Origin of the sequence: Paraburkholderia silvatlantica (genome assembly GCF_003096715.1) — a bacterium.
Taxonomy (GTDB): domain Bacteria; phylum Pseudomonadota; class Gammaproteobacteria; order Burkholderiales; family Burkholderiaceae; genus Paraburkholderia; species Paraburkholderia silvatlantica.
On sequence record NZ_QEOL01000002.1, the window covers coordinates 340,707 to 396,012 of the forward strand.

The window sequence follows — 55,306 nt, forward strand, 5'->3', positions numbered from 1 at the left end:
CCGTGGCTACCGCGAAGATGTTCGGGTCGAAGATGATGTCCTCGGGCGGGAAGCCCACTTCGTTCACGAGGATGTCGTAGGAGCGCTTGCAGATCCCGGTCTTGCGCGCGAACGTGTCGGCCTGGCCCTGCTCGTCGAACGCCATCACCACGCTCGCCGCGCCGTAGCGGCGAATGAGCTTCGCGTGATGCACGAACTGCTCCTTGCCTTCCTTGAGCGAGATCGAGTTGACGATGGCCTTGCCCTGCACGCACTGCAGGCCCGCCTCGATGACGTCCCACTTCGACGAGTCGATCATGATCGGCACGCGCGCGATGTCGGGCTCGGAGGCGATGAGGTTCATGAAGCGCACCATCGCCGCCTTCGAGTCGAGCATGGCTTCGTCCATGTTGACGTCGATGACCTGCGCGCCGTTTTCGACCTGCTGGCGCGCAACCGCGAGCGCCTCGTCGAACTGGCCGTTGAGAATCATCCGCGCGAAAGCCTTCGAGCCGGTCACGTTGGTGCGCTCGCCCACGTTGATGAACAGCGTGCCTTCGGTCACGTTGAAGGGTTCGAGCCCGGAAAGGCGCAGGGTATGGTCAGTCATGGCGTGGGACCGGATCGTATGTTGTTGGAGCGGGACTCGGAAGCCGCGATCGAGTTTGCCTTCAGGTGGCTTCAGGCGGCTTCAGGCGGCTTCGCGATACTGGCCGGGCCAGCGGCGCGGCTTGATCCCGGCGAGCGCTTTGGCAATGGCCGCGATGTGCTCGGGCGTCGTGCCGCAGCAGCCGCCTGCCACGTTGACGAGACCGGCGCTCGCGAATTCCTTGAGCAGTCCGGATGTATCGGCGGGCGTTTCGTCGAAGCCCGTGTCGCTCATCGGGTTGGGCAGGCCCGCGTTCGGATAGCACGAGACGTACGTATCGCAGAGCTTCGCAAGCTCGGCGATGTACGGGCGCATGAGCGCCGCGCCCAGCGCGCAGTTCAGGCCGAACGTGAGCGGCTTCGCGTGGCGCAGCGAGTTCCAGAACGCTTCGACGGTCTGACCCGAGAGAATGCGCCCCGAGGCGTCGGTGACGGTGCCCGAGATCATGATCGGCAGATTCTCGCCCGTGTCTTCGAAGAGTTGGTCGAGCGCAAACAGCGCGGCCTTGGCGTTGAGCGTGTCGAAGATCGTCTCGACGAGGAAGAGGTCGCAGCCGCCGTCCATGAGCGCCTTCGCCTGCTCGTAGTAGGCACGGCGCAGTTCTTCGAACGTCACGTTGCGCGCGCCCGGGTCGTTCACGTCGGGCGAGATGCTTGCCGTTTTCGGCGTCGGCCCGATCGCGCCCGCGGCGAAGCGCGGCTTGTCCGGCGTCGAATACTTCTCGCACGCGGCGCGCGCGAGCTTCGCCGACTCGACGTTCATTTCGATGGCGAGATCGCCCATGCCGTAATCGTCCTGGGCCACCGTGGTCGCGCCGAACGTGTTGGTTTCGATGATGTCCGCCCCCGCCGCGAGGTACTGCTCGTGAATCTCGCTGATGATCTGCGGCTGCGTGAGCGAGAGCAGTTCGTTGTTGCCCTTGATGTCGCGCGGATAGTCCCTGAAGCGTTCGCTTCCGCCTTTACCTCGATAGGCGGCTTCGTCGAGCTTGTAGCGCTGGATCATCGTGCCCATCGCGCCGTCGAGGATCACGATACGCGAGGCGAGCAGCGCGGGAAGCGCTGCGCCGCGCGTGTATTTGGCGTCCCCGGCGGGGCGCGAGGCAAGGGCTGCAGGCTGGTTCATGGATCGCGGGCGGGCGTGGTGCCGGTTGAACTGGGAACCCCACATTGTAGCCGCTGCGGCAACGCCGCGCTGCGGGCGGCGTCGCGCGGGCAAGCCGCTGCGGCGCCTGCCGGACAGCGGAAAGGGGCGCTAAAAGAAAACCCCGCCCGGCAAGCCGGACGGGGTTTCGTGTGAAGGACGCTGCGCGTTGAGTGCCGCGGGGTGCGCTAGCGTCAGTGAAGCACGACGGGTTGTTGCATGAGGCTGTCGAACTGCCCGAGGAATTCGTCGACTTCGTCGAGCGACTGGTCCTCGTCCATCAGCTTTTGCACGTCTTCGCGAAAACGTGCCGCCATCGCGCCGTCGATGAAGATCTCGCGACGCGCATTCTTGTCGACGATCTCGTAGCCGCCTGCGCGCATCGCGCTGTGGCCGTCCTGCGGTGGGAACTCGACGACGCAATAGTTGGGACTGTTGTAGATCATTTGCATGGCGACACTCCTTTTTCCTGTGCTCCCTGACCTTCTCAGGCCAATACATGGAGCGTTCGTTCTGGAATTCAAGGGGTGGGTCCCGCATCACCTCTTATGTGGACTGCTCTCCCTTTTTACTTCACTTCTCGACTGCGTCTGCTGCCACTGCCATGATGCTTTTGCTTCGAACTATTACTTCGAACTGCTTAGACCAACTGCTTGAGAAACGTTTCGAGCAAGGCGGTGAAACGGTGCGACTCCTCTACCGGGGCCAGATGCGCGGCATCAAGCACCACGAAATGCGACCCTTCTATCGCGCCTGCAAGGGCCTGCGTTACGGCCATCGGCGTGCCGCTGTCGTGGCGGCCCGCCACTGCGAGCGTCGGCACGCGCAGTTGCGCGAGCCTGTTTTGCACGTCGAAATCGCGTAACGCCTCGCAGGCCATCGCATAGCCTTCTGCAGGGGTCCGTAATAAAACGTCACAAATCTGCTCGACAGTCGGCGCATGCGTGTGCCGGAATTCGGCGGTGAACCAGCGGGCCATCGTTGCGTCGACGAGCGCCCCGAGCCCCTCGCTGCGTACCGTGGCGGCACGCTCGTTCCATGTTTCGCGCGCTTGTGGCGGCGTATGGCTCGCCGTATCGCAAAGCGTGAGCGTCGTCACGCGTTCGGGGTAATCGAGCGCGAACTGCTGCGCGATCATGCCGCCCATCGACATGCCGACGAGATGCGCATGCTCGATGCCAGTGGCGTCGAAAAGCGCGTCGAGGTCGGCGGCGAGATCGGCGAAGCCGAACGGTTCGCTCGCGATGGCGCTCGCGCCGTGGCCGCGCACGTCATAGCGCAGCACGCTGTGGCGATGGCGGAAATGTCCGGCGAGCGTGTCCCACACTTGAAGGTCGCCGCCCAGTTGGTGAATGAACGCCAGCGCCGGCCCACCGCTCCTGTCGTCGAAGACATAGTGCGTATCGATGCCGTTGACAGTCACTTGCATGGGTTCCTCCTTCGCCTTCCAGGCCGGGAGTCAAGCCGTTTGCGAGGTACTGCATGCACGCGATGCTGGTGGAGCAATCCGCGCGCCTGAAGCGCGCAGACAATGCGCGATGCGATGTTCGTTAGCTTGTGTGTCGCGTCCCTGTTTGCTGCGCTGTTTATTGTGTCGTGCCGATTTTGTCCGTCGTATGCAGCGTTGTTTCGGTTTGTTCGTGCTGGTCCGGTTGCTTGTTTGCTGGCTCGCTGTTTGCGCGCGCTATCGTGCTGTCTTGCTGCCGTGTTTCATCTGCTTGTTTTTCGGCCCTTCGTGGTGCGCGCGACGCCTTGCGATCCTTGACGCATGGCTCGATTCCAGTATGCGCCATTTCGTGAATTCGTGTTGCGAAGCGGGTCGTCCGGATCGAGCGGTGCGTGCGCTTGCGCGCATCAGGGATGCTCGGGCGCCGGGCCCGGCGAAGCGGCTGAGGGTTGCGCGTCGCCGGTGGCCGGTTGCGGCGGTGATTGCGTTGGCGTTTCTGTCTGCATATTGGCGGGTGGCGCCGGCTGCGTCGACGGTTGCGGTTGTGATGCAGCAGGCGCCGAAGCCGGCGCAGTTTCCGGTGTTGCGGATTGTGCCGAGGTTGTGTCGGGTGGGGCGTTGGGCGCAGTGGCGGTCGCGGCGTTCGCGGCCGCAGCGGAGTCGGGTGCCGAGGCGTCCGGCGCCGCGAGCGCACCACGCCACACGAGTTCGAACTGGTTGCCGTTCGGCTCGGTTTGCACGAGGCGCACAGGCAACCAGCCGAGCGAGGGCGCGAGCCACACGTCGATGCGCCGCTTGTCGCCCTCGCGGCGCGGCAGACGCATGAAATGGCGCGCCGTGACGTAGCCATGATCCGTGCTCACGGTTTCGTCGCCGATCGTGGTGATGGGCCACGTTTCGCCGCTATCGTTGTCCGCGACATAGAACTCGCGCGTGACGCCCGGCTTGTACGCGTCGGGATCGCCGCGCACGAGGCTCGCGAGCTGCATCACCATGCTGAAGCGGTCCTGCGCGCCGTCGGGCAGCGCGAGCGAGTTGGGCGTGCGCGTGAAGACGATCTGCCTGTCGGTGCGGTTGAAAACCGTCACGTCCGAAGGGCGATGGCCGCGCTTTTCGATGTATTGATCGGGTGCCAGGCCGAAGGCGTCCACGCGGCCCCTGCTCGTCCAGCTGAACTCGCCGACGAAGGGCAGAGGCACGCGCACGACCATCTCGTAACGTTGCCCGTCGCTTGACCAGTGGATCGTGCCGGGCTGATTGCGCACGCCGTTATAGAACGTGTCGTATTGCAGTTCGCCCGATGGAGGCACCGAAAACTTCAGGCCATGCGAGGCCTGCGTGGCTTGGGCGAAAGGCTGCTCGCCATTGCCGGGCGCGGCGCTAGCCGTCCCGCTGGCGCCGGCGGCGCTCGCGCTGGCCGGCGATGCCGCTGCGGGCGCGGACGCCGCCTGCGTATCCGGCGGCGCGGCCGGCGCTTTGGGGTGCGGCTTTGGCGGCGTCACAGCGTGCAGCGTACGCGGCTCGGCGCGCCTGGGCGCGGGTTTGGGCGCGGCATGGGGAGGCGCCGCGGCGGGGCCCGCGGGCTTTGCCGCGCGCTCGATGCGCTCGGGCTTGAGGAGCGCCACTTGCACCGGCACGCGCACGTGCGCAACAGGCGGCGGCGCGCCGTGATGCCGCTCGAACCATTCGGCCGCTAGCCAATGGAGCGCCGTGACCGCGACGAACACGCCGACCCAGCGCCACGCGCGCATGCGCTGCGGCGTGCGTGAGTCGGCGTCGAGGCGGCGTGCCTCGCGCGGGGCGGCTGGAGTGGACATCGGCGGTTCGTGGGGTGGTCGCGGGTCGGTATCGGTCGTACGTTAATGTGACACAACCCGCCGGGTGCTTGCAGAAAGGCAGACGCGCGCGAGCGGGGTCACATGTGTGCCGGCCGGGGCACGCGGCCCTCAGCGCGGCGTTGGACTGTACCCCAATTCGTACGACAGTTTTTCGGCGCACGCGCGCAGCGCGCTATCCACGGCGCCGTTCCAGGCGATATCGAATGCGCCTTCGTGACCGAGCGCGATGAGTCCGAGCGCGAGTTCGCCGCTCGCGTCGAACACGGGCGTGCAGAACGCGTGGATGGTCGGCAGCAACATGCCCTCCACGCGGGCCGCACCATGCTCGCGAACGTCTGCGAGCGCCTGTTCGAGCGCTTTCGCCGTGCGCGGCGTCGAACCGTACGAGTAGTGCTGCGCGCCCGCGAGTTCGCGCTCGATCAGCGGGGCCGTCTTGCTGCGCGGCAGGTAGGCGGCGAATAGCAGGCCCGTGGCGGAACTGAGCATCGGCATGACGTCGCCGAGCTTGAGCGACGCTTTCGCAGGGTGGCTCGACTCCAGCCAGTGCACGACGGTCGGCCCCTGGTTGCCCCACACGGCGATGCCCACGGTGATGTCGAGCGCGTCGCGCAATTCGGTGAGCGCGAGCCGCGCGAGCTTGACGCCGTCCACGCGCGCGAGGCGTGCCAGTCCGAGCTGCAACGCGAAGCCGCCCAGTTCGTAGCGCCCCGAAAGCGGGTCCTGGGCGACCACGCCGAGGCGCATGAAGCTCACGAGATAGCGGTGCGCTTTCGCCGGGCTCATGCCCGCGCGCTGCGCGAGGTCGCGCAGCATCATCGCGCGCGGCTCGCTGGTGAGCACTTCGAGCAGGCGAAAACCCACTTCGATCGACTGGATGCCCGAGCGCAGTTTTTCTTCCCCGGCTTCAGCGCCTTCCGAAGCTTCGGCGGTGTCCAGGGTGTCGGCGAGGTCTTCGGCGCTCGTGGCGTCTGGGGCGCTCGCGCGTGGCGAGGCAGGTCGGACGGTTGGCGGCATGGATGCGTTGTGGTGTTCAAACGTACGGCGGCTGTACGGCAACTCTACGGCAACTGAGGGCATGAGGCGCGCCCGCTTGGGGCACGCCGATTCACCATCGTAGAATACATTTCCCTTATCGTCACTCACGTCTGATTTCATGAAACTTGCCACGCTGAAGGACGGCACCCGCGACGGGCAGCTGATCGTCGTTTCCCGCGACCTGCGCAGCGCCGCCATCGCCGACGCGATCGCGCCGACGCTGCAGCGCGTGCTCGACGACTGGCGCTTCTATGCGCCGCAGCTTGCCGAGCTGTACGACGCGCTCAACTACGGGCGCGCGCGCAACGCGTTCAGCTTCGACGCGCGCGATTGCATGGCGCCGCTGCCGCGCGCGTACCAATGGGCAGACGGCTCGTCGTACGTGAATCACGTCGAACTCGTGCGTCGCGCGCGCGGCGCCGAGATGCCCGCCGAATTCTGGACCGACCCGCTCATGTACCAGGGCGGCAGCGACGACTTCATCGGGCCGTGCGACGACATCGTGTGCGCGTCCGAGGCATTCGGCATCGACTTCGAGGCCGAAGTGGCCGTCGTGACCGGCGACGTGCCGATGGGCGCGAGCCCCGACGAAGCGCTGCGGGCCGTGCGGCTCGTCGCGCTCGTCAACGACGTTTCGCTGCGCAACCTCATTCCCGCGGAACTCGCCAAGGGCTTCGGCTTTTTCCAGAGCAAGCCGGCCAGCGCGTTCGCGCCGGTGATGGTCACGCCCGACGAACTCGGCGAGCACTGGCGCGAAGGACGCGTGCACCTGCCGATCGTCGTGCACTGGAACGGCAAAAAAGTCGGCCAGCCCGACGCCGGTACGGACATGGTGTTCCACTTCGGCCAGCTGATCGCGCACGCTGCGAAAACGCGCAATCTGCGCGCGGGCGCCATCGTGGGTTCGGGCACGGTCTCGAACAAGGACGCGCAGCGCGGCTACTGCTGCATTGCCGAGAAGCGCTGCCTCGAAACGATCGAAAGCGGACAGGCGAGCACCGGATTCATGAAGTTCGGCGACAGCGTGAAGATCGAGATGCTCGACGAAGCGGGCAAGTCGATTTTCGGCGCGATCGACCAGGCTGTGGCGCCGCTCCACGGCGAGCCATGACACCGGGGCGCTGAAGGGTTTCGCCGGATGCCGCGCGCCGCGCGTACGGCTACACTGGCGAACGCCCTTTTTTTTCTGCGAGGGCTTCCGGCAGACCGCATCGGGCAGACCGCATCGGGCAGACCGGTCAAGGTACGAGCCGTAGAAGCACGCAGCATCCGAACGTAAAACGACAAGGAGACACCGTGAACGCTGTTTGTCCGAGCCGTCTTGCTGCAAGCCTCGCCGCCCGCGTTTCGCCACGCGCTGCGCGCCACACTGCCGTCGCTATCGCGTAATCAGCAATCCGAAGCAAAGGAGGCCCGCCCATGAACGATCCTTTTTACGCCCGCTATCACGCCCTGCGCGTGCGGCGGCACGAGCACGGCATCGTCGAGATCGTGATGAGCGGCGAGGGCACGAACAAGAGCTCGCTGGCGACCGCCGACGCCAACATGCACCGCGAACTCGCGGAGATCTGGCGCGACGTGGACCGCGATCCCGATGCGCGCGTCGCCGTAATCCGCGGCGAGGGCAAGGGCTTTTCTGCGGGCGGCGACCTGCAGCTCGTCGAGGACATGGCCACGCATTTCGAGGTGCGCGCGCGCGTGTGGCGCGAGGCGCGCGACCTCGTCTACAACGTGATCAACTGCGGCAAGCCGATCGTCTCGGCCATGCACGGTCCGGCGGTGGGCGCGGGGCTCGTCGCGGGACTGCTGGCCGACATTTCCATTGCCACGAAAACGGCGCGCATCATCGATGGCCATACGCGCCTCGGCGTCGCGGCGGGCGACCACGCGGCGATCGTGTGGCCGCTGTTGTGCGGCATGGCGAAAGCGAAGTACTACCTGCTGCTGTGCGAACCGGTGAGCGGCGAGGAGGCGGAGCGCATCGGCCTCGTCTCGCTCGCCGTGGACGAAAACGACTTGCTGCCGAAGGCGTTCGAAGTGGGCAAGCGCCTCGCCAACGGTTCGCAGACCGCGGTGCGCTGGACCAAGTACGCGCTCAACAACTGGCTGCGCATGGCGGGGCCGAACTTCGACACGTCGCTTGCGCTCGAATTCATGGGCTTTGCGGGGCCCGACGTGCGCGAGGGCGTGCAGTCGCTGCGCGAGCGGCGCGCGCCGCAGTTTCCGGGCGGCGATCCGTTCTGACGCATTCTGGTTCGCGCTTTCTGACGATTTCCGGTTTGACGCGCGCTATCATCGAAGAGATCGTTTCGTGCCGCCCAGGCGCGCGCATTTGACCACCTATCTATGCGAGGGAGTACCGCATGACCGACTCAGCAGGCACCGTGCCGCCGTTCCCGGGCTTTCCTGGCTTTCCGCCCGCCGAAATGCTCGACCAGATGTGGGGGATGATGCGACTCACGCCGTTCGGCGGGGCGTTTCCAGGCAACTTCGCGGGCGGCGAGCCGGGCGTGGCGCACGCCTTTGGCCCGCCGCTTTCGATGATGACAGACATGATGACGCCGCTCACCAACATCGAGGAGCTCGACAAACGCATCACCGATCTGCGCGCCGTCGAGCAGTGGCTCAAGCTCAATCTCGGCATGTTGCAGTCCGCCATCCAGGCGCTCGAAGTGCAGCGCGCCACGCTCTCCACGCTGCGTGCGTTCGGCGCGTTCGCGCAGGCGCAGATGACCCCGACGCACGCCGAATCCGAAGCGCCGGGAGCGGGCGCCGCGCGCGAGCGGGCCGCCGAGCCTGAGGCCGCGAACGCGGGCACCGCGCCCGAGGGCGCGCCATCCGCGCCGCCGGGCTTCGATGCGGGTTCGTGGTGGAATCTCGTGCAGGCGCAGTTCAACCAGCTCGCGCAGTTCGCGATGGCGCAGCCCGCCGCCGCGGCGCAGGCCGCGCAAGCGGCTGCCGCAGCGGTGAGCGAGGCGCAGGCGAAGACCGAAGCCGCCACGGCGAAACGCGGCAGCACCGCCCGGCGCAGCAGCAACGCCGGCAACGGCAATGGCAACGGCGGCGGCGGCGGCGCGGGCCGCAGCGCGCCGCGCGGCGCGAAGAAGGCGCCGGCGCAGCCGGAATAAGGCGCGCGCGTCACGTCACGAAGAAGCGTTCCGCGGGACGCAGCAGAAGCGCAACTGCGGGGCAAAAGCGGGGCAAAAGCGGGGCAAAAGCGGCACAACTTCGGGGAGCGTCGGCATCATGCGGCTTGCGCTCGTGATGATGGGCGGCGGCGCGCGTGCGGCCTACCAGGCCGGCGCCTTGCGCGCGCTTGCCGAGCTGGCCGGCCAGGCCGAGCCGGCGCGCCGGGCCATGCCCTTCACGGTGATCTGCGGCACCTCGGCAGGTGCAATCAACGCCACCTCGATCGCGAGCCACGCCGACCAGTTCGCGCACGGCGCGGCGCACCTCGTCGACGTCTGGTCGCAGATGCGCGCAAGTCAGATCTATCGCACCGACTGGCCCGGCGTCGCGGCCGCGGGCGCGCGCTGGCTCGCCGCGCTCGCGTTCGGCTGGGCCGCGTCGAGCGTAGGCGCGCATGCCGCGCCGCGCACCTTTTTCGACAGCACGCCGCTCGCGCGGATGCTCCCGCACTCGCTCAATTTCCATCGCATCGGGCAGATGCTCGACGAGCGGCTGCTCTACGCGCTTGCCGTCACGGCGCTCAGCTATTCGTCGGGGCGGCACGTCACGTTCTACCAGGCGTGCGAGCCGATCAGTGCGTGGCGGCGCGCGCAACGCACCGCGCGCATGGTCGCGCTCACGCCCGCGCATCTGCTCGCCTCGGCGGCGATACCGTTCGTGTTCCCGGCCGTGCGTCTCGAACTCGACGGCCGCCACGAATACTTCGGCGACGGCTCGATCCGGCAGATTGCGCCGCTTTCGCCAGCCATCCACTTCGGAGCGCAGCGCATCGTCGTGCTGGGCGCCGCGGCGCCCACGCCGGAAGTGCCCGCGGCGCGCCCCGACATCGACCGCTATCCGACGCTCGCCCAGATCGGCCAGCAGGTGCTCGCGAGCGTGTTCCTCGACTCGCTCGGCGCCGATATCGAGCGCATCGAGCACGTGAACCGCATGGTGCTGCAACTGCCGCACGCGGTGGAGCCGGAAAGCGGCTGGCGTCATGTCGAGGTGCTCGCGATCGCACCGAGCGAGCGGATTGAGCTGATCGCCGCGCGCCATCTGCAGCAGTTGCCGCGCTCAGTGCGCATGCTGCTGGGCGCGATGGGCGGCAACCGCGCTTCGGGCGCGGCGTTCGCAAGTTATTTGCTGTTCGAGCGTGAATTCACGCGTGAGTTGATCGAACTGGGTTATCGCGACACGCTCGCGCAAAGTGATGTTCTTTTGACTTGGCTCAAAGCTCCGGCAGACGGCGCAAGCAACGATTTTCGGGCGCGTCGGAACTGAAACACCGGCATGCTATTATTGTGTAAGGTTTTTCTGGTCATTTGCGGGGATGCGGGCGGCGTTGCGGCGCTTGGCCGCGCAGGTTCCACGGCCTTGACGGGCGGGATGTCTGCCCAATGGAAAATCAGCCAGCAAGGTGTGTCATAAGGACGTCGAACGTGGGGCGCGAGAGTGCGACATTGTGTCGCATGAGCCCGCGACGATGGCTCGCACGCCTCGCGGGTATCGGTGGTGATCAGCGGTATCAGGCGGCCGGGTTCGAGGAACGGAACAGCTACCCAGAATCCACGACGGCGCCTTCATTCCGGTTGGCTGGATTGTCGTGGGCGACGCGTGTTGCGTTCGCCGGTCTGCGATTGCGTCCAGGGGTCCGGATACCGCGTAAAATTAAATGCTTTTTGCCTGCGCGGCCGCGTTGTATGCGGATCCCGCGGCACGCTACGAATTCGTCATGCGCGCGTTTTGCGCAGATCAGGGGCGGGACTATGAACACGATGCTTTATCCGGAACTTTACAAATCGCTCGAATCGGTCCGTTGGGACATGGAAAAGGACATTCCCTGGGACAAGTTCGATGCGTCGCTCCTGACCGATGAGCAGGCCGCGACCATCAAGATGAACGCGATCACCGAATGGTCGGCGCTGCCGGCCACGGAAATGTTCCTGCGCGACAACCACCACGACAGCGACTTTTCCGCGTTCATGAGCGTGTGGTTCTTCGAGGAGCAAAAGCATTCGCTCGTGCTCATGGAATACCTGCGCCGCTTCAGGCCGGAATTGGTGCCGACCGAAGAAGAGCTGCACGCCGTGCGCTTCGAGTTCGATCCGGCGCCGCCTCTCGAAACGCTCATGCTGCACTTCTGCGGGGAAATCCGCCTGAACCACTGGTATCGCCGCGCCGCCGAATGGCACACGGAGCCGGTCATCAAGGCCATCTACGAAACGATTTCGCGCGACGAAGCGCGCCACGGCGGCGCCTATCTGCGCTACATGAAGAAGGCGCTCAACAATTTCGGCGACGTCGCGCGTGCGGCGTTTGCGAAGATCGGCGTGCTGATGGCTTCGGCGCGCCGCACAGAAAAGCCGCTGCATCCCACGAACCTGCACGTGAACCAGGCGCTGTTCCCGCGCGACACCGTGCAGTCGCGCCTGCCCGACCCGGAATGGCTCGAGCGCTGGCTCGACGAGCAGATCCGCTTTGACGACGGCTGGGAAAAGAAGGTGATCGAGCGCATTTTGCACAACCTCTCGATCCTGTTCGAGCGCACGTTCAGTACGGCACAGGAACTGAACCGCTATCGCAAGGAAGTGGTGCAGCGCCTGCAGGCCGAGCAAGGCACGCAGCAGCCGGCCTGACGCGCCGGGACATCTCGCGTGCGCGCCTCTTTCGTGGCGCGCCGCGACCGGGACGGCCCGAAGCGCTTCTCGCGTGACGGGCCGTTTTCATTGGCGCCCGTATCGGCGCGTATCAAATAGCTTGCTCCATGCGGCTTGCCTAGGTGAACCGCGCCCATTTTTTTATCCGAGCCTCATTCCATGCCCGCTTCCTTCGAACGCAAGATCACGACCCGCGAGGCGCTCGCGCAACTGCGCGCCTCGCTGCCGGGCCCCGTGGTGTTCACCAATGGCGTCTTCGACATCCTGCACCGCGGACACGTCACCTATCTCGCCGATGCGAAGGCGCTGGGCGCCACGCTGATCGTCGGCGTGAATAGCGACGCTTCGGTGAAGAGGCTCGGCAAGGGCGACGACCGCCCCATCAACACCGGGAACGACCGCATGGCGCTGCTGGCGGCGCTGGAGAGCGTGGACTGGGTCGTGCCGTTCGGCGAGCAGACGCCCGTCGAGTTGATCGGGGCCTTGCGTCCGGACATTCTCGTGAAGGGCGGCGACTACGACATGGACGCGCTGCCCGAGTCGGCGCTGGTGCGCGGCTGGGGCGGGCGGGCGCTTGCGATCGCCTTCGAGCACGACCGCTCCACGACGAAGCTGCTGCAGAAAGTGCGCGCGCAGGAAGGATCGAAGTAAGTTCTGACGCAAGTCCGCAAGTCCGCAAGTCCGCAAGTCCGCAAGTCCGCAAGTCCGCAAGTCCGCAAGTCCGCAAGTCCGCAAGTCCGCAAGTCCGCAAGTCCTCACGTGCGGCGGACGATGCAAAACCGGCCGCAGGCCGGGCCGCCCGAGGCTTGGGCGCGCCCGGCCTGCGGCCGGTTGTCTTTGAAGCGCCGCTTATTGCGACAGGGTGGACGCTTGCACCGCCGGGTCCGCCACCGGGCCGCCCACGCTCGGCACGTCGGCCGATTCGGAGGGCCGGATCGCCTTCACCACGAGCCGCTCGGGGTGGATCTGCCGGTTCAGGTGCTGAGTTTCGCGCGTTCCCGACGAGGGCGTCGGGCCGAACACGCCGCCTATGGCCGCAAAGGCCAGCCCGTTGGCGAGAATCAGAATGGCGATCAGCCAGCGCAGCATCGTGTGAAGCTCCTTCGAAATCGTTCGTTCAGTTTCAGGGCCGGATGCGGGCGGCGTGTGGACGCACGCCTCAGGACTGCGCCGCGATGCGCGCCAGCCCCGACAGAACCAGTGCATCGTGGCGAGTATGCGGTACCTTGAGCGCCGCTGTCACTTCGGCCGCTGCGCCGCCGCTCACCACGAGCCGTACCGGCAGTCTCCACGCGTCCTGCAAATCGGCCCAGGCGCGCTCGATGAGCGCGGCCTGCGCGAGCGCACAACCCGCCGAGATCGAGCTTTGCGTGTCGGTGGCGAAGGCAATGCCCGGGTGGGCGGCATTCGCCATGCCGCCGGCGACCACAGGCAGTTGCGCGGTGTGCTCGCCGAGCGAGCGCATCATGAGCGTGAAGCCCGGTGCGATCATGCCGCCCACGAACGTGCCGTCGGCGCGCAGCGCTTCGAGCGTGGTGGCGGTGCCGAATGTCGCGATCAGGAGCGGCTCGTCCGGATACGCCGCGTGCGCGCCGATCATGCCGGCCCAGCGGTCGCTGCCGAGCGCGTCTGGCGTGGCATAGCTGTTCGTCACGCCGCATTGCTGTGCGCAGGCCCGCACGACGGTGCGCGAGAGACCGGGCCAGTGCGCTTCCACCAGCGCGCCGAGGCGCTCTCCGACCGCCGCGCCCGCGACATTCGAGATCCACGCGCCGCAGGGCCGGGGCAACGTCGCCCATGCTTCGCTTCCGGCTTCGCCCGCGGCGGGCGTGGCTTGCACGCCGTCGTCGCGCACGTGATCCATCGTTCCCGCGTGCAGGCGCGACCCGTCGGGCGCGACGAGCGCCCATTTGATCCGGCTGTTGCCTGCATCGATCAGGAGGAAGGGGCCGCGGCTCATGCGCCGCTGTCCGCGAGCCGCAGCGACACGTCGCCGGCCGTGACGGTTTCGCGTCCGCCCGGCGTGTCGACGAGCAACTGGCCGCGTTCGTCCACGCCGGCCGCCGTGCCGCGCTGCAATTCCCGTCCTTGCTCGTAGATGGCGACCTCGCGGCCCGCGTACGCGTGGCATGCGTTCCAGCGCGCCTGGAAGGGCGCAAAGCCCGCCGCGCCGAAGCGTTGCAGCGCGGCTTCGAGCGCGTTGAGTTCGGCGGCGAGCGTGTCGGTGAGGTTGGCGTTCGCCCACGCGCGCGAAAGCGCCGTGGGCGTCGTGCCGGGCACGACCGCCGCGCTGCCGGCGGCGGCGTTGAGCGCCTCGACCCTGGCGGCGAGCGCATCCTCGCCGCGCACGTTCGTGCCGATGCCGATCACGACTGCCGTGGCGTCGGCGGCGGTCCAGGCGGTTTCCACGAGGATGCCTGCCAGCTTGTCGCCTTCGAGCAGCACGTCGTTGGGCCACTTGAGCGCGATTTGTCCAGGCGCCGCCACAGGCAGCGTGCGCAGGCCGTCCACCAGCGCCGAGCCGACGGCGAGGCTCAAGCCCGCGAGCCCTTCGATCGGGCGCGGCAGCACGCAGCCGATCGAGAACAGCAGCGCGTCGCCGGGCTGCGCGACCCAGGTGCGGCCACGCCGGCCCCGGCCGGCCGTCTGCAGATAGGCTACGCGCACGATGGGGCGCGCGAGCGCGTCGCGCTTTTGCGGCAGTGCCTTCAGGCGCACCATGAGGTCGGCGTTGGTCGAGCCGGTTTCCTCGACGATCTCGATGGGCCAGTCGTGCGCGGCCGGGCCGAACAGCGTGATCGCGCGGTTGCGGTCGATGCGCCAGTCGCCGGCGCTCGGAGTAGCGGGGGTGGGGGGCGTCGCATTCATGTCTCGTATTGTAGTGGCTGGGGCGCGGGTAGCAGCCCGCAACGCTGGTTTCGACCCGAAATGTGGGCAATCCACATGCGACCCACAGGCGGCCCACAGGTTATCCACGGAATCGTCCACAGGGCCGGGAGCGTTCGAAGCTGGCAACCGCCCCGCCGGTTTCCACGCGATTTGCCCAATCTTCAGGCAATTCACAGGCTGCACACAGGCAGTCCACAAGTTATCCAGAGTGTTGTCCACAGTTCGCCTCGTCTCCGGGAGCCGGCCGTGCGCTTTCGGACCGACGAAACGGGGCGCGTTCGCTACAATGTTTGCTCACCCCGTCCGTCGAGTGCTTATCCTTGAATCAAGACACGCCGCCCGGCCTTGAAGTCTCGGCCGGCACCCGCGGAAAGACCGTGCGCCTGTCAGGCCAGTGGACAGCGCTCGCGCTCGCGCGCGACCGCGACCAGGGCGGCGCCGCGCGCCGTCTGCGGGCGCTCGCCGAAGAGCACATCGGCGAATGGGACCTCTCGGGCGTCGAGCGCATGGACCATGTGGGCGGCCAGGCGCTCTGGCGCGTCTGGGGCCACAAGCTGCCGTCCGACCTCGTCGACCTCACGCAAACGCAGCGCGACATCTTCGAGCGCATCGCCCTGCTCGACTCCGTGCGCGAGCCGGCGGAGCGCGTCGTGCGCATCGATCCGGTCACGCAGCTCGGCCTCGCGATCTTCTCGTTCTTCGACCACCTGTACGGCGGCATCGCCATGTTCGGGCGCGTGATCCTCGATCTGCTGCTGGTGGTGCGCAAGCCCAGGGTCACGCCCTGGATCGAGATTTCGGCGAACATCTACAACGCCGGCGCGCGCGCGCTGCCGATCACGGCGCTCGTGGCGTTTCTGATCGGCATCGTGCTGTCGTACCTCTCGGCGCAGCAATTGCGCCTCTTCGGCGCGAACCAGTACATCGTCAATATCCTCGGCCTCGCCGTGATCCGTGAACTCGGGCCCGTGCTCTCGGCGATTCTCGTGGCGGGGCGCTCGGGCTCGGCCATCACGGCGCAGATCGGCGTGATGCGCGTGACTGAGGAACTCGACGCCATGCGCGTGATGGGCATCTCGCACGGCCTGCGCCTGATCCTGCCGCGCGTGATCGCGCTCGGCGTCGCCATGCCGCTGCTCGTGATCTGGACCGACATCATTGCGTTGCTAGGCGGCGCGATCGCGGCGAAGATCGTGCTGGGCATCGACATTTCGTGGTTCATGCGCTCGATGCCCAGCGTCGTGCCGATCGCGAATCTGTGGATCGGCCTCGGCAAAGGGGTGGCGTTCGGCATGCTGGTGGCGATCGTGGGCTGTCACTTCGGCTTTCGCATCAAGGCGAATTCGCAGAGCCTGGGCGAGGGCACGACCACGTCGGTCGTCACGTCGATCACGATCGTGATCCTCGCCGACGCCGTGTTCGCGATCCTGTTCCAGAACGTGGGGCTTTCATGAGCACGACTGGCACGACGGTTACGACGATCGAGACGAAAACGACCGGCACGATCACCACGCCGCTCAAGGAGGTCGCGCAGGATCTGCCGCTGCCGGCCATCGGCGAGCCGGTGATCGAGGTTCACAACCTCTCGAAGCGCTATGGGCGCAACATCGTCCATCAGCACCTGAATCTGGAAATTCGCCGCGGCGAGATCGTCACGCTGGTGGGCGGCTCGGGCTCGGGCAAGACCACGCTCGTGCGCCAGATCCTCGGGCTCGAAAAGCCGACCTCGGGCACCATCAAGATGTTCGGCGAGAACATCACGACCATCGACGCCGAGCGCGCCCGCCTCATGCGCACGCGCACCGGCATGCTGTTCCAGCAAGGCGCGCTGTTCTCGTCGCTCACGGTGTTCGACAACATTGCCCAGCCCGTGCGCGAGCTCGGCAAGGTGCCGGCAGCCCTGCTGCGCGACATCGTGATGCTCAAGCTCGAAATGGTGGGGCTGCCGTGCAAGCACGCCTCGAAAATGCCGGCCGCGCTCTCGGGCGGCATGGTCAAACGCGTGGGCCTCGCGCGCGCGATCGTGCTGGAGCCGGAGCTGCTCTTTCTCGACGAGCCCACGGCCGGGCTCGACCCGCGCTCCTCCGACGAAGTGGTGGAGCTCATCAGCACGCTGCACCGGGCGTTGGGGCTCACCGTCGTGCTCGTCACGCACGACCTCGACGCCATGGTCGCGCTTTCCACGCGCGTGGCCGTGCTGGCCGAGCGCCGGGTGCTCGTGGCCGCGCCCGTGGAGGAGGCGGCGAGCGTCGATCATCCGTTCATCCGCGAGTACTTTCTGGGCATGCGCGGCCGCCGCGCGCTCCAGGCGCTGCCGCCCGAGCGGCGCGCGAAGCTGCCGCCGGCGGCGCTCGCTCCCGCAGCCGTGGGGTACAAGCCGTGGTAGGCACCGCGCACGCCCCTATCCGGCCCGACCGGCTCAACCGGCTTGACCAGCGTCTGGCGGCCGCCAAAGAAGGAATCTGACGATGGAAAACAAACCGCATGCGTTCTGGGCGGGCATGTTCACGATAGGGCTGCTGATCGTGATCGCGCTTGTCGTCATCTTCTTCAGCGCCGATCGGGCCGTGCGCGTGCCGTACGACCTCATTTCGCGCTCGAGCGTGACAGGCCTCTATCCGGACGCGGCGGTGCGTTTTCGCGGTATCGACGTGGGCAAGGTGCAGTCGATCAAGTTCGATACCCAGCATCCGGGCCAGATCCGCATTCGCATCCTTGTCGACCAGAAGGCGCCGATGACGCGCTCCACCTTCGGCTCGCTCGCGCTGCAGGGCGTGACGGGCATCGCGTTCGTGCAGCTCGACGACAACGGCGTCGACCTCTCGCCGCTGCATTCTTCGCCGGCGCACGTGGCCGAACTGCCGCTGCGCCCGGGCTTGCTCGACCAGCTCCAGCGCCGCGGCGACGCGCTCCTGCGCAAGCTCGACAACATTGCCGGCGATATCGACGAAATGCTCTCCGAGGACAACCGCAAGCAGGTGATGCAGGCCGTGAACAGCCTGCAGCAGGCCGCGAGCAGCGTGAACGTGCTCGCCGAGCAGCTCCAGCCCGCCACGAAGCAGCTGCCGGGCGCGGTGACGCAACTGCAGCACACCCTGCAGTCGACCAACACGCTCATCACGAGCATGAACCGGCCGGACGGCCCGTTCCAGACCAACCTCAACAAGGCCGGCACCGCGGCGGCCCAGGCGGGCGCGGCGCTCACCTCGATCGACGCCTCGATCCAGGACCTGTCGGCGCGCGTGGGCTACGACACGCTGCCACGCGTCGACTCGCTCACCGACGACGTGCGCTCGGCCATGCGTGCCGTGGACCGCGCGGCGGGCACGTTCAGTACGAGTCCGCGCAGCGTGCTGTTCGGCGGCGCGCCGCAGCCGGCGCCCGGGCCCGGCGAGGCGGGCTTTGCATGGCCGGCTACTGCGGGCGCGAAGTAGGCCGCGACGCCGCCTTACGCGACACCATTCGACGCACTTTCGCGCGGTGCATGCGCCGCGCGCCAAAGAAGGAAACGCAATGTCACGCACATCACGCCTGCCACGATCGATGCAACGCGCCGCAACCGCCGGCTCGGCCTTGCTGGCGGCGCTCGCGCTCGGTGCGCTCCTCGCCGCCTGCGCGGGCAGTTCGGCTTCGATCAACGAGGCTCGCTACGACCTCGGGCTGCAGTCGTCGCAGGAAGCGCAGGCCGCTCCCGCGGCGCCTGGCGCGCCGGGTGCCCGGCCGCTTCTGAAGGTGCTGGCCGTGAGCGCGCCGCCGCCGCTCGATAACGACGGCATCCTCTACCGGATGAATTTCGACTCGCAGCGCACGGCGCGCTACGCGAACAGCCGCTGGACGATGTCGCCCGCGCGGCTGCTCACGGAACGCCTTCGCACGTCGCTCGGCGCGCACGCGACGGTGCTCGCGGGCGGCGACGCCGTGCAGGCGCCGATGCTCAAGGTCGAACTGTACGAGTTCGAGCAGGTGTTCGAGAGCCCGACGCAAAGCGCGGGCGTGCTGGCTGCGCGCGCAACGCTCATGCAGGGCGGCAGGGTGCTGGCGCAGCGCTCGTTCGCCACGCGCGCGCCGGCGCCCACGCCGGACGCCGCGGGCGGCGTGCGCGCGCTGCAGGCGGCCAGCGACGATTTCGCCAGGCAACTGGGCACGTGGCTGAGCACGCAGTCGTTCGCGGGCACGCCTTGAGGGGCATCAACAGGCGTCGCGCGATTTCAATGCGCGGCGTGGCATCGGGGGCAAGGGCGGGGTAGCGGCATGATCGAAGCGGGACGGCTCCGGCTGCGCGCCCCGCACGGCGGGCGGCGCGGGATGGACGGCGACGAGGGTGGCCGAAGCGGCGGTCAGGGCGGTGGTCAGAGCGGTGGCCAGAGCGGTGGCCGAAGCGGCGGTCAGAGCGGTGGCCAGGGCGGTGGTCAAGGCAGCAGCCAGGGCGCCGGCGACGCACGTGGTGCGATCGCCGGCGGCGACACGCCCGCGCCCGCGTCATCAGCGCCATTGCCATCGCCATTGCCATCGCCATTGCCATCGCCTGCCGCCGCGCGCGAGCCCTTGCCGGGCCAGGCCTCGACGCTCTCGCGCCAGTCGCTCGCGCTTTACACGGCGCTGATCGTCTACGGCTCGTGGTATCCGTTCTCCGGCTGGCGCTCGCTCGGCCTCAGTCCCTTCGCCTATCTCGGCGATCCGTGGCCACGCTACTGGACGGTATTCGACATCGTCACCAACGTGCTCGGCTACATGCCGTTCGGCGCGCTCGCCGTGCTCGCCGCGTGGCCGCGCTGGCGCGGCTGGATCGCGGTGCTGCTCGCCGCCATTGCGGGCACGCTGCTCTCGGGCATCATGGAGGCCGTGCAGACCTGGCTGCCCACGCGCGTCGCGTCCAATCTCGATCTCGCCTCGAATGCGCTCGGTGCGCTGCTCGGCGCGCTCGTGGCGGCGCCCGCCACCGGCGCGCTGCTCGAGCGCGGCTTCCTGCGCCGCCTGCGCTTTCGCTGGTTCGAGCGCGACGCGGCCGTGCTGATGGTGCTCGCGGGGCTTTGGCCGTTCGCGACGATGTACCCCACGCCGCGCCTGTTCGGCCTCGGCGAGTGGGCGCGTGCGCTCTGGCAGCGCCTCGACGGCTCCATGCAGGATGCCGTGCTCGCCTGGACGCCCGCCGCCTGGCATCTGCGCTCGCTGCCCGATATGCTCGCCGCGCGGCTGCCCGATAGCGGCTGGGAAGCCATCGTCACGACGCTGAACCTGTTCGGCGCGGCGGCGTTCGCGACGCTCCCCATGCGCTCCCGCGCGCCGCGCGCGCGGCTCGTCATCGCGCTCATCGTCGTGACGCTCGCCGTCAAGGTGGGCGCGACCTTTCTGCAGTCGCAAAGCGGGCTGATCTTCGACTGGGCGACGCCGGGGGCGCTTGCGGGCCTCGTGTGGGGCACGCTTCTCGCGTTTCTCGCCTTGCGCCTGCCGCGCGCCGTGCGCGCAGCGGCGGCGACGTTTGCGCTCGCAGTGGCGCTTGCGTTCGTGAACGTGTTGCCCGTGAACCCCTACTTCGACGTCGTGCTCGCGGACTGGCGGCAGGGCCGCTACCTGCACTTCAACGGCCTCGCGCGCTGGCTCGCATGGACGTGGCCCTGGGCCGCGCTCGCGTGGACGGCGTTCTCGCTCGAACGCGCGTGGCTCGTGCGGCGCGCGCGCCGGGCCGCGAAGCGCGCCCGCCGCGACCGGTGAGGGCGCGCGGCGCTCGCCTGAGCGTTCACGCCGCGCTCGTTATAATCGACCGGATCGACGCGCTGCCGCGCTCGCGCGCCGCGCAATGCAACGCAATGCCCCGCGGCGGGCTACACGCTTTCAGCAAGCCTGCGCTCACTGCACGACACTCACCGGTGCCTCACGCCATGACCGATTCGTTCTACAAGTACCACGTCTTTTTCTGCCTGAACCAGCGCGAGCCCGGCGCGGACCGCCCGAGCTGCGCGAATTGCAACGCGCAGGCCATGCAGGAGTACGCGAAGAAGCGCGTGAAGCAGCTGGGTCTCGCAGGCGCAGGCCAGGTGCGCATCAACAAGGCGGGCTGTCTCGACCGCTGCGAGGAGGGCCCGACCGTCGTCGTGTATCCGGAAGGCACGTGGTACACGTATGTCGACGAGAGCGACATCGACGAAATCGTCGTCTCGCATCTGCAGAACGGCCAGGTGGTCGAGCGCCTGAAGATCGATCGCTGATTGCCCCCAATGCACGGCCAAACAGTAGCCGTAAGGACTGCCGCACGATGAACGCCCAGACACAAAAATTCCAGATCGACGGTCCCGTCGGCAAGATCGAATGCGCGCTCGACGTGCCCGACGCCGGCACGACGCCGCGCGGCATTGCGCTCGTCGCGCATCCGCATCCGCTCTTTGGCGGCACGATGGACAACAAGGTTGCGCAGACGCTCGCGCGCACGCTCGTGCAGCTCGGCTACACGACCTGGCGCTCGAACTTTCGCGGCGTGGGCGAAACGGCAGGCACGCACGACAACGGCATCGGCGAACAGGACGATCTGCTCGAACTCATCGCTTACATGCGCGCGCAACCGGGCCAGGCCGACGTGCCACTCGTGCTCGCGGGCTTTTCGTTCGGCACCTTCGTGCTCTCGCACGTTGCGAAGCGCTATCTCGAGGCGGGTGGCGCGATCGAGCGCATGGTGTTCGTCGGCACGGCTGCGAGCCGGTGGGAAGTCGCGCCCGTGCGCGCCGACACGCTCGTGATCCACGGCGAACTCGACGACACTGTGCCGATTCTCTCGGTGTACGAATGGGCGCGTCCGCAGGAATTGCCGATCGTCGTGATTCCGGGGGCAGAACATTTCCTGCACCGCAAGCTGCATATCCTGAAGCGCATCATCGTCGAAGCGTGGCGCTGATGTGTCGGGCCCGCTGTTTCGGGGCCCGATGCAAGCCGTTCGTCACCCCGCGTATGCCGGGCGAAATGCGTGAAAAATGCACGACAGGTATGCGCAAACGTGTGACATAGCGAAAATTCGCCACGACGTGGCGCGTATAATGTTCGCCAATTTTGTGCTTGCTGCGCCGCGACCGGCGTATGCACGGCACCGGCATTCCGGCTTTCACCGACCGTGCGCCGTCTGGCGCGCTACGTTCATCCCGTCCCAATTCAGCCCGACCTGAACCTATGCGTTTTCTCTCCTCCGGCCAACCGTCTTCTTTCGTTCCTTCCTCCGTCGTTCGCAACGTCACGCTCGCAGCGCTCTTGCCCGCCTCGCTTCTCGCGAGCGCGTTCGCGCAGGTGCCGCCTCCTGCCGTGAATGCGCGCTCGTGGGTGCTCGTGGACGCCACCGCGAACCAGGTGCTCGCCTCCGGCAATGCCGATGAGCGCGTCGAGCCCGCATCGCTCACGAAACTCATGACCGCGTACCTCGTGTTCGAGGCGCTGCAGAGCAAGAAGATCTCGATGGATCAGGTCATCGAGCCGAGCGTAGCCGTGCGCCGCGTGAAGAACGACGAGTCGCGCATGTTCATCGAAGCGAACAAGCCGGTCTCGGTGCATGACCTCGTGTACGGCATGATCGTGCAGTCGGGCAACGACGCGGCCATCGCGCTGGCCGAACTCGTGGGCGGCAGCGAAGCGAACTTCGTCAACATGATGAATGCCGAAGCGCAGAAGCTCGGCATGACGCACACGCACTTCGCCGACGTCAACGGCATGCCCGACCCGAATCACTACACGACGGCGGGCGACCTTGCCACGCTCTCCGCGCGCCTGATTCGCGACTATCCCGAGTACTACGAAATCTTCTCGGTCAAGGAATTCAAGTACAACAACATCAAGCAGCCCAACCGCAACCGCCTGCTGTGGATCGACCCGACGGTCGACGGCCTGAAGACCGGCCACACGCAAGCCGCGGGCTACTGCCTGATCGCCTCGGCGAAGCGTCCGCTCGCGGGCGGCGGCAACCGCCGCCTCGTCTCGGTGATGATGGGCGAGCAGAAGGAACACGACCGCGTGCAGGACAGCCTGAAGATGCTGAACTACGGCTATAGCGCGTACGACACCACGCGCATCTATCAGGCGAACCAGGCTGTGGCGACGCCGCGCGTCTACAAGGGTACGCTCGACGCCGTGAAGGTCGGCGTGCAGAAGGATCAGTTCGTCACGCTGCCCAAGGGCGCCGCCGACAAGGCGAAGCCGCAGGTCGAACTCACGAGCCCGCTGATCGCGCCGCTCACCGTCGGCCAGCAGATCGGCTCGGCGAAGTTCGTGGGCGCGGACGGCAAGGTGCTCGCGCAGGTGCCGCTCGTCGCGCTCGAAGCCGTGCCGCAGGCCGGTATCGTCGGCCGCGTGTGGGATTCGCTCATGCTCATGGTCAACAAGAAGAAGTCATGACGCCCGCTTCGGCGACGCAGGCGGCCGAGCCGCTCGTCTGGCTCAACGGCGAGATCACGCCGCTTTCCGAAGCGCGCATTCCCGTGCTCGATCGCGGCTTCATCTTCGGCGATGGCATTTACGAAGTCGTGCCCGTCTATGCGCTCGCCGATGATGAAGGCACGGTGTGCAGCGCGAGCACGGCGTGCGCTTCGAAGCGCGCGAGATCGCCGAAGCCGAACCGCGCGAGGCGGACGAGATTCTCGTGACCTCGGCAACCAAGGAAGTGCTGGCGGTCGTCGCGCTCGACGGCAAGCCGGTTGGCGGCGGCAAGCCGGGCCCGGTCTACGCGGCGTATCAACGCGCGAAGCAGCGCGCGAAGCAACGCGAGGCGCAGGCATTGCGCGCAGCGGCCACCGGGCTACAGGAAGTGGAGAAATGAACATGACACAAATGAATGTGACGCAGCAGCCAGGCAACCCCGAAGCGAAAGAATCGCTGATCGAATTTCCCTGCGACTTCCCCATCAAGGTGATGGGCAAGACGCATCCGGAATTTCAGGACACCATCGTGACGGTGCTGCGCGAATTCGACGGCAGCTTCGACGCCACGACCATCGAGACGCGTCCGTCGAGCGGCGGCAACTACACGGGCCTCACCGTGACGGTGCGCGCCACGAGCCAGGCGCATCTCGACGACATCTATCGCGCCCTTACCGGGCATCCGATGGTGAAGATCGTGCTGTAAGCGAGCGGAAGGCGTTCGAACGAAAAGGGCAAGGGCCGCAGTGTGCGGCCCTTTCTGCATCTGGTGCCATTGGCGTGTCAGGGCACGTCGCCCATGCGGGCACGTTGCGCCGCGGCGGCGGCCGTCATCAGCGGACCGGCTTCGCAAGCGTCCTCGTAGAGCCGCCGAAAGCGTGCGACCTCGTCGAACACCCAGTCGCGGAACGCCCGCACCCGCTCGGTCTGCATGCGTTGCGGCGGGCAGATGAAGTAGTAGCGCCAGGGGCTCGGGCCGTCGATATCCTTGAAAAGGCGCACGAGACGCCCGAGCGTGATCTCGTGCGTGGCGAGCGAGCGGCGCACGAGCGCGATGCCCTGGCCGTCCATGGCCGCCTGAAGCAGGTTCGACGAATCCTGGTAGAGCACGCCGCGCTTGGGTTCCGGCATGTCCTGGAGGCCTGCGGCGTCGAACCACGGCCGCCAGAGTTCGTCGTCCGAGCGCAGCAGCGGCAGCTTCGCGAGTTCGCGCGGGTCGGTGGGCAGCCTGCCGCCGTTGAAGTCGGGCGAGCAGGCGGGAAAGAAGATCTCGTCGAGCAGCAGCTCGGCGTGCAGTCCCGGATAGTGCCCGTAGCCGAAGCGGATGGCGACATCGACGTCGTCGAGCGCGAAGTCGGTGAGCGAATTCGTCGATTGCAGCTCGACGTCCCACTGCGGATGCGCCTCGATGAAGCGCCCGATGCGCGGCGTGACCCAGCGCGCCGCGAACGAGGACAGCATCGACACGACGAGCCGCCGGTCGCGGTCGCCGGCGCGGATCTCCTGGGTGGCGTGCGCGAGCTGGTTGAGCGCGTCGCGCACCTGGCCGGCGTAGCGGCGGCCGGTGTCGGTCACGCGCACGCGTTTGCCGTCGCGGGCGAAGAGCGCCACGCCCAGCTCCGCTTCGAGCGCGCGGATCTGGTGGCTCACGGCGCCGTGCGTGACGAAGAGTTCGTCGGCGGCGCGCGAGAAGCTTTCGTGGCGGGCGGCGGCTTCGAAGGCCTTGAGCGCATTCAGCGCGGGTAGCTGGCGCAGATCCATATCGTATTTTTTCTCACATAGCCGTGAAAATTGATCGTTTTGCTCGATCCCTTATGGTGTCTACGATTGTAGCCATCGGAGCAGGTCATTCGGAGTCGGAAATGAGAGAAATTTCTTCGGATATCACGTTTGAAGTGGCGGCCGATCAAACGGCCTCGGTGCGCGTCACGCGCAGCACGCGGCTGACCGTGAAGTGCGGCACCGTCTGGGTCACGCGCAGCGACGACACCGCCGACTACTGGCTCGAGCCCGGCCACACGCTGCGGCTGCGGCGCGGCGAGCGCCTGTGGATCGGCGCGGAAGGCGGGGCGCCAGCGTGGGTGGGGTTCGCGGTGCCGGCACGCCTCACCGAGCGCGTGGTCGATCTCGCCGCGCGCGCCGCACAACGCGCAGGCGTTCACATCGGCGACGGTTGGCGCACGGTTTGACCTGACGTCAGTGATTCAAGGACGGCGGCGATGGGTTGCCTCCCACCGCCGCCGTTATCCGCCGTATGCCCGGCGCGCTCGTCCCGAATTCGGTAAACTCCCGAAATCATGTGCGCCACCCCGGTTTCACCCTCGCAAATTGCTTCCGACCCCGGCGCAGCCGCGGTCGTGCCCCAAGCGGCAAGTTCGCCCATCGTCGTGCGCTGGCGCGGCAACGAGGCTTATCAGACGAGCTTCGACGCCATGCGCGAGTTCACGGCCGCCCGTGACGCCAATACGCCGGACGAAATCTGGCTCGTCGAGCATCCGCCCGTTTTCACGCTTGGCCAGGCCGGCAAGCCCGAGCATCTGCTCGTGGCGAACAGCGGCATCCCGCTCGTGCAGATCGACCGCGGCGGGCAGATCACGTATCACGGGCCGGGCCAAGTGGTGGCCTACCTGCTGCTCGACTTGCGGCGCAGGAAGCTGATGGTGCGCGAACTCGTCACGCTCATCGAGGACGCCGTGATCGAAACATTGGCGGCGTATAATCTCGCGGGCGAGCGCAAGGCCGGCGCGCCCGGCATTTACGTGCCGCAGGACGCCGGCGGCGCGAGCGCCGCGCATACGGGCGCGAAAGTCGCGGCCCTCGGGCTCAAGATCAGTCACGGCTGCAGCTATCACGGCGTGAGCCTGAATGTATCGATGGATCTGAGCCCATTTCTCGCCATCAATCCGTGTGGATACGCCGGCCTCGAAACCGTCGATATGGCCACGCTGGGTGTCCAGGCGAGCTGGCGCGATGTCGCCGCCGCGCTGGCGGCGCGGCTCGAGGCGAATCTCGCGGCGCACGCAGCAACCCTTCTCACGGTGGCCGAAGCGGCTGCCGCAGACCCTTCAGCCGAAGCGGCCGGGATGAACCCGGCTGCTTCGGCTGAAATGGAAGCGGCCGCTTACGCGGCCGCGATGGACCCGGCCGAAGCGGCCGTCTCAGGCGGGCAACCGCCGCAACCGCAGGCTGGCGTTGCACCGGCGGCCTGACTGGATCGAAAGCATGACTGACATCACTGCGAACCCCGCTGGCGCTAACGCCGACGCCGTTCCGTACGACGCCACCGCAAAACAGAAGGCGCAGGCCAAGACCTCGCGCATTCCGATCAAGGTCATCCCCATCGAGAAGCTCAAGAAGCCCGAGTGGATCCGCGTGAAGGCGGCCACGGGCAACTCGCGCTTCTACGAAATCAAGAACATCCTGCGCGAGCACAACCTGCACACGGTGTGCGAAGAAGCGAGCTGCCCGAACATCGGCGAATGCTTCGGCAAGGGCACCGCGACGTTCATGATCATGGGCGACAAGTGCACGCGCCGCTGCCCGTTCTGCGACGTGGGCCACGGCCGCCCCGATCCGCTCGACCCGGACGAACCGGCCAACCTCGCGCGCACCATCGGCGCGCTCAAGCTCAAGTACGTCGTGATCACGAGCGTGGACCGCGACGACCTGCGCGACGGCGGCGCCGGCCACTTCGTGGAGTGCATCCGCCAGGTTCGCGAGCAATCGCCCGAAACGCGCATCGAGATTCTCACGCCGGACTTCCGCGGCCGTCTCGATCGCGCGCTGCAGATCCTCAACGCCGCACCGCCGGATGTGATGAACCACAACCTCGAAACGGTGCCGCGCCTCTACAAGGAAGCGCGCCCGGGTTCGGACTACGCGCACTCGCTCAAGCTGCTGAAGGACTTCAAGGCGCTGCATCCCGAAGTCGCGACGAAGTCGGGCCTGATGGTGGGCCTTGGCGAAACCGAAGAGGAAATTCTTCAGGTGATGCGCGACCTGCGCGCGCACGACGTCGACATGCTGACGATCGGCCAGTACCTGCAGCCCTCGGAGCACCACCTGCCGGTACGCTCCTACGTGCATCCCGACACGTTCAGGATGTACGAGGAAGAGGCGTACAAGATGGGTTTCACGCACGCGGCCGTTGGCGCGATGGTGCGTTCGAGCTATCACGCCGATCTGCAGGCGCATGGGGCAGGCGTGGTTTAAGCCGCCGCCGCTTGCAGGCACGCAACCGAAAACGCCCGCTGAAAAGCGGGCGTTTTGTTTGCGCCGCGCTCGAACAGCGCGATGCGCGCATCGATTCCAGGACCATCCACCTCAACGCGAAAAGCAATGCTTCAGCAGCGTCATTAGCTAACGCAGATAAGTTAGAACCGCCCGCCGCCAGACTCCCTATAGTCGGAACCTTCAATCACTCGAACGTCGTTCCGCCGGAGTCTGTCGATGAACCCTCGCGCTATCCCTGCATTCGCCCGCCGCCCGCACATCGCCGCCGTGGCATTCGCCGCCGCCTGCCTTGCCAGCGCGTTCGGCGCGCCGCGCGCGCATGCCGAAACGCGCGAGGTCGTGATCGCGTATCAGGACATGGTGGTGCCGTGGCGCTACGCGCAGGCCACAGGCCTGGTCGAGAAGGAAACGGGCTACAAGGTCACCTACCGCAAGCTCGCAAGCGGCGCCGATGTGATCCGCGCGCTCGCCTCGGGTTCGGTGCAACTCGGCGAGGCCGGTTCGAGCCCGATCGCAGCGGGCCTCTCGCAGGGCGTGGATCTTTCGCTCTTCTGGATTCTCGACAACATCAACGACGCCGAAGCGCTCGTCGCGCGCGACGGTTCGGGGGTGACGAGCATCGCGGGTCTGAAGGGCAAGACGATCGGCGTGCCGTACGTCTCGACCTCTCACTTTCACGCGCTCGTCGCGCTGCAGAACGCAGGCGTGAATCCCGCCGACGTGAAGATCGTCAACCTGCGTCCGCCCGAGGTCGCGGCCGCCTGGCAGCGCGGCAACATCGACGCGACTTACATCTGGGATCCCGTACTCGCGCAGGTGAAGAAGAGCGGCAAGGTGCTGGTGACTTCGGGCCAGGTGGCGAAGGCCACGGGCAAGGCGACCTTCGACGGCTTCGTGGTCGATCGCAAGTTCGCCAAAGACAACGGCGATTTCGTCGCGAAGTTCGTGAAGGTGCTGGCCGCCGCCGACGCCGATTACAGCGCGCATCGCACGGCATGGAACGCAGCCTCGCCGCAGGTGCAGGCCGTGGCGAAGGAGTCGGGTGCGAATGCCGCCGAAGTGCCCGCGAGCCTCGCGCTCTATGCGTTCCCCACGCCCGCCGAGCAGGCCTCGAAGACATGGCTGGGCGGCGGCGCGCAGTCGGGCGCGGCGCAGTCGCTGCTCGCAACGGCGACCTTCCTCAAGGAACAGGGCACGATCCAGAGTGTGCTGCCCGACTACTCGGTGGGTGTCGATCCGCAGTATGTGCAGCGCGCCGCTGCGCATTGAACGCAAGGAGCTTCGCATGAGCGCGCTCGCGATCCGCGATCTCACCGTCATCTACGAAGGCGCGCGGCGTGACGCTGCGCCGAACGTCGCGCTCGCAAACGTCAATCTCGAAGTCGCGAGCGGTGAGTTCGTGGTGGCGCTCGGCGCTTCGGGCTGTGGCAAGACCACGTTGCTCAACTGCATTGCGGGCTTCATCGAGCCAGCGCTCGGCGAGGTGCGCATAAACGGCGCGCGCGTGGAGGGGCCGGGCGCCGAGCGCGGCGTGGTGTTTCAGAAGCACGCGCTCCTGCCGTGGCTCGACGTGCTGGATAACGTCGCGCTCGGCTTGCGCTTTCGGCGCGTGCCGAAGGCGCAGCGCGAGCGCATCGCGCGCGAGCAGCTTGCGCTCGTGGGCCTGGAAGCGCAGGCGCGCGAACGCGTGTATGCGCTCTCGGGCGGCATGCAGCAGCGCGTGGGCATTGCGCGCGCGCTCGCGAGCGATCCGCAGATCCTGCTGATGGACGAACCGATGGGCGCGCTCGACGCCATGACGCGCGAGCAGGTCCAAACGCTCGTGCTCGACGTCTGGGCGCGCACGCAGAAGACGGTGTTCTTCATCACGCACAGCGTGGAGGAGGCGCTCTTTCTGGCGACGCGCATCGTCGTCATGACGCCGGGGCCGGGCCGCATCGAGCGCGAATACGAGGTGCCGTTCGCGCGCCAGTATCTCGCCACGCGTAACGCGCGCGCCGTGAAGTCGTCGCCGGAGTTCATCGCGTGGCGCGAGCGGCTGGTGGATTTGCTGCACGCGGACGCGGGCGCACACGAGGAACCGGCATGAGTGTCCCGCGAGAATCGTTGAGAGACGTCGCGTTGAAGGCGCGCAGCGTCAGTGCACCCGCTGCGCGCGAGGCGCAAGCCGCTCGCTCGAAAGTCTGGCGCATGCCCGGCGAAGGCCCGACGGCGGCGCTGAGCGCGGCCTCGGTGGCGGCGCTCGCGCTGCTCTGGTGGCTCGCCACGCACCTGCACTGGCTGCCGCCGCTCTTCCTGCCGACGCCCGAAGCCGTCTGGCAGGCCTTCACAGACGCGCTGCACGGCCGCATCCAGGGCGGCCTGCCGCTTTCCGAGCATCTGTTCTGGAGCGCGCTGCGCGTGTTCGGCGCGTTCCTGCTGGCGGTGGTGACGGCCGTGCCCGTCGGCATTCTGATGGGCGTGTCGCGCATCGCGCGCGGCCTGCTCGATCCGCCGCTCGAGTTCTACCGGCCGCTGCCGCCGCTCGCCTACCTGCCGCTCGTGGTGATCTGGTTCGGCATCGACGAAACGGCCAAGATCGTCGTGATCTGGCTCGCCTGCTTCGCGCCCATCGCGATGGCCGCGCGCGCCGGCGCGAAGAGCGCGAGCGTCGAGCAGATCCGCGCGGCGGCGTCGCTGGGCGGCGGCTTGGCGCAGATCGTGCGCTTCGTCGTGCTGCCCGCCGCACTGCCGGAGATCCTCACGGGCCTGCGCATCGCCATCGGCTTTGGCTGGACCACGCTCGTGGCCGCCGAGATGGTCGCGGCCACGGCGGGCCTGGGCCAGATGGTGCTCAACGCGTCGAGCTTCCTGCGCACCGACGTCGTGGTGATGGGCATCGTCCTGATCGGGCTGATTGCCTGGGGCTTTGACCTCGGCATGCGCGCGCTCGAGAAGCGCCTCGTGCCCTGGAAGGGGCGCGGTTAAGGCAGCCGCCTCTTTCTGGAAATCCGAACGCTCATGGGGTGCGATTCTGGAAAACCAGATTCGCGCCTTTGTCCGCTGGATAAAAATCCTTATAAATCAATGCCGTGAGCGATCGCGCTTGCTGGCATTCTCCTTGCACTCAAGAAGCGCGCGGCCACCCCGGTCGCGACAAAAAAAGAACACAGCTTTGCACAGGAGACAGCCGATGTCCGATCCCACCTTCCGGTTTCGCTGATCCCCAGTTTCGACCTGTCGCGGCCCGAACTCGCTTCGTTCGGCCATTGGCTTAATTCATTTGCAGGAACCATCGTGAAGAAACCTCTCCACAAAGTCCTCTACTTCCAGGTGATCGTGGCGATCGTCATCGGCGTGATCCTCGGTCATTACTGGCCTGCGATCGGCATCGACATGAAGCCGTTCGGCGACGCCTTCATCAAGCTCATCAAGATGGTGATCGGGCCGATCATCTTCTGTACCGTCGTGACCGGCATCGCCGGCATGGAGGACATGAAGAAGGTGGGCCGCGTGGGCGGCAAGGCGCTGCTCTACTTCGAGATCGTCTCGACCTTCGCGCTCGTGCTCGGCCTCATCGCCACGCACGTGCTGAAGCCGGGTGCGGGCTTCAACGTCGACGTTCATTCGCTCGACGCCAAGGCCGTGGCCAGCTTCGCCGAAAAGGCGCATGGCCAGAGCAGCGTCGACTTCCTGATGCACATCATTCCGGACACGATCACCTCGGCATTCGCGCAGGGCGAAATCCTGCAGATCCTGCTGATCGCGCTGCTGTTCGGCGCCGTGCTCACGCAACTGGGCGAGCGCGGCCGCGTGGTGACCGAGTTCATCGACAGCATTTCGGGCGTGCTGTTCGGCGTCGTGAAGATCGTCACGAAGCTCGCACCGATCGGCGCGTTCGGCGCGATGGCGTTCACCATCGGCAAGTACGGCGTGGGCTCGCTGATCCCGATGCTCAAGCTCATCGGCACGTTCTACCTCACGTCGATCGTGTTCGTGCTCGTCGTGCTCGGCGCGATCGCGCGCTTCACGGGCTTTTCGATCATCCGTTTCGTTTCCTACATCAAGGAAGAACTGCTGATCGTGCTCGGCACCAGCTCGTCGGAATCCGCGCTGCCGCAACTGATGCAGAAGCTCGAGCGCCTTGGCTGCTCGCGCTCGGTCGTGGGCCTCGTCGTGCCGACCGGATACTCGTTCAACCTCGACGGCACCAACATCTATATGACGATGGCGGTGCTCTTCATTGCCCAGGCGACCAACACCGACCTCACGTGGACGCAGCAGCTCACGCTGCTCGCGGTGACGATGCTCACCTCGAAGGGCGCGAGCGGCGTGACCGGCGCCGGCTTCATCACGCTGGCGGCCACGCTCGCCGTGGTGCCGACCATTCCGCTCTCGGGCATGGTGCTGATTCTCGGCATCGACCGCTTCATGAGCGAGTGCCGTGCGCTCACCAACATCGTCGGCAACGGCGTGGCGACGGTCGTGGTCTCGGCATGGGAGAAGGAACTCGACCGCAACAAGCTGCGCGCCGTGCTCTCCGGCGAAGTCGAAGAAATGAAGGAAAGCGCAGGCGCGTAAGCCGCGCTGGGCGGGCGCGCCAGCCGCAAGGCGCGCCCGCCCGCCGATGTTTGTTCTTTCGATGTTTCGCGGCCATGGCCGCTGGGCGGCGCGAGCGTTTCCCCTGCGTGGGCGCCGCCCGTTTTTGTTTTTCCCGTCTGACAAGGCAGCACGTTGCCTGAGTGCACCCGTTGCGTGCTGTCCGGCCCGCACGCCCCGGTGCGGCCATGTGCCACAATCTCCCTCATCCCCCTCGACCGTCTGGAAGCCGCTCACGTGACGCGCCGCCTCATCATCCTCTTCGCGCTCGCAGCCGGCCTCGTCGCGGTCTGCGCGTTGACGTGGGCGCTCTCGTGGCAGGCCGGCATCGACGCGCTGCGCCGCAACGCCGCCGTGCGCGGCGACCGCACCGCGGCTTCGCTCAAGAGCACGCTGGAGCGCTACGACTCGCTGCCCTATATCGTCGGCGAGCATCCGCTCGTGCAGGACGTGCTGGTCGATCCGAGACCCGAGTGGGTTGCCGCCGCCAACCGCTATCTCGAAGACGTGACCCGCCACGCGCGCGCGACGACGACCTACATCATCCGCGCCGACGGCATGAGCATCGCGGCCAGCAACTGGCGCGACTCCGATAGCTTCGTCGGCGCGGATTACCGCTTCCGGCCGTATTTCATCGATGCGATGAATGGCGGCGTGGGGCGCTTCTTCGGCATCGGCACGATCTCGCACGATCCGGGCTACTACGTGTCGCAGCCCGTGCGGCGCGACGGCAAGATCGTCGGCGTGGCCGTGGTGAAGCTCAATCTCGAATGGTTTCCGGGCACCGATGCCTCGGAGCCGCTCCTCGTCACCGACGACAACGGGGTGATCTTTCTCTCCTCGGTGCCCGCGTGGAAGTACCGCACGGTGCGTCCGTTGCCGCCGGCCGTGGTGGCCTCGATCGACGCCACGCGCCAGTACGCGAGCGAGCCGATCGCGCCGCTGCCGGCGCGCGTCGAACGCGTGTTGCAGGGCGGCGCGGACATCGTGCGCATGGGGGCGGGCATACGCGCGCCGCGCTACCTGGAAACGCGCCGCTCGCTCGGCGAGCCCGACTGGCATCTCGTCACCATGTCGTCGATCGACCCCGTGCTCGAGGCCTCGCGCAACGCGACCATCATGACGGGCTTCGGCTACGTTTCGCTGTGCCTGTTCGGCTTCTACTGGCGCATGCGCCGCGCACGCGTGAGGGAAGTGATGCGCAGCCGCGCGATGCTGCAAAAGGCCTACGCGATGCTCAACGAGCGCGTGGCCGAGCGCACCGCCGATCTCTCGCAGGCGAACGAGCGCCTGCAGCGCGAGGTGGCGGAGCGCACGCGCACCGAGGCGGAACTGCGCGCGACCCAGGACGAGCTGATCCAGGCGAGCAAGCTCGCCGCACTCGGCCAGATGGCGGCGGGCATCACGCACGAGCTGAACCAGCCGCTCGCGGCGCTGCGCAGCTTCTCGGACAACACGCGCGTGTTTCTGGAGCGAGGCCAGTATGCGGCGGCCACCGAAAACCTGGAGGCGATCGGCTCGCTCACCGAGCGCATGGGCAAGATCGTCAATCAGCTCAAGCTGTTTGTCGGGCGTGCGCGGCCGAGGAGCGCGCGCGCACCGGTTGCCCGCGCGCTGCGCAACTCGCTCGCGCTGCTCGGCAACCGGCTCGACGGCGTGCGCGTGGATCTCACCTTGACGGAAGACGGCGCGCCGCCCGCGCCGCTCGATGTGAACGCCGAGTACCCGGACCTGAGCGCGCTGAGCGACGACCTGCGTCTCGAGCAGGTGCTCATCAACGTGCTCGGCAATGCGCTCGACGCCGTGGCGGGCCAGCCGTCCCCGCGCATCGCAATCGACGTTCAGGCGAGCGCCGCGACGCTCGCCATCGCGGTGAGCGACAATGGGCCGGGCATTCCCGACGATGTGCTGCCGCGCCTCTTCGAGCCGTTTTTCACGACGAAGGAAATGGGGCAGGGGCTTGGCCTCGGACTCGCGATTTCCTCGTCGATCGCACGCGACAGCGGCGGCTCGCTCACGGCGAGCAACCTGCCGCAGGGCGGCGCACGCTTCGTGCTGACGTTGCGCCGCTCGCGTGCGGATGCCGAGAGCGCGGCGCGTGCCGCCGGGTTGTGACGCTGAGTGGCGATGCCGGCTTTTGAATCAGGATGACGAACGAACAGGGTGAACGCATGGTCGACACCGCGCCCGGCAGGGTGCTCTACGTAGAGGACGACGAACTCGTGCGCCGCGCGGGCGTGCAAAGCCTGCAGCTCGCGGGCTTCGACGCCGCCGGTTTCGCCAACGCGGAAGGCGCGCTGCCGCTCATCGATGCCGACTTCGCCGGCGTCGTGGTGAGCGATATCCGCTTGCCCGGCATGAGCGGGCTCGATCTGCTCGCGCAATGCCACGAGCGCGCGCCCGAGGTGCCCATCATCCTCGTGACGGGCCATGGCGATATCTCGACGGCCGTCCAGGCCATGCGCGACGGCGCGTACGACTTCATCGAAAAGCCGTTCGCCTCCGAGCGGCTCATCGAAACGGTGCGGCGCGCGCTGGAGCGGCGCCTGCTCGTGCTCGAAAACCTCGCACTGCGCCGCGAACTGGCGGGGCACAACGCGCTCGCGCCGCGCATCATCGGCAGGAGTCCGGCGATCGAAGAGGTGCGCAAGCTCATCGCGAACGTCGCGCCGACGGACGCCTCGGTGCTCATCAACGGCGACACCGGTGCGGGCAAGGAACTGATCGCGCGCAGCCTGCACGAGCTTTCGCCGCGCCATGACAAACCGTTCGTCGCCGTGAACTGCGGCGCGCTGCCCGAACCGATGTTCGAGTCGGAGATGTTCGGCTACGAGGCGGGCGCGTTCACGGGCGCGGCCAGGCGCCGGATCGGCAAGCTCGAGCACGCGAGCGGCGGCACGCTCTTTCTCGACGAGATCGAGAGCATGCCGCTCTCGCTGCAGGTCAAGCTGCTGCGCGTGCTGCAGGACGGCGTGCTGGAGCGTCTCGGCTCGAACCAGCCGGTGCGCGCCGACTTGCGCGTGGTGGCGGCGGCCAAGGGCGACATGAGCGAGCACGTCGCGGCGGGGACCTTCCGGCGCGACCTGCTGTACCGGCTGAACGTCGTGACGATCGCGCTGCCGCCGCTGGCCGAGCGCCGCGAGGACATCGTGCCTTTGTTCGAGCACTTCCTGCTCGACGCGGCGGTGCGCTACCAGCGTCCCGCGCCGCTGCTCACCGAGCGCGACCGCATGCGGCTCGCGCAGCGCGACTGGCCGGGCAACGTGCGCGAGCTGCGCAACGCGGCAGACCGCCGGGTCCTCGGGATTCCCGACGATCTGTCGGCTGGCGCCGCGGCCGGCGAGGACGACGCGTTGCCGCTCAAGGAGCGCGTGGAGCAGTACGAACGCGCGCTGATCGCCGACGCGCTGCAGCAGAGCGGCGGCGCGGTCGCCCAGGCCGCCGAGCGGTTGCAGATGGCCAAGGCCACGCTGTACGAGAAGATCCGCCGCTATGGGCTGGTGGCGCGCGGTGAGGCGTAAAGCGGCGCAATGAGGCGTCGAGGCGTAAAAAAGCAGCGGGTTATCCGCTGCTTTTTTATGGGCTGCCCGATTCGCGTATCAGGTCGACAGCGCCTTCTGCAGCAACTGGTCGAGTTCGGCGAACTGCGGCTCGCCCACGTAGCGCTTGAGGATCTTGCCGTCGCGGCCGATCACGAACGTGGTCGGCGTAAGCTGAACGTTGCCGAACTGCTTTGCCGCCGAGCCGTCGTCCATCGCCACCTTGAACGGCAGCTGGCGCGTTTGCGCGTAGTTGGCCACGTACATCGGCGCGTCGTAGTTCATCGCCACCGCGACGAACTCGAGACCTTCGCCCTTGAAGCGGTTATAGGTCTGGACCATCTTCGGCATTTCCGCCATGCAGGTGGTGCAGCTCGTCGCCCAGAAGTTGACGAGGTAGACCTTGCCCTTGAGGTCGTTGGTGGAGACTTTCTGGCCGGACAGGAGCGTGAAGGTGGCGTCGGGCACGCGCTGCTGGCTGCCGAAGAATGCGAAGTAACCGGCCACGGCGATCGCGACGACGACGACCGCCGCACCAATGCGCATCAGCGCGCCGGAACGCTTGTTCGAGGAATTCGGGGATGCAGCGGTCATGAGCCTTGCCTCGTGCGCCGAAGGACGCGGGTGTTGAGCGAACTATTGTAGCGCCGAATTTCCCGGCATAGCGGTTGCGGGAGGACATCCGGGTATGCGCCAACGGATAATGTCGCGCACCTTTCACTTCTGTGACGAACCGCGCCCCATGGTCCTGGACATCCTTCGCCGTGCCCGATTCCCGTTGAACCTGCCGATGCGCGTTTCCGTCCCTGCCCGCGCGGCGGCGCTCGGCGTACTCGCGGCCGCGTTCGCGCTGGCCGCCTGCTCGCCCACGTACGACTGGCGCACGATTTCGAACGATGCGAGCGGCTACTCGGTCGATCTCCCCGCCAAGCCGGACAAGGACGAGCGCAGCATCGACGTGAACGGCACGCCGATGCGCATGCGTGTGCAGACGGCCGAAGTCGCCGGCGACGTGTTCGTGGTCGGCACGCTCGATCTGCCCGACGCGCAGCCCGCGACGCAGCAAAAGGCGCTCGACTTCCTGCGCGCAGGCCTCGCGCGCAATGTGGGCGCGCCTGCCGAGGCGCACGCAGTGGCGGTGCCGCTTGCGGCGGGCGGCTCGGTCGAGGGCGTGGAGATGCGCATGGCCGGCAAGGCAGGCGCAAACGGCGAAACACGTACGATCCACGCGCGGCTCGTCGCAAAAGGCGCTCGCGCCTATCAAGTGGCGATCGTCGGACGTGCCGAGCCCCCTGTCGAGCAAACCGATCAGTTCTTCGGATCTTTCAAGCTGTACTGAGTTTCTGGACTCCGCGGTACGCCTCGCGTCGCGACGTACCGCTTGCGCAGCGGCGGACGTTTGGGCGACGAAGTGAAGGTGGCGCTGCAGGTAAACACGCTAATTACTGGATTTGATTGAGGGTTTACTGGTTACCCACAAGGCCTGTGGGTAACTTTGTGGAAAACGACGCCCCGTTGGTCGGAAAGCGCCGTCGTGTGGGCTTTCTGTTAGTTTTGGCCGCTTTTCTGTAAATCCAGAAAGTTAGAAAAATCAACAGGTTATAAAAAAAGCCCGCGGCGTAATGCGAACCATGCTCAGAACCGGGGTCAACACGACGAAGTGTGCATAAGTCAAGTCTTGACTTCGATTTATTGGCGCTATTCACATTCCCCGGCGGCGCAAAGCCGCGGCGTTCTCCCGCAAAACCGGCGCGGTTCACGGCTATCGCTCGGCAAACACGCGCCGGTATTGCACGGCCTCCGCCACGTGCGCGGCATCGGGCAGCGCGGCACCGGCGAGATCGGCAATCGTGCGCGCGACCTTGAGCACCCGGTAGTGCGCTCGCGCCGACCAGCCGAAGCGCTCGCCCGCCTCGCGCAGCAGCGCTTCCCCGGCTGCGTCCGGCTGGCAAACTGCATCGGTCTCGCGGCCGGTCAATTCGCGATTGGATTTACCCTGGCGCGCCAACTGGCGCTCGCGCGCCGCCCGCACGCGAGCGGCGATCGCGGCGCTCGGTTCGGCGTTCGCGCTTGCGCGAGCGGCCAGTTCGGCGGGCGGCAGCGCCGGGATCTCGATCTGGATGTCGATGCGGTCGAGGAGCGGCCCCGAGAGCTTGCGCAAATAGCGCGCGGCGCTTTCGGGCGTGCAGCGGCAGCGGCCTGCGGGATCGCCGCGCCAGCCGCAAGGGCAGGGATTCATCGCGGCGACGAGCTGGCACGCGGCCGGAAAGTCGGTTTGCCACGCGGCGCGCGAAATCGTGATCGTGCCCACCTCGAGGGGCTCGCGCAGGGTCTCGAGCACGTGGCGGTTGAACTCGGGCAATTCATCCAGAAAAAGCACCCCTAAATGCGCGAGCGTGATCTCGCCCGGCTGAGGCGGATTGCGCCCGCCGATCAGCGCAGCGGCGCTCGATGAATGATGCGGTGCGCGAAACGGCCGCGTACGCCACTGCTGCGGCGTGAAGCCGACCGCGCAGACGGAGAGCAGGGCGGCGGAGGCTAGCGCCTCGTCGTCCGTCATCGGGGGCAGGAGCCCGGGCAGGCGCGCGGCGAGCATCGACTTGCCGGCGCCCGGCGGCCCCACCATCAACAGATGGTGCCCGCCGGCCGCCGCGACCTCGAGCGCCCGGCGCGCGCCGCGCTGGCCGACCACGTCGGCCATGTCGGGGGGCGCGGCGGCCGGTGCGGCGTCGAGCGCGCCCGTGCGCACGGGGGCGAGGCGCGCTTCGGGGTCGACGCCCGCAAGGTGGGCGCAAAGGGAGCGCAGGTCGGCCGCGCCGTACACCGCGACATCCGGCACGAGCGCCGCTTCGGCGGCGTTTTGCGCAGGCAGATAAAGCTCGGGCACGCCGAAGCGCGCGGTTTCGCCGCTTTCGGCATCAGGAATCCGGAGGATGCTGCTTTCGCCTGGGGGGGCCTCGCGGCTCAATGCTGCCGCTTCGCCGACACGCGCTGCACGATCCCTATGTGCGCGTGCCGTGCCGCATGCCATGGCGAACGCGCCGCGCATGGGCCGCACAGCGCCGGTGAGCGAAAGCTCGCCCGCGAACTCCCGGTGCGCGAGCGCCGCCGCTGGAAGCTGCCCGCTTGCCGCGAGTATGCCGAGCGCGATCGGCAGATCGAAGCGGCCGGATTCCTTGGGCAAATCGGCGGGCGCGAGGTTGACAGTAATGCGTCTCACCGGGAAATCGAAGCCGCAGTTCGAGAGCGCGGCGCGCACGCGCTCGCGGCTTTCGCGCACTTCGAGATCGGGCAGCCCGACGATGGAAAACGACGGCAGCCCGTTGGCGAGATGGACTTCTACGGTGACTTCGGGCGCGCGGCCAGCAGCCGGCGCGCGGCTGCGCACCACGGCAAGCGACATGGGATTCTCCGGAAGGCTCGCATGCGGGGTGGCGCGCGGTGCTTGAAGCTTCGGACCGGGCTTCGTACGTGCGTGTTGCGCGCGCCGCGCATGCGCTAGGCTGGTGAGGCGTATGCCCCTTTACGGTTCCATTGCGATCGCGCTACGGATCGCTTTCGCTGGTGCAGCAGGGGGGGCTGCACTCAATCGCGCACAGGAGTGCGCAAGGAAATGATCAGGAGGACTGGCTAGTGACCGGCAGCTTCTGTTCGAGTTCGGCCACGCGGCGCTCGAGTTCTTCAAGGCGCTGGCGCGTGCGCACGAGGACCTGCGTTTGCGCGTCGAATTCCTCGCGCGTGACGAGGTCCAGCTTCGAAAAGCCTTGCGACAACATTGCGCGAACATTGCGTTCGACATCGCGCGCCGGCGAGTTCTTGAGCAGATCGCTCACGCGTGACTGCAGATCATTGAATACGTCGTTAGGTTGCTTCATTCGATTCCCCTTCTCTGCACAAAAAATGTGCAAGTTTTGTTTCGCCTGTGCCCCGCGACGGACCGTGATCGATCTTGGTGCGAACTCGCAGGGCCACGGCCAGGTGTGCGCGCAAGTGGTGCGCACACCTGGCCCGTGTGCTTCGCGCCGTAGCGCGGCGGGCGACTTCCAGCCGCGATGCGGCGCGCAGCGCAGCGATGCCTGAGAACACTGTAGCAACGTTCCCCCCGCCACGCCACCGCACGCGCGCCACGCTGGCCGTTCGGCCAGGGCCGTGCGCGCCGCGCCCCTCAAGGCGCGGACCGCATTGTCCACGGCTTTGGGTGTGCTTGCATCGAAGTCCATCAGTCAGGCCTTGCGCACAGGTTGAAGCAAATTGGCACGGGTGTTGCTAATACAGCCCCGCGCACCAAACGACGGTTGGCTCACGGTGTGCCGGCGACGCGGCGAGGCATCACGCGCCGTTCGCAAGGCGCCCGTTGCAGAAGCAGACAAAGGAATGAAGCAAACCACAGCGAGGACTACATGAAACTCATTACAGCAATCATCAAGCCGTTCAAGCTCGATGAGGCGCGCGAAGCCCTTTCGGCGATCGGCGTTTCGGGAATCACGGTGACGGAGGTGAAAGGCTTCGGCCGCCAGAAGGGGCACACCGAGCTGTACCGCGGCGCGGAATATGTCGTCGACTTCCTGCCGAAGGTGAAGATCGAAGCCGCCGTGGCCGACGACATCGTCGAGCAGGCCATCGAAGCGGTCGAACGCGCGGCCCGCACGGGCAAGATCGGCGACGGCAAGATTTTCGTCACCCCGATCGAACAAGTGATCCGCATCCGCACCGGCGAGACCGGCGCCGACGCGCTGTAAAGCCCACAGTAAGGCCTAAAGAGACCGAGACAAGAGGAAAGAGGAAACCGAGATGCGCAAACTTTTGATGTCCCTGATGATGGCCGGCTCGCTGCTGGCCGGCGGCGTCGGCGCCGCGCTGGCGGACGACGCATCCGCGCCCGCCGCGGCCTCCGCGCCGGCCGCCGCCGCTTCGGCACCCGATGCGTCCGCAGCCGCTGCGGCTTCGGCGCCCGCAGCCGACGCGGCTTCGGCCCCGGCCGCCGCCGCAAGCGCCCCAGCCGACGCATCGGCCGCCGCCGCAGCCGCCGCGCCCGCCGCACCGACCGCGCCGTTCTCGGTCGATTCGTCGAAGATCAACTCGGGCGACACCGCGTGGATGCTGACCTCCACCGCGCTCGTGCTGTTCATGACGATCCCGGGCCTCGCGCTCTTCTACGGCGGCATGGTCCGCAAGAAGAACGTGCTCGCGACGCTCATGCAGAGCTTCGCGATCACCTGCGTCGTCACCGTGATCTGGACGGTGGTCGGCTACTCGATCGCGTTCACGCCGGGCGGCTCGTTCATCGGCGGCTTCTCGCGCATCTTCCTTGAGGGCATGAACTACATCAAGGGCGACAAGGCGACGACGCTCACCGTGAGCCACCTCGCGCCGACCATCCCCGAAACCGTGTACTTCGTCTATCAGATGACGTTCGCGATCATCACGCCGGCGCTCATCACCGGCGCGTTCGCCGACCGCATGAAGTTCTCGGCGATGCTCGTGTTCATGTCGCTGTGGTCGATCATCGTCTACTCGCCGATCGCGCACATGGTGTGGGAGCCGACGGGCTGGCTCGCCAGCGCCGGCATCCTCGACTTCGCGGGCGGCACGGTCGTGCACATCAACGCCGGTATCGCGGGCCTCGTGTGCTGTATCGTCCTCGGCAAGCGTGTGGGTTACGGCCGCGAAGTGATGGCGCCGCACAACCTCGTTCTCACGCTGACGGGCGCTGCCATGCTGTGGGTGGGCTGGTTCGGCTTCAACGCGGGTTCGGCAGTCGCGGCTGACGGACGTGCCGGCTTCGCGATGCTCACGACGCAAGTCGCCACCGCCTGCGCCGCGCTGGGCTGGATGTTCGCGGAGTGGATCGCCAAGGGCAAGCCGTCGGTGCTCGGCATCGCTTCGGGCGCCGTGGCGGGTCTCGTGGCCGTGACGCCGGCATCGGGCTTCGTCGGCGTGCTGGGCGCGATCGTGATCGGCGTGGTGGCGGGCGTGGTCTGCTTCTGGTCGGCTACGTGGCTCAAGCACAAGTTCAACTATGACGACTCGCTCGACGCGTTCGGCGTGCACGGCATCGGCGGCATCATCGGCGCCGTCCTGACGGGCGTGTTCGCGGTCAAGGACATCGGCGGCGCCGACGGCAGCGTGATCCTGCAGATCAAGGGCGTGCTCACGACCCTCATCTACAGCGGCGTGGTGAGCTTCGTCCTGCTGAAGGTGATCGACATGGTGATGGGCCTGCGCGTTTCGGAAGAAGAAGAGCGCGAAGGGCTCGACGTGGTTCTGCATGGCGAGCGCGTGGAATAAGCGCGCCGCGTTCGATGGTTTGATCTAGCAGGGCAGCAAGCAGCGACCTGGGCCCGCCGTTTCGGCGGGCCTTTTTCTTTGGGTGCGCCGGGTGTGGGCCTTGCTCTTGCGTCAGCGAGGGAGGAATAAGCGCCTCGTCTGCGCGTTTGCATAGTGCCCCTTCAATCCGTGTGCCCAATTGCGCCGGCCGGCGCGCTCGGTCCAGAATGGATATCCGGCGTGAATATCCGCGTGCGCGGAACGCTCGATTGACCCTACCGCGCCCAGGGATTTCATGACGGGAATCCACGAGGGCAATCCTGTCTTGCAACTGGCGCAATCGTCCCCAGATGAGCGACCGGTTTCCCTACAATCAAAGCATTTCGTCCGCGAGTCACCCCTTATGGTCCCGCATCTGGTCACGGCGTTGAACGGCCCGCTCCTCGAACTGGAGCAGCGCATCCTCGACGCGACGCCGGCCATCGAGCGCTGGTTCCGCCTCGAATGGCAGGAACACACGCCGCCGTTCTACGCGTCGGTCGACCTGCGCAACGCCGGTTTCAAGCTCGCGCCTGTCGATACCAACCTTTTTCCCGGCGCCTTCCACTGCTTGCCGCAGGAAGTGCTGCCGCTCGCCGTGCAGGCGGCCATGGCCGCCATCGAAAAAATCTGCCCGGACGCCAAGAACCTGCTGGTGATTCCGGAGATGCACACGCGCAACGCGTTCTATCTGGAGAATGTCGCGCGCCTTGCCACGATCATGCGCCAGGCGGGCCTGAACGTGCGCTTCGGCACGCTCGACGAAACCATCGCCGGGCCGGTCACGATCTCGCTCGCCGACGGCCAGAAGATCGTGCTCGAACCGCTCGAGCGGTCGCAGCGGCGCCTTGGCCTGAAGAACTTCGACCCGTGCTCGATCTTGCTGAACAACGATCTTTCGGCGGGCATTCCGGCTGTGCTCGAAAACCTGCACGAGCAGTACGTGCTGCCGCCGCTGCACGCGGCTTGGGCGGTGCGCCGCAAGTCCACGCACTTCTCCTGCTACGACGATGTGGCGAAGAAGTTCGCGAAGATGGTGGGCGTGGACCCGTGGATGATCAATCCGTACTTCGCGCACGTGGAAGGTGTGGACTTCGAGGCGCGCACGGGCGAGGAGCAACTGGCGAGCGCCATCGACGCCGTGCTCAAGAAGATCGCGAAGAAGTACCGCGAGTACGGCATCACCGAAAAGCCCTATGTCGTCATCAAGTCCGATGCCGGCACGGACGGCCGCGGCGTGATGACCGTGCACGACGCCTCGGAGGTCGCCGCACTCACGAAGCGCGAACGTGCGAAGATGTCGGCCACGAAGGACGGGCTCGAAGTGCACGACGTGATCGTGCAGGAAGGCGTCTACACGTTCGAGCATATCGGCGACGAAGTGGCCGAGCCGGTCGTGTACATGATCGACCGCTATGTGGTGGGCGGCTTCTATCGCGCGCACGGCAGCCGCGAGCGCGACCAGAACCTGAACGCGCCGGGCATGCACTTCGTGCCGCTCGGCTTCGAGCACACGGCGCTGCCCGACACGCGCGCGAAAGCGGGCGCGGCGCCGCCGAACCGCTTTTACATGTACGGCGTGGTGGCGCGGCTTGGCTTGCTGGCGGCCTCGGTCGAGCTGGAGAAGACCGACCCCGAGGCGATCCAGGTCTGATCCGGCCGTCGTCATTCACACAATCGAACGCAGCGCCCGCCACCGTGCGGGCGTTGCCGTCATGAAAGCAGGCACCGCACCCGGCGCCACGCAGTGACAGGACAGCGACAAGACAGGGACAAGGCAGAGACGATATGGACATTCTCTTCATCGCCGATCCGCTCGAGCGGTTCAAGATCTACAAGGACTCGACCTACGCGATGATGGCCGAGGCCGCGAAGCGCGGCCACAGGCTCTTCGCGTGCGAGCCTCAGCACCTCGCATGGGTGAACGGCCAGGTGGAGGCCGACGTGCGGCGCTTTACGATCATCGGCGATACGGCGGACCTGCATCGCGAAATCTGGTTCGAAGCCACGGCCGATTCGCGCGCGCTCACCGGCTTCGACGCCGTCGTCATGCGCAAGGACCCGCCGTTCGACATGGAGTACGTCACGTCGACGTGGCTGCTGGAGATCGCCGAGCGCGCGGGCGCGAAGATCTTCAACAAGCCGCAGTCGATTCGCGACCACTCGGAAAAGCTCGCCATCGGCGAATTTCCGCAGTTCGTCGCGCCTACGCTCGTGACGCGCAGCGCGGCGCGCCTGCGCAAGTTCCATGAAGAGCACCAGGACGTGATCCTCAAGCCTCTCGACGGCATGGGCGGCATGGGCGTGTTCCGCGTGAAGGCGGATGGCATGAACCTCGGCTCGATCATCGAGATGCTGAGTCACGACGGGGCGCGCAGCGTGATGGCGCAGAAGTTCATCCCCGAAATCAAGGCCGGCGACAAGCGCATTCTGCTGATCGGCGGCGAGCCGGTGCCGTTTTCGCTCGCGCGTATTCCTCAGGGCAATGAAGTGCGCGGCAATCTGGCGGCGGGCGGACTGGGCGTCGCGCAGCCGCTCACCGGGCGCGACATGGAGATCGCCCTGGCGCTCGGCCCGACGCTCGCGGCACGCGGCCTGCTGCTCGTAGGGCTCGACGCCATCGGCGACTGGCTCACCGAGGTCAATGTCACGAGCCCGACGTGTTTTCGCGAAATCATGGAGCAGACGGGCTTCGACGTGGCCGCGATGTTCATCGACGCGCTGGAGCGCGCGGCGGCCTGAAGGTGGCCTGAATCTGGTCTGAGTCTGGCGCGAATCTGGCGCGAATCTGACCAGGATCGGCGGGCCGGGCGCATTTGAAGTCTGCACCTGGAGCGCGGACTTGAAAGCCGCATGTATGGCTACATTTGCCGGATGTGGGCGCCTTGCAGGGCAGGCGCCCCATCGAGACCCTGGCTGGCGGGCAGTTTTGGACCACGAAGGGTCGAGCGGTCGCACGGAGCGTGTGAATGGCGCGCGACATCTGTCGCCGCTGTGAGCAGAACCGCCTCGCGTGCGCGAAAATGACCCTGCTACAATGCGGCGAGCCCGCGTTCCGGGCAGGCAAGCCGGCGTCAAGACGTTCCGGCTGCCGCGCGGCGCGTGTTCCGACCCTGCGAGCTCACGGCTGGCTGCAGGGTCGGCGCTGCGGGACGCGATCTACGGGTCGTCCGAGCATCAACCGGAGCCGTTTTTGCAGTCAAGCTGATATGAACTACCCCCAACGCGCCCTGCGGTCGCTGCCCCCCGAGGGGGTGCCAGTACGCCTGGGGCGGCCCGGCGAGTACTGACATGGCAGGGATTCTGATCATTGCGCACGCACCGCTCGCCACCGCGCTACGCGATTGCATCGCGCATATCTATGGCGGTTGTCCGGCGCGCATCGGCGCGCTCGACGTGCTCCCCGACAGCGACCCGGCTGAAGTGGTCGCCAAGGCGCATTCGGAAATCGAGCGCCTGCGCGAAGACAACGGCGCTCTCGTGTTGACCGACATGTTCGGCGCCACGCCTTCGAATATCGCGGCGCGGCTTGCCACGGTGCCCGAGGTACGCGTGCTGGCCGGCGTGAATCTGCCGATGCTGGTGCGTGCCGTGTGCTACCGGGCAACGCCGCTCGATACGCTCGTCGAAAAGGCGCTGGCCGGCGCGAGCAAAGGCGTGCAGACCATCGGCCCGACCATGCCGCCCGTTGCGAGCGCGAGCGAATGCGGCTGCCCGCCCGCGCCCTGTACCGAAGCCGCTGCCGACGCGACAAAGCAGGCCGCGAATCCGGCAGCCGGCCAGAGCGCGAGCCAGCCCGCCGCGGCGACGCGGGGCGCGGCTTGCACCGGCGGCGTCGCGGCCGGCGTGCTCAGGCCGGCTGGCAGCACCTGAACCGGGCGGCGCGCCAGCGAAAGCCAACTACAAGGCACAGCGAAACAATCCAGTCACACTTCCATACACTGCGTCCGGATCGACCTATGCTGCAACAAGAAACGACCATCGTGAACAAACTTGGCCTGCACGCGCGGGCGTCGGCGAAGCTGACTCAGCTCGCAGGCAACTATCAGTCGGAAATCTGGATGAGCCGCAACGGCCGCCGCATCAACGCCAAGAGCATCATGGGGGTCATGATGCTGGCGGCAGGCATCGGCAGCACGGTGATGATCGAAACCGAAGGCCCGGACGAGGCCGACGCCATGAGCGCGCTGCTCAAGCTGATCGCCGACAAGTTTGGCGAAGGCCAGTAAGACGCGTGGTCATTGCGCCTTGTCTGGAACGCCGCGGTTTGCCGCGGCGTTTTTGTTTGTGGGCGGCGACTGCTGCACAAGGCCGCAGTCATGCGCGAACAGGTGCGCGTGGCCACATTCCGCCGCGCCGGAATTTATAATCATCGCCGGGGTCTGAGAGAGCGCATTGCAGCGGTTTGCCGCAGCATCAAATAACCAGAGGAGGTGCGCGTGCCGTTCACGCTGCATGGAATTCCCGTATCACGCGGTATAGCCATTGGGCGAGCGTATCTGATCGCCCCGGCTGCGCTCGACGTCGACCATTACCTCATCGAGCACGCGCAGATCGAAGACGAAATCGAGCGCTTTCGCGCGGCGCTCCAGGCCGTGGAGCAGGAGCTCGACGCACTGCGCGCCGACCTCGCCGCCGACGCCCCTTCCGAAATGGGCGCGTTTATCGGCGTTCACCTCATGATCCTGAACGACGTGATGCTCGTGCAGGAGACCATCGATCTCATCCGCACGCGCCGCTTCAATGTGGAGTGGGCGCTTACCGAACAGCTCGAACGCCTCTCGCGTCACTTCGACGACGTAGAGGACGAGTACCTGCGCGAGCGCAAGGCCGATATCGAGCAGGTCGTGGAGCGCGTGCTGAAGTCGCTCGCGGGCGCCATGCCTCCTTCGCTGCACGGCGGCTGCGACGAGATGATCGTCGTCGCGCACGACATCGCGCCAGCCGACATGCTGCAGTTCAAGGGGCAAACCTTCCAGGGCTTCGTCACCGATCTGGGCGGGCGCACCTCGCACACGGCGATCGTCGCGCGCAGCCTCGGCATTCCGGCGGCGGTGGGCGTGCAGCAGGCGAGCGCGCTGATCCGCCAGGACGATCTCATCATCGTCGACGGCGACCATGGCGTCGTGATCGTCGATCCCGCGCCCATCGTGCTCGAGGAATACACCTACCGGCAAAGCGAGATGGCGCTCGAGCGGCGCAAGCTGCAGCGGCTGAAGTTCTCGCCTACGCAAACGCTGTGCGGCACGAAGATCCAGCTATACGCGAACATCGAGCTGCCCGACGACGCACAATCCGCGCTCGACTCGGGTGCGACGGGCGTCGGCCTCTTTCGCACCGAGTTCCTGTTCATGAACCACAAGAGCCACTTGCCGGAGGAGGACGAGCAGTTCGCCGCCTACCGCCGCGCGGTGGAGCTCATGAGCGGGCTGCCCGTGACGATCCGCACGATCGACGTGGGCGCGGACAAGCCGCTCGACGCCATGAATGCGGGCGACGGGTACGAAACGGCCGCCAACCCGGCGCTCGGCCTGCGCGCGATCCGCTGGAGCTTGTCCGAGCCGCAGATGTTCCTCACGCAGCTGCGGGCGATCCTGCGCGCCTCGGCGTTCGGTTCGGTCAAGATCCTGATTCCGATGCTCGCGCACGCGCAGCAGATCGACCAGACGCTCGACCTGATCCGCGAGGCGAAGCGTCAGCTCGACGACGCCGGCCTCGCCTACGATCCCAACATCCAGGTCGGCGCGATGATCGAGATTCCGGCGGCCGCGCTCGCCTTGCCGATGTTCCTGCGCCGGCTCGACTTCCTCTCGATCGGCACCAACGACCTGATTCAGTACGCGCTTGCCATCGACCGCGCCGACAATGCGGTGGCCGACCTGTACGATCCGCTGCATCCGGCCGTGCTGCAGCTGATCGCGCATACTTTGCGCGAGGCGAAGCGCGCGGGTGTGCCGGTTTCGGTGTGCGGGGAGATGGCGGGCGACCCGTCGTTTACGCGTTTGCTGCTCGGCATGGGGCTCACCGAGTTCTCGATGCACCCGAGCCAGTTGCTCGTGGTCAAGCAGGAGATCCTGCGCTCGCAGCTCAAGACGCTGGAAAAGCCGGTGGCTGAGGTGCTGGCCGCTTACGAGCCAGAGGAACTGCAGGCCGCGCTGCAGCGCGTGGCGCAGGCCTGAGCGCTCACCTGCCCATCCGTATAAGGCAGAAAGCCCCGGCATGTCCGGGGCTTCTTTCTGCCTTGATTCGCGCGGGCGTCAGGCGTGCCGATGACGCTCGCCGCACACCGGGCAATCCGGCTGCCGCGCCACGCGCATCGTATTCCACTCCATGCGCAGCGAGTCGAGCATCATGAGCCGCCCGACGAGCGTCGCACCGATGCCGCCGATCACGCGCAGCGCCTCGGCCGCCTGCATCGCGCCGATGATGCCCACCGTGGGCGCGAACACGCCCATCGTCGAGCACGCCACTTCCTCGAATGGCTGATCTTCGGGAAACACGCAGGCGTAGCAGGGCGAGGCGTCGTCGCGGAAGTCGAACGTGCTGATCTGTCCGTCGAAGCGCAATGCCGCGCCCGAGACGAGCGGCACGCCGTGCTTCACGCATGCGCGGTTGATGGCGTGGCGCGTGGCGAAGTTGTCGGTGCAGTCGAGCACGACCGTCGCGCCCGGCACCTGCGCGTCGAGCCACGCATCGTCGATGCGGGTTTGCAGCGCGTTCACCTTTACCTCGGGATTCAGACGCGCGATTGCGTCGCGGCCCGATTCGACCTTCGCGCGGCCGACCGACGCCGTCTCGTGCATGATCTGCCGCTGCAGGTTGGTGAGGTCGACGGTGTCGTTGTCGACGAGCGTGAGCGTGCCCACGCCCGAGGCCGCGAGATACATCGCCGCTGGAGACCCCAGGCCGCCCGCGCCCACGACGATCGCATGCGCGTCGAGAAAGCGCTGCTGCGCCTCGATGCCGATCTCGTCGACGAGGATATGGCGGGAATAGCGAAGGAGTTGGTCGTCGTTCATCGCGATGCACTGGTTCGATGGCGCTGCGATGGACCTCGAGAGCCTGGATAGCCCCGAATGGGGAAGCGCGCGCCGGGGAAAGACAGTGCCGTTATTGTAACGACGCCAGCGGCTGGAGGAGGGAGGCCTCGCGACCGGCGCACGGGGCGCGCGGATCGCGAGGCGGTACGGCGTGTTACTTCGCCGGAGCCGGAGCGGAGGCCGGCGCGGCAGCGGAGCCCGGAGCCGGCGCCATGATGAGGGCGCCCGGCTTCACGGCGATCGGCGCAGAGGCCGAGGTAGGCGGCTTCTGCCCCGCGAGGCGGCGCTCCATCGGCGACTTCGATTCGGCCACCGGCTTGCCCTGAAGCTTGTTCAGCGCTTGCTGGAGCATGAAGTCGTCGGCGGAACCGAACTCGACCGGCTTGCGCTCGCGATCCTTCTGGCGCTGCTCCGGCGTCTTCTTGTCGTTCTGCTCTTCGAGTTGACGCAGCATGTCCATGCGCTCCTGCTCGCGCACTTCCTGCTCCTTCTTCTCGTCCGGATCCTGCGTGTTGGCGAGGTGGTTCTGGTAGTCCACTTCGCGCGTGACGAGTGCGTCGTCCGGATCGCCGTCGGCGTACTGGTCGACCGCGATGTCAGGACGGATGCCCTTGTTCTGGATCGAGCGGCCGCTCGGCGTGTAGTAGTACGCCGTGGTCAGACGCAGCGCGGTGTCGGCCGTCATCGGACGCACCGTTTGCACCGAACCCTTGCCGAACGTGGTCTTGCCGACGATCAGCGCACGCTTCGAGTCCTGCAGCGCACCCGCCACGATTTCCGAGGCCGACGCCGAGTAGGCGTTGGTCAGCACGACCATCGGCACGGTCTTGAACTCGGCCGCCTCGCCCTTGAGCGGGTCGCCGTCGAACGACGGCAGGCGGTAGTTCTCGTAGGTGTCGCGATAGACCTGCTTCGAGTCCGGGATCTGGCCGTTCGTCGAGACGACGACCGAATCCGGCGGCAGGAACGCGCCCGCCACGCCCACGGCGCTTTGCAGCAGGCCGCCGCCGTTGTTGCGCAGGTCGAGGATGATGCCCTTGAGGTTCGGCTCCTGGCGCGCGATATCCTGCAGCTTGGCGGCGAGGTCGGGGACCGTGCGCTCCTGGAAGCTCGTGATGCGGATATACGCGTAGCCGGGCTGCAGGATCTTCGACTTCACGCTCTGCACCTTGATGATGGCGCGCGTGATGGTGAGCGGGAAGGTGCGGTCGTCGGTCTTGCGGAAGATCGTGAGCGTGACCTTGGTGCCCGGGTCGCCGCGCATCTGCTTGACGGCCTGGTCGAGCGTCATGCCGCGCACCGGCTTGTCGTTGATACGCGTGATGAGGTCGCCCGGACGGATGCCGGCGCGGTACGCGGGCGTGTCTTCGATCGGCGAGATGACCTTGATCAGGCCGTCTTCCGACGAGATTTCGATACCGAGGCCCGCGAAGCGACCTTTGGTCTGCTCCTGGAGCTCCTGGTAATCGGTCTTGTCGAGATACGACGAGTGCGGGTCGAGGCTCGACACCATGCCCTTGATGGCGGCGGTGAGGAGCTTCTTGTCGTCCACCGGCACGACATACTCATGCTTGATTTGACCGAAAACTTCGGCGAAGAGCCTCAGCTGGTCGAGCGGCAGCGGCTCTACGACCGTCTGCTGGGTTTGCTGCGCCTCGGCGGAAATCTGCAGGGTGGCAAATACGCCGGTCGCGAGGCCAGCGGCGATCAGGCCGATGTTTTTCAGGTTCTTTCGCATAGAGTATGTTGCGTGCGGTCGAAAAGGCGCGTGGCAGCGTCTATTGGAAAAGCGACGGACAAGTATAACTGCACACCCGCCGCGGCTGTGTATATGGCGCGTGCGATGGCACTAAGACAGTGCTGCCGGCGCCTGGTTCGCAAACCGTGTGCCGTAATTTCGGTTCTGGCGCGATGCTGGCAGGGTGCTGGCAATCTTGCCAGCCAGGCCCGAAAACAAGGCAGAGAAGGGGAATGTGCAACGAATTTCCGGCGCGGCCGGGGGCAGGGGCAAACCTGCACGTCGCCCGCGTGGCCGCAGGACTGGCCGACGCACAGCCGCCGGCCCGCAGGACCGGCGGCTGCCTGAATCGACAAGGCACGGCCAGGGGTGGCCGATGCCGGGCAGCGCCAGCGCCAGCGCCAGGCGTTAGCCCGATCAGCCCGATCAGCCCGCCTTCTTGCCCTGGTTCGCAACGGCGGCCTGCGCCTTCGCGATGGCTTCGGCGTCGCCCAGATAGTAGTGCTTGATGGGCTTGAGGTTCTCGTCCAGCTCATAGACGAGCGGCACGCCGTTCGGGATGTTCAGGCCGACGATGTCGTTATCCGAAATGTTGTCGAGGTACTTCACGAGCGCGCGGATCGAATTGCCGTGCGCGGCGATCACCACCTTCTTGCCCGCCTTGATGGCCGGTGCGATCGACTCGTTCCAGATCGGCAGCACGCGCGCGACCGTGTCCTTCAGGCACTCGGTGAGCGGCAGTTCCTCGCGCGGCACCTTGGCGTAACGCGGGTCGTTGTACGACGTGCGCGAATCGGTCGGCTCGAGCGCCGGGGGCGGCGTGTCGTAGCTGCGGCGCCAGACCAGCACTTGCTCGTCGCCGAACTTCGCCGCCGTTTCGGCCTTGTTCAGGCCCGAAAGCGCACCGTAGTGACGCTCGTTCAGGCGCCATGAGTGGACCACCGGCAAGTACATCTGGTCCATCTGGTCCTGCACGTGCCAGAGCGTGCGGATCGCGCGCTTGAGCACCGAGGTGTAGGCGATGTCGAACGTGTAGCCGGACTCCCTGAGCAGCTGGCCTGCCTGCTGCGCTTCGCGGTTGCCCTGCTCGGTGAGGTCGACGTCCACCCAGCCGGTGAAGCGGTTTTCCTTGTTCCACGTCGATTCGCCGTGGCGGATGAGTACGAGTTTGTACATGAGGATGCCGGTCGGTAGTGAAGGAAGCGGTAATCGGGGACGGGAGGCGCAACGCGGCGGCGACGCAAAGGCGGCGCGATGGCGGCGGTCCAGTCCGGCGGGCTGCGCGCCCGGGCTGGGGGGCGGTAACCCTGCGACAAACGGTTATTTTATAATGAGCGGATTGTCCGAATCCGATTTCGCACGATTTCTCCGACTTTCCCTTTTTCCGGCGGACCCTCCGTGACGTTCTTCACCAACTACATCAACCTTGTACTCATCGCGATCGTCCTCATCTCGGGAGGGTTGCTCCTGTGGCCGACGCTCAAGCGCGGCGGGCGCGGCGGGGTTTCCACCGCCGAGGCGACGCAGCTCATCAACCGCCGCAACGCGGTGGTGGTCGACCTGCGTCCCGCGGGTGAATTCGCGAAGGGTCATCTGCCCTCGGCGCGCCAGGTTGAGTTTGGCGAACTCGAGACGAAGATCGGCCAGCTCGTGAAGAACAAGAGCAACCCGGTGTTGCTGGTCTGCCAGACGGGCCAGCAGTCGCACAAGGCGCTGCGCCTCGTGAAGGACGCCGGTTTTGCCGAAGTCCACGTGCTGGACGGCGGCGTGAACGCCTGGCAGCAGGCCGGAATGCCGGTCGTCAAACAAGGAGGTTCGAAGTGAGCAAAGTGGTCATGTACAGCACCCAGGTGTGCCCGTATTGCCAGATGGCCGAGCGTCTTTTAAAGTCGCGCGGCGTCGAACACATCGAGAAAGTGCTGATCGACCGGGACCCGGCGCGGCGCGAAGAGATGATGACGCGCACCGGCCGGCGTACCGTGCCGCAGGTATTCATCGGCGAGACGCACGTGGGCGGTTACGATGACCTCTCCGCGCTCGACCGTGCGGGCGGCTTGATGCCGCTGCTCGAAGCCGCCTGAGGTTTACAGGCGGCGGGTCCAGGCTGCTTCAAAGTCTGGTTCAAAGCCTGATTCGCAGCCCGATAGCCGTGCGGCCCCGGTCCGCAGGCGGGCTGCGCAGCGTGACGTAGCGACGCAGGGTTTTGGCCCGCGCGAGCCAGTGGGGCTTGCGCGGGCCTGTTGCCGTTCATTGCCGTAGCGCGGTGCATTGTCGGGACTTCGAGATGTCACGATAATGCCGCCGCGATCCATTCAATCAGGGAAGCCATACACCATGTCTGACGAGAACAACCAGCCGTTCTTCAATATCCAGCGCATCTACCTCAAGGACATGTCGCTCGAGCAGCCGAATTCGCCGGCCATCTTCCTTGAGCAGGACATGCCTTCGGTCGAAGTGGAAGTCGACGTCAAGGCCGAGCGCCTCGCCGAATCGGTGTTCGAGATCATCGTTACCGGCACCGTCACGGCCAAGGTCAAGGACAAGGTTGCGTTCCTGATCGAAGCCAAGCAAGCCGGCATTTTCGACATCCGCAACATCCCGGCCGAACAGGTCGATCCGCTTGTCGGCATCGCATGCCCGACCATCCTGTTCCCGTACCTGCGCTCGAACATCGCCGACGCGATCACGCGTGCGGGCTTCCCGCCGATCCACCTGGCCGAGATCAACTTCCAGGCGCTCTACGAGCAACGCCTGCAGCAACTCGCCCAGCAGGACGGTGCGAGCAGCGCAACGCACTAAACGTACGTTGATCGTTTCCACGAACTACCGGTGCGGAGTATCGGAATGAACATCGCCGTTCTCGGCGCCGGAGCGTGGGGCACCGCGCTGGCAGGGCATCTCGCCCAGGCGCATCACACGGTGTTGTGGGCGCGCGATGGCGCGCTCGTCGACACCCTGCGCAAGACGCACGAAAACGCCCGCTACCTCGCGGGCGTCGCATTGCCCAAAACTCTCCAGTACGAAACGGATCTCGCCGCCGCGCTCGGCCATGCGTCGGGCGCGGCGGATCTCGTCGTGCTCGCCACGCCCGTGGCGGGCCTGCGCGACATGCTCTGCACGCTGCGCGACATGGGCCGCGTGCCTGCGCACTTCGTCTGGCTCTGCAAGGGCTTCGAAGCGCAAACCCAGCTGATGCCGCACCAGGTCGTGGCGGCCGAGCTGCCAGGCCACGCGAGCAACGGCGTGCTTTCGGGGCCGAGCTTCGCGCGCGAAGTCGGCGAGGGCCTGCCCGTCGCGTTGACGGTGGCGAGCACCTCCGCCGCGTGCCGCGAGCGCACGCTCGCGGCGTTCCATCACCGCGCGATGCGCATCTATACGGGCGACGACGTGGTCGGCGTGGAAGTGGGCGGCGCGGTCAAGAACGTGCTCGCGATCGCGACCGGCATCGCGGACGGCTTGGGCCTCGGCCTGAACGCACGCGCCGCGCTCATCACGCGCGGCCTCGCCGAAATGACGCGCCTTGGCGTCACGCTCGGCGGGCGCGCCGAGACTTTCACGGGACTGACCGGCCTCGGCGACCTCATTCTCACCGCCACGGGCGACCTCTCGCGCAACCGCACCGTGGGCAAGCAGCTCGCGAGCGGCCGCACGCTCGACGACATCCTCGGCGCACTCGGCCACGTGGCCGAAGGCGTGCGCTGCGCGCAGGCCGTACTGGCGCTTGCGCGCGCACATGGCATCGAAATGCCGATCACCCAGGCGGTATGCGCCGTGCTGTTCGACGGTGTCGCGCCGCGCGACGCCGTGAGCGCGCTGCTGCGGCGCGACGCGAAGGCGGAGTAGGGCGCTTCCGCCTCGGCCCTGTTGCGCGTCGCAGGAAGTCCGCTCGCTCCGCGCGGGATTGGAGTAAGCCATAACGCGCCAACTCCTGAGAGCAAGGAGGACCGTATGCTGATCATCGGAAATTGCCGCATCGAAGCGCAGGCCGTCGACATCACCACGCTGAAGGTCGATGCGATCGTCAACGCCGCTAACGAATCGCTGCTCGGCGGCGGCGGCGTGGACGGCGCGATCCATCGCGCCGCCGGGCCGGACCTGCTGCGCGAATGCGAGACGCTGAACGGCTGCCCGACCGGCGACGCCAAAATCACCGGCGGCTATCGCCTTCCCGCGAAACACGTCATCCATACCGTGGGCCCTGTCTGGTACGGCGGCGGCCGCGACGAGGCGCATCTGCTCGCTTCCTGCTACCGGCGCTCGCTCGAGTGCGCGCGTGAGGCAGGCGTGACGAGCATCGCGTTTCCGGCAATCAGTTGCGGCGTCTACCGTTTTCCCGCTGACGACGCGGTGACGATTGCCGTCGCGGCCGTGATCGACGCGTTACCCCAATACCCCGCGCTCGGGCAGGTGATCTTCGCGTGCTTCGATAACGCGATGCTCACGCGCTACGAACGTGAGCTTGCGGCGCGCGGCAAGGCGTAGGGCAACGCGTAACACCGCACTCGCCTCATTCGCCGCCTTCGAACCCCGCCTGACGCCACGCTTCGAACACCACGACCGCGACCGTGTTCGAAAGATTCAGGCTGCGATTGCCGGGCCGCATCGGCAGGCGCACGCGCTGTGATGTCTCGAAGCGCGCGAGCACTGCGTCGGGCAGGCCGCGCGTTTCCGCGCCGA

General features: G+C 66.8%; 55 protein-coding genes and 2 pseudogenes (2 of these 57 only partly in view). 39 read left to right on the top strand and 18 right to left on the bottom strand.

The window, feature by feature from the left end; translation table 11 throughout:
- The 6 genes from metH to C7411_RS03890 all read right to left on the bottom strand — a co-directional run.
- Nucleotides 1–604 carry the start of a methionine synthase gene (metH, locus tag C7411_RS03865; RefSeq protein ID WP_258365410.1) on the bottom strand. 2,129 nt of this gene lie to the left of the window's left edge, so 604 of the gene's 2,733 nt are visible here — the first part of the coding sequence; it begins with the start codon at nt 602–604; its stop codon lies beyond the left edge, outside the window.
- A 66-nt stretch (nt 605–670) separates the two neighbouring features.
- A complete protein-coding gene (locus C7411_RS03870; RefSeq protein ID WP_110383053.1) occupies nt 671–1,753 on the bottom strand; it encodes a homocysteine S-methyltransferase family protein in 1,083 nt (360 codons plus the stop codon).
- Nucleotides 1,754–1,965: 212 nt separating this feature from the next.
- On the bottom strand, nt 1,966–2,223 hold the full coding sequence (locus tag C7411_RS03875) for a BTH_I0359 family protein (protein WP_042265636.1): 258 nt from the start codon (nt 2,221–2,223) through the stop codon (nt 1,966–1,968).
- Between the two features lie 188 nt (nt 2,224–2,411).
- Nucleotides 2,412–3,200: a 3-oxoadipate enol-lactonase gene (gene pcaD / locus C7411_RS03880; RefSeq protein WP_110383052.1), complete on the bottom strand. Its 789-nt coding sequence runs from the start codon at nt 3,198–3,200 to the stop codon at nt 2,412–2,414.
- Between the two features lie 425 nt (nt 3,201–3,625).
- Nucleotides 3,626–5,035: a DUF3108 domain-containing protein gene (locus C7411_RS03885; RefSeq protein WP_110383051.1), complete on the bottom strand. Its 1,410-nt coding sequence runs from the start codon at nt 5,033–5,035 to the stop codon at nt 3,626–3,628.
- A 129-nt stretch (nt 5,036–5,164) separates the two neighbouring features.
- On the bottom strand, nt 5,165–6,070 hold the full coding sequence (locus tag C7411_RS03890) for an IclR family transcriptional regulator (RefSeq protein WP_110383050.1): 906 nt from the start codon (nt 6,068–6,070) through the stop codon (nt 5,165–5,167).
- A 139-nt stretch (nt 6,071–6,209) separates the two neighbouring features.
- Here C7411_RS03890 and C7411_RS03895 point away from each other — a divergent pair, with 139 nt between their 5' ends.
- From C7411_RS03895 to rfaE2, 6 genes are all read left to right on the top strand, one after another.
- Entirely contained in the window at nt 6,210–7,202 is a 993-nt protein-coding gene (locus tag C7411_RS03895) for a fumarylacetoacetate hydrolase family protein (protein WP_110383049.1), read from the top strand.
- Between the two features lie 308 nt (nt 7,203–7,510).
- Nucleotides 7,511–8,335: an enoyl-CoA hydratase/isomerase family protein gene (locus tag C7411_RS03900; protein ID WP_110383048.1), complete on the top strand. Its 825-nt coding sequence runs from the start codon at nt 7,511–7,513 to the stop codon at nt 8,333–8,335.
- A gap of 119 nt (nt 8,336–8,454) precedes the next feature.
- Nucleotides 8,455–9,219, top strand: coding sequence for a PhaM family polyhydroxyalkanoate granule multifunctional regulatory protein (locus tag C7411_RS03905; protein ID WP_243413032.1), 765 nt, complete (start codon nt 8,455–8,457; stop codon nt 9,217–9,219).
- 118 nt (nt 9,220–9,337) lie between these two features.
- Entirely contained in the window at nt 9,338–10,543 is a 1,206-nt protein-coding gene (locus C7411_RS03910; protein WP_110383303.1) for a patatin-like phospholipase family protein, read from the top strand.
- Nucleotides 10,544–11,028: 485 nt separating this feature from the next.
- On the top strand, nt 11,029–11,898 hold the full coding sequence (locus C7411_RS03915; protein ID WP_110383047.1) for a ferritin family protein: 870 nt from the start codon (nt 11,029–11,031) through the stop codon (nt 11,896–11,898).
- A gap of 180 nt (nt 11,899–12,078) precedes the next feature.
- Entirely contained in the window at nt 12,079–12,570 is a 492-nt protein-coding gene (gene rfaE2 / locus C7411_RS03920) for a D-glycero-beta-D-manno-heptose 1-phosphate adenylyltransferase (RefSeq protein ID WP_110383046.1), read from the top strand.
- Nucleotides 12,571–12,768: 198 nt separating this feature from the next.
- Here the strand turns inward: rfaE2 and C7411_RS03930 are convergent, their stop codons facing one another.
- From C7411_RS03930 to C7411_RS03940, 3 genes are all read right to left on the bottom strand, one after another.
- Nucleotides 12,769–13,008 carry a hypothetical protein gene (locus C7411_RS03930; RefSeq protein WP_110383045.1) on the bottom strand — a complete coding sequence of 80 codons (240 nt, stop codon included), beginning with the start codon at nt 13,006–13,008 and terminating at the stop codon, nt 12,769–12,771.
- Nucleotides 13,009–13,078: 70 nt separating this feature from the next.
- The gene (locus C7411_RS03935) at nt 13,079–13,879 is read right to left on the bottom strand and encodes a type III pantothenate kinase (RefSeq protein WP_110383044.1); all 801 of its coding nucleotides are present in this window, start codon (nt 13,877–13,879) and stop codon (nt 13,079–13,081) included.
- Nucleotides 13,876–14,787: a biotin--[acetyl-CoA-carboxylase] ligase gene (locus C7411_RS03940; RefSeq protein ID WP_110383043.1), complete on the bottom strand. Its 912-nt coding sequence runs from the start codon at nt 14,785–14,787 to the stop codon at nt 13,876–13,878. Before C7411_RS03940 ends, C7411_RS03935 begins: the two co-directional genes overlap by 4 nt.
- Nucleotides 14,788–15,128: 341 nt before the next feature.
- On the opposite strand from C7411_RS03940, the gene C7411_RS03945 reads away from it, so the two are divergent.
- The 4 genes from C7411_RS03945 (at nt 15,129) to C7411_RS03960 (ending at nt 18,990) form a co-directional block, all read left to right on the top strand.
- Complete coding sequence (locus tag C7411_RS03945) at nt 15,129–16,262, top strand: MlaE family ABC transporter permease (protein ID WP_110383042.1); 1,134 nt, start codon at nt 15,129–15,131, stop codon at nt 16,260–16,262.
- A 50-nt stretch (nt 16,263–16,312) separates the two neighbouring features.
- Nucleotides 16,313–17,194, top strand: coding sequence for an ABC transporter ATP-binding protein (locus C7411_RS03950; RefSeq protein ID WP_373682563.1), 882 nt, complete (start codon nt 16,313–16,315; stop codon nt 17,192–17,194).
- 82 nt (nt 17,195–17,276) lie between these two features.
- Nucleotides 17,277–18,242: an MlaD family protein gene (locus C7411_RS03955; protein ID WP_110383040.1), complete on the top strand. Its 966-nt coding sequence runs from the start codon at nt 17,277–17,279 to the stop codon at nt 18,240–18,242.
- Between the two features lie 97 nt (nt 18,243–18,339).
- Nucleotides 18,340–18,990 carry an ABC-type transport auxiliary lipoprotein family protein gene (locus tag C7411_RS03960; RefSeq protein WP_423802764.1) on the top strand — a complete coding sequence of 217 codons (651 nt, stop codon included), beginning with the start codon at nt 18,340–18,342 and terminating at the stop codon, nt 18,988–18,990.
- 6 nt (nt 18,991–18,996) lie between these two features.
- On the opposite strand, the gene C7411_RS36915 is transcribed toward C7411_RS03960, so the two are convergent.
- The gene (locus C7411_RS36915; protein WP_133253613.1) at nt 18,997–19,221 is read right to left on the bottom strand and encodes a hypothetical protein; all 225 of its coding nucleotides are present in this window, start codon (nt 19,219–19,221) and stop codon (nt 18,997–18,999) included.
- 102 nt (nt 19,222–19,323) lie between these two features.
- Here C7411_RS36915 and C7411_RS03965 point away from each other — a divergent pair, with 102 nt between their 5' ends.
- The 7 genes and pseudogenes from C7411_RS03965 to C7411_RS03990 all read left to right on the top strand — a co-directional run bounded on the left by C7411_RS03965 (nt 19,324) and on the right by C7411_RS03990 (nt 23,901).
- Nucleotides 19,324–20,520 carry a VanZ family protein gene (locus tag C7411_RS03965; RefSeq protein ID WP_243413033.1) on the top strand — a complete coding sequence of 399 codons (1,197 nt, stop codon included), beginning with the start codon at nt 19,324–19,326 and terminating at the stop codon, nt 20,518–20,520.
- A 167-nt stretch (nt 20,521–20,687) separates the two neighbouring features.
- Nucleotides 20,688–21,014, top strand: a complete 327-nt coding sequence (locus tag C7411_RS03970; RefSeq protein ID WP_110383301.1) for a (2Fe-2S) ferredoxin domain-containing protein — start codon at nt 20,688–20,690, stop codon at nt 21,012–21,014.
- Nucleotides 21,015–21,061: 47 nt separating this feature from the next.
- Complete coding sequence (locus tag C7411_RS03975) at nt 21,062–21,694, top strand: alpha/beta hydrolase (RefSeq protein ID WP_110383038.1); 633 nt, start codon at nt 21,062–21,064, stop codon at nt 21,692–21,694.
- 269 nt (nt 21,695–21,963) lie between these two features.
- On the top strand, nt 21,964–23,175 hold the full coding sequence (locus C7411_RS03980; protein ID WP_110383037.1) for a D-alanyl-D-alanine carboxypeptidase family protein: 1,212 nt from the start codon (nt 21,964–21,966) through the stop codon (nt 23,173–23,175).
- A complete protein-coding gene (locus C7411_RS38840; RefSeq protein ID WP_373682566.1) occupies nt 23,172–23,423 on the top strand; it encodes a hypothetical protein in 252 nt (83 codons plus the stop codon). The genes C7411_RS03980 and C7411_RS38840 overlap by 4 nt, the downstream gene beginning before the upstream one ends.
- Nucleotides 23,351–23,596 (top strand): annotated as a pseudogene (locus C7411_RS38845) (D-amino acid aminotransferase); the annotation flags it as partial. The gene C7411_RS38840 and the pseudogene C7411_RS38845, both read left to right, overlap by 73 nt.
- A gap of 2 nt (nt 23,597–23,598) precedes the next feature.
- Nucleotides 23,599–23,901, top strand: a complete 303-nt coding sequence (locus C7411_RS03990) for a DUF493 family protein (protein WP_243413034.1) — start codon at nt 23,599–23,601, stop codon at nt 23,899–23,901.
- A gap of 77 nt (nt 23,902–23,978) precedes the next feature.
- Here the strand turns inward: C7411_RS03990 and C7411_RS03995 are convergent, their stop codons facing one another.
- A complete protein-coding gene (locus C7411_RS03995; RefSeq protein WP_110383036.1) occupies nt 23,979–24,956 on the bottom strand; it encodes a transcriptional regulator GcvA in 978 nt (325 codons plus the stop codon).
- Between the two features lie 101 nt (nt 24,957–25,057).
- Between C7411_RS03995 and C7411_RS04000 the strand changes: the two genes are divergently transcribed.
- The 9 genes and pseudogenes from C7411_RS04000 (at nt 25,058) to C7411_RS04040 (ending at nt 35,527) form a co-directional block, all read left to right on the top strand.
- Complete coding sequence (locus C7411_RS04000) at nt 25,058–25,384, top strand: DUF2917 domain-containing protein (RefSeq protein WP_110383035.1); 327 nt, start codon at nt 25,058–25,060, stop codon at nt 25,382–25,384.
- 108 nt (nt 25,385–25,492) lie between these two features.
- Nucleotides 25,493–26,239, top strand: a pseudogene (lipB, locus tag C7411_RS04005) (lipoyl(octanoyl) transferase LipB); the annotation flags it as partial.
- A 178-nt stretch (nt 26,240–26,417) separates the two neighbouring features.
- On the top strand, nt 26,418–27,407 hold the full coding sequence (gene lipA / locus C7411_RS04010) for a lipoyl synthase (protein WP_110383033.1): 990 nt from the start codon (nt 26,418–26,420) through the stop codon (nt 27,405–27,407).
- Between the two features lie 237 nt (nt 27,408–27,644).
- Nucleotides 27,645–28,697: a taurine ABC transporter substrate-binding protein gene (gene tauA / locus C7411_RS04015; RefSeq protein WP_110383032.1), complete on the top strand. Its 1,053-nt coding sequence runs from the start codon at nt 27,645–27,647 to the stop codon at nt 28,695–28,697.
- A gap of 16 nt (nt 28,698–28,713) precedes the next feature.
- A complete protein-coding gene (locus tag C7411_RS04020) occupies nt 28,714–29,517 on the top strand; it encodes a taurine ABC transporter ATP-binding protein (protein WP_110383299.1) in 804 nt (267 codons plus the stop codon).
- Nucleotides 29,514–30,395, top strand: a complete 882-nt coding sequence (locus tag C7411_RS04025) for an ABC transporter permease subunit (RefSeq protein ID WP_110383031.1) — start codon at nt 29,514–29,516, stop codon at nt 30,393–30,395. Before C7411_RS04020 ends, C7411_RS04025 begins: the two co-directional genes overlap by 4 nt.
- 306 nt (nt 30,396–30,701) lie before the next feature.
- Nucleotides 30,702–31,988 (top strand): dicarboxylate/amino acid:cation symporter, encoded by a 1,287-nt coding sequence (locus tag C7411_RS04030; protein ID WP_165822738.1) that lies wholly within the window; start codon nt 30,702–30,704, stop codon nt 31,986–31,988.
- A gap of 198 nt (nt 31,989–32,186) precedes the next feature.
- Entirely contained in the window at nt 32,187–34,121 is a 1,935-nt protein-coding gene (locus tag C7411_RS04035) for a sensor histidine kinase (protein ID WP_243413042.1), read from the top strand.
- 32 nt (nt 34,122–34,153) lie between these two features.
- Nucleotides 34,154–35,527 carry a sigma-54-dependent transcriptional regulator gene (locus C7411_RS04040; RefSeq protein ID WP_373682558.1) on the top strand — a complete coding sequence of 458 codons (1,374 nt, stop codon included), beginning with the start codon at nt 34,154–34,156 and terminating at the stop codon, nt 35,525–35,527.
- Nucleotides 35,528–35,605: 78 nt separating this feature from the next.
- On the opposite strand, the gene C7411_RS04045 is transcribed toward C7411_RS04040, so the two are convergent.
- Nucleotides 35,606–36,091 (bottom strand): TlpA family protein disulfide reductase, encoded by a 486-nt coding sequence (locus C7411_RS04045; protein WP_373682562.1) that lies wholly within the window; start codon nt 36,089–36,091, stop codon nt 35,606–35,608.
- Nucleotides 36,092–36,335: 244 nt separating this feature from the next.
- On the opposite strand from C7411_RS04045, the gene C7411_RS04050 reads away from it, so the two are divergent.
- Entirely contained in the window at nt 36,336–36,884 is a 549-nt protein-coding gene (locus C7411_RS04050) for a hypothetical protein (protein WP_165822736.1), read from the top strand.
- Nucleotides 36,885–37,307: 423 nt separating this feature from the next.
- Here the strand turns inward: C7411_RS04050 and C7411_RS04055 are convergent, their stop codons facing one another.
- Nucleotides 37,308–38,948 (bottom strand): YifB family Mg chelatase-like AAA ATPase, encoded by a 1,641-nt coding sequence (locus C7411_RS04055; RefSeq protein ID WP_110383028.1) that lies wholly within the window; start codon nt 38,946–38,948, stop codon nt 37,308–37,310.
- Between the two features lie 214 nt (nt 38,949–39,162).
- Nucleotides 39,163–39,420 (bottom strand): accessory factor UbiK family protein, encoded by a 258-nt coding sequence (locus C7411_RS04060; RefSeq protein WP_028201802.1) that lies wholly within the window; start codon nt 39,418–39,420, stop codon nt 39,163–39,165.
- 525 nt (nt 39,421–39,945) lie between these two features.
- On the opposite strand from C7411_RS04060, the gene C7411_RS04065 reads away from it, so the two are divergent.
- The 7 genes from C7411_RS04065 to ptsP all read left to right on the top strand — a co-directional run bounded on the left by C7411_RS04065 (nt 39,946) and on the right by ptsP (nt 48,030).
- On the top strand, nt 39,946–40,284 hold the full coding sequence (locus C7411_RS04065; RefSeq protein WP_028201804.1) for a P-II family nitrogen regulator: 339 nt from the start codon (nt 39,946–39,948) through the stop codon (nt 40,282–40,284).
- Between the two features lie 52 nt (nt 40,285–40,336).
- Entirely contained in the window at nt 40,337–41,833 is a 1,497-nt protein-coding gene (locus C7411_RS04070) for an ammonium transporter (protein WP_110383027.1), read from the top strand.
- Nucleotides 41,834–42,215: 382 nt separating this feature from the next.
- Nucleotides 42,216–43,505 (top strand): glutamate--cysteine ligase, encoded by a 1,290-nt coding sequence (gshA, locus tag C7411_RS04075; RefSeq protein WP_110383026.1) that lies wholly within the window; start codon nt 42,216–42,218, stop codon nt 43,503–43,505.
- A 134-nt stretch (nt 43,506–43,639) separates the two neighbouring features.
- The gene (gshB, locus tag C7411_RS04080; protein WP_110383025.1) at nt 43,640–44,593 is read left to right on the top strand and encodes a glutathione synthase; all 954 of its coding nucleotides are present in this window, start codon (nt 43,640–43,642) and stop codon (nt 44,591–44,593) included.
- Between the two features lie 549 nt (nt 44,594–45,142).
- Complete coding sequence (locus tag C7411_RS04085; protein WP_110383024.1) at nt 45,143–45,724, top strand: PTS sugar transporter subunit IIA; 582 nt, start codon at nt 45,143–45,145, stop codon at nt 45,722–45,724.
- A gap of 86 nt (nt 45,725–45,810) precedes the next feature.
- Entirely contained in the window at nt 45,811–46,080 is a 270-nt protein-coding gene (locus C7411_RS04090; RefSeq protein ID WP_042270095.1) for an HPr family phosphocarrier protein, read from the top strand.
- Between the two features lie 210 nt (nt 46,081–46,290).
- On the top strand, nt 46,291–48,030 hold the full coding sequence (ptsP, locus tag C7411_RS04095) for a phosphoenolpyruvate--protein phosphotransferase (protein ID WP_110383297.1): 1,740 nt from the start codon (nt 46,291–46,293) through the stop codon (nt 48,028–48,030).
- 78 nt (nt 48,031–48,108) lie between these two features.
- Here ptsP and C7411_RS04100 read toward each other — a convergent pair whose 3' ends face one another.
- The 3 genes from C7411_RS04100 to gpmA all read right to left on the bottom strand — a co-directional run bounded on the left by C7411_RS04100 (nt 48,109) and on the right by gpmA (nt 51,805).
- Nucleotides 48,109–48,870, bottom strand: a complete 762-nt coding sequence (locus tag C7411_RS04100; protein ID WP_110383023.1) for a HesA/MoeB/ThiF family protein — start codon at nt 48,868–48,870, stop codon at nt 48,109–48,111.
- 175 nt (nt 48,871–49,045) lie between these two features.
- Nucleotides 49,046–50,629 (bottom strand): S41 family peptidase, encoded by a 1,584-nt coding sequence (locus tag C7411_RS04105; RefSeq protein ID WP_110383022.1) that lies wholly within the window; start codon nt 50,627–50,629, stop codon nt 49,046–49,048.
- A gap of 426 nt (nt 50,630–51,055) precedes the next feature.
- Nucleotides 51,056–51,805 (bottom strand): 2,3-diphosphoglycerate-dependent phosphoglycerate mutase, encoded by a 750-nt coding sequence (gpmA, locus tag C7411_RS04110; RefSeq protein WP_110383021.1) that lies wholly within the window; start codon nt 51,803–51,805, stop codon nt 51,056–51,058.
- Nucleotides 51,806–52,027: 222 nt separating this feature from the next.
- Between gpmA and C7411_RS04115 the strand changes: the two genes are divergently transcribed.
- The 5 genes from C7411_RS04115 (at nt 52,028) to C7411_RS04135 (ending at nt 55,111) form a co-directional block, all read left to right on the top strand.
- Nucleotides 52,028–52,453 carry a rhodanese-like domain-containing protein gene (locus tag C7411_RS04115; RefSeq protein ID WP_042270087.1) on the top strand — a complete coding sequence of 142 codons (426 nt, stop codon included), beginning with the start codon at nt 52,028–52,030 and terminating at the stop codon, nt 52,451–52,453.
- Nucleotides 52,450–52,710: a glutaredoxin 3 gene (gene grxC, locus C7411_RS04120; RefSeq protein WP_042270085.1), complete on the top strand. Its 261-nt coding sequence runs from the start codon at nt 52,450–52,452 to the stop codon at nt 52,708–52,710. Before C7411_RS04115 ends, grxC begins: the two co-directional genes overlap by 4 nt.
- 253 nt (nt 52,711–52,963) lie before the next feature.
- Nucleotides 52,964–53,428: a protein-export chaperone SecB gene (secB, locus tag C7411_RS04125; RefSeq protein WP_042270084.1), complete on the top strand. Its 465-nt coding sequence runs from the start codon at nt 52,964–52,966 to the stop codon at nt 53,426–53,428.
- 45 nt (nt 53,429–53,473) lie between these two features.
- Nucleotides 53,474–54,472 carry an NAD(P)H-dependent glycerol-3-phosphate dehydrogenase gene (locus C7411_RS04130; protein WP_110383020.1) on the top strand — a complete coding sequence of 333 codons (999 nt, stop codon included), beginning with the start codon at nt 53,474–53,476 and terminating at the stop codon, nt 54,470–54,472.
- A gap of 105 nt (nt 54,473–54,577) precedes the next feature.
- Nucleotides 54,578–55,111 (top strand): O-acetyl-ADP-ribose deacetylase, encoded by a 534-nt coding sequence (locus tag C7411_RS04135; protein ID WP_110383019.1) that lies wholly within the window; start codon nt 54,578–54,580, stop codon nt 55,109–55,111.
- 25 nt (nt 55,112–55,136) lie between these two features.
- On the opposite strand, the gene trmL is transcribed toward C7411_RS04135, so the two are convergent.
- On the bottom strand, nt 55,137–55,306 hold the end of the coding sequence (trmL, locus tag C7411_RS04140) for a tRNA (uridine(34)/cytosine(34)/5-carboxymethylaminomethyluridine(34)-2'-O)-methyltransferase TrmL (RefSeq protein WP_110383018.1). The gene runs 301 nt beyond the window's last position; the window shows 170 of its 471 coding nt (coding positions 302–471); its start codon lies beyond the right edge, outside the window — the gene reads right to left on this strand; it ends in the stop codon at nt 55,137–55,139.

Excerpts from the sequence above, each read along its gene's own strand:
- C7411_RS03870 (WP_110383053.1), bottom strand. The coding sequence starts at position 1,753 with ATGAACCAGCCTGCAGCCCTTGCCTCGCGCCCCGCCGGGGACGCCAAA.
- C7411_RS03875 (WP_042265636.1), bottom strand. The coding sequence starts at position 2,223 with ATGCAAATGATCTACAACAGTCCCAACTATTGCGTCGTCGAGTTCCCA.
- pcaD (WP_110383052.1), bottom strand. The coding sequence starts at position 3,200 with ATGCAAGTGACTGTCAACGGCATCGATACGCACTATGTCTTCGACGAC.
- C7411_RS03885 (WP_110383051.1), bottom strand. The coding sequence starts at position 5,035 with ATGTCCACTCCAGCCGCCCCGCGCGAGGCACGCCGCCTCGACGCCGAC.
- C7411_RS03890 (WP_110383050.1), bottom strand. The coding sequence starts at position 6,070 with ATGCCGCCAACCGTCCGACCTGCCTCGCCACGCGCGAGCGCCCCAGAC.
- C7411_RS03895 (WP_110383049.1), top strand. The coding sequence starts at position 6,210 with ATGAAACTTGCCACGCTGAAGGACGGCACCCGCGACGGGCAGCTGATC.
- C7411_RS03900 (WP_110383048.1), top strand. The coding sequence starts at position 7,511 with ATGAACGATCCTTTTTACGCCCGCTATCACGCCCTGCGCGTGCGGCGG.
- C7411_RS03905 (WP_243413032.1), top strand. The coding sequence starts at position 8,455 with ATGACCGACTCAGCAGGCACCGTGCCGCCGTTCCCGGGCTTTCCTGGC.
- C7411_RS03910 (WP_110383303.1), top strand. The coding sequence starts at position 9,338 with ATGCGGCTTGCGCTCGTGATGATGGGCGGCGGCGCGCGTGCGGCCTAC.
- C7411_RS03915 (WP_110383047.1), top strand. The coding sequence starts at position 11,029 with ATGAACACGATGCTTTATCCGGAACTTTACAAATCGCTCGAATCGGTC.
- rfaE2 (WP_110383046.1), top strand. The coding sequence starts at position 12,079 with ATGCCCGCTTCCTTCGAACGCAAGATCACGACCCGCGAGGCGCTCGCG.
- C7411_RS03930 (WP_110383045.1), bottom strand. The coding sequence starts at position 13,008 with ATGCTGCGCTGGCTGATCGCCATTCTGATTCTCGCCAACGGGCTGGCC.
- C7411_RS03935 (WP_110383044.1), bottom strand. The coding sequence starts at position 13,879 with ATGAGCCGCGGCCCCTTCCTCCTGATCGATGCAGGCAACAGCCGGATC.
- C7411_RS03940 (WP_110383043.1), bottom strand. The coding sequence starts at position 14,787 with ATGAATGCGACGCCCCCCACCCCCGCTACTCCGAGCGCCGGCGACTGG.
- C7411_RS03955 (WP_110383040.1), top strand. The coding sequence starts at position 17,277 with ATGGAAAACAAACCGCATGCGTTCTGGGCGGGCATGTTCACGATAGGG.
- C7411_RS03970 (WP_110383301.1), top strand. The coding sequence starts at position 20,688 with ATGACCGATTCGTTCTACAAGTACCACGTCTTTTTCTGCCTGAACCAG.
- C7411_RS03975 (WP_110383038.1), top strand. The coding sequence starts at position 21,062 with ATGAACGCCCAGACACAAAAATTCCAGATCGACGGTCCCGTCGGCAAG.
- C7411_RS03980 (WP_110383037.1), top strand. The coding sequence starts at position 21,964 with ATGCGTTTTCTCTCCTCCGGCCAACCGTCTTCTTTCGTTCCTTCCTCC.
- C7411_RS38840 (WP_373682566.1), top strand. The coding sequence starts at position 23,172 with ATGACGCCCGCTTCGGCGACGCAGGCGGCCGAGCCGCTCGTCTGGCTC.
- C7411_RS03990 (WP_243413034.1), top strand. The coding sequence starts at position 23,599 with ATGACACAAATGAATGTGACGCAGCAGCCAGGCAACCCCGAAGCGAAA.
- C7411_RS03995 (WP_110383036.1), bottom strand. The coding sequence starts at position 24,956 with ATGGATCTGCGCCAGCTACCCGCGCTGAATGCGCTCAAGGCCTTCGAA.
- C7411_RS04000 (WP_110383035.1), top strand. The coding sequence starts at position 25,058 with ATGAGAGAAATTTCTTCGGATATCACGTTTGAAGTGGCGGCCGATCAA.
- lipA (WP_110383033.1), top strand. The coding sequence starts at position 26,418 with ATGACTGACATCACTGCGAACCCCGCTGGCGCTAACGCCGACGCCGTT.
- tauA (WP_110383032.1), top strand. The coding sequence starts at position 27,645 with ATGAACCCTCGCGCTATCCCTGCATTCGCCCGCCGCCCGCACATCGCC.
- C7411_RS04020 (WP_110383299.1), top strand. The coding sequence starts at position 28,714 with ATGAGCGCGCTCGCGATCCGCGATCTCACCGTCATCTACGAAGGCGCG.
- C7411_RS04025 (WP_110383031.1), top strand. The coding sequence starts at position 29,514 with ATGAGTGTCCCGCGAGAATCGTTGAGAGACGTCGCGTTGAAGGCGCGC.
- C7411_RS04040 (WP_373682558.1), top strand. The coding sequence starts at position 34,154 with ATGACGAACGAACAGGGTGAACGCATGGTCGACACCGCGCCCGGCAGG.
- C7411_RS04045 (WP_373682562.1), bottom strand. The coding sequence starts at position 36,091 with ATGCGCATTGGTGCGGCGGTCGTCGTCGTCGCGATCGCCGTGGCCGGT.
- C7411_RS04050 (WP_165822736.1), top strand. The coding sequence starts at position 36,336 with ATGCGCGTTTCCGTCCCTGCCCGCGCGGCGGCGCTCGGCGTACTCGCG.
- C7411_RS04055 (WP_110383028.1), bottom strand. The coding sequence starts at position 38,948 with ATGTCGCTTGCCGTGGTGCGCAGCCGCGCGCCGGCTGCTGGCCGCGCG.
- C7411_RS04060 (WP_028201802.1), bottom strand. The coding sequence starts at position 39,420 with ATGAAGCAACCTAACGACGTATTCAATGATCTGCAGTCACGCGTGAGC.
- C7411_RS04065 (WP_028201804.1), top strand. The coding sequence starts at position 39,946 with ATGAAACTCATTACAGCAATCATCAAGCCGTTCAAGCTCGATGAGGCG.
- C7411_RS04070 (WP_110383027.1), top strand. The coding sequence starts at position 40,337 with ATGCGCAAACTTTTGATGTCCCTGATGATGGCCGGCTCGCTGCTGGCC.
- gshA (WP_110383026.1), top strand. The coding sequence starts at position 42,216 with ATGGTCCCGCATCTGGTCACGGCGTTGAACGGCCCGCTCCTCGAACTG.
- gshB (WP_110383025.1), top strand. The coding sequence starts at position 43,640 with ATGGACATTCTCTTCATCGCCGATCCGCTCGAGCGGTTCAAGATCTAC.
- C7411_RS04085 (WP_110383024.1), top strand. The coding sequence starts at position 45,143 with ATGGCAGGGATTCTGATCATTGCGCACGCACCGCTCGCCACCGCGCTA.
- C7411_RS04090 (WP_042270095.1), top strand. The coding sequence starts at position 45,811 with ATGCTGCAACAAGAAACGACCATCGTGAACAAACTTGGCCTGCACGCG.
- C7411_RS04100 (WP_110383023.1), bottom strand. The coding sequence starts at position 48,870 with ATGAACGACGACCAACTCCTTCGCTATTCCCGCCATATCCTCGTCGAC.
- C7411_RS04105 (WP_110383022.1), bottom strand. The coding sequence starts at position 50,629 with ATGCGAAAGAACCTGAAAAACATCGGCCTGATCGCCGCTGGCCTCGCG.
- gpmA (WP_110383021.1), bottom strand. The coding sequence starts at position 51,805 with ATGTACAAACTCGTACTCATCCGCCACGGCGAATCGACGTGGAACAAG.
- secB (WP_042270084.1), top strand. The coding sequence starts at position 52,964 with ATGTCTGACGAGAACAACCAGCCGTTCTTCAATATCCAGCGCATCTAC.
- C7411_RS04130 (WP_110383020.1), top strand. The coding sequence starts at position 53,474 with ATGAACATCGCCGTTCTCGGCGCCGGAGCGTGGGGCACCGCGCTGGCA.
- C7411_RS04135 (WP_110383019.1), top strand. The coding sequence starts at position 54,578 with ATGCTGATCATCGGAAATTGCCGCATCGAAGCGCAGGCCGTCGACATC.